This is a genomic window from Pseudalkalibacillus sp. R45 (genome assembly GCF_052246725.1).
GTDB lineage: Bacteria > Bacillota > Bacilli > Bacillales > Fictibacillaceae > Pseudalkalibacillus.
Genome location: NZ_JBQQCL010000001.1, coordinates 1036848 through 1094518, shown reverse-complemented (window position 1 = coordinate 1094518; position 57671 = coordinate 1036848). Strand labels below are relative to the sequence as shown.

Here is a 57671-nt window from a genome sequence, read left to right as displayed (position 1 = left end):
CAGAATCGGTCACACAACACAATCCTTCGCTAAAACACAAGCCACGGAAAGAGTTTCACAAATTGAAAGACTATACGAGTTCTTATTTATTCGTCCTACCGGCTTTAACGTTTTTGACAGTGTTTTCAATAATTCCGATCATCTACTTGATCTGGCTGAGCTTTTACAGTTATAGCCTTCCGACTCCACCTGAATTTACAGGGCTGAGTAACTATACCCAGATGTTGAAAGATAAGCTGTTCATCAAAAGTATCGGCAATACTCTCGTGTATACTGCAGGATCAATGGTTATTGGCTTGAGTGGTGCGATTGCGGTCGCTGTTCTTTTGAACCGGAAGCTTAAAGGAATTCGTCTTTTTAAAGTGTTTTATTTTCTCCCTACCATTACTTCCGAAGTTATTACCGCAATGATTTTTCTTTGGGTGTTTGATAATAACTTAGGAATCTTAAATTACATATTGAAGGTCGCAGGGGTGGAAAATCCTCCAGCATGGTTATTGCAGCCAGGTACAGCTATGCTCATCCTCATTTTGATCGGAGCGTGGAGAGGAACGGCTTACAATATCCCTATATTCCTCGCCGCTCTCCAAGCTGTACCACAATCCCTGTATGAAGCAGCAAGGATCGATGGCGCTAATGCTTGGAAACAATTCTGGCATATTACGTTGCCATCGATCATGCATATCCTGGTCTATTGCATGGTCATGTCAGTGATCGGTTCCTTCCAGGTCGTAGCTGTAGTCGATATATTGACGAACGGAGGCCCGATGGACAGCACGATGGTTGCGATCAAACACATTTGGCAGCAAGCATTTGAATTCAACTACGTCGGTTATGGAGCTGCTTTATCATTTGTGTTATTTCCATTCTTATTGTTTGTAACGTGGCTTCAACTAAAACTATCTTCCGGAAAGGAAAAATAACCGATGAAAAAGCAGAAAATCATCAAAAATTTCATCTTCTATTTTTTGCTCTCGTTCGTCTTGTTCGTATTTTTGGGCCCATACATTTGGATGTTGATGACGGCTGTGAAGTCCCAGGGTGAAGTGATGGTTTGGCCGCCTAAAATCCTGCCGACAGAATTTTATTGGGAGAATTTCTTGAGGATATGGCAGGAAACGAACCTTCCAAGAGCGTTTTTCAATAGTTTCATCGTTTCGATCATAGCTACGATCATAAATGTGTTCCTTGCTTCCTTAGCTGCATTCGCTTTTGCGCGGCTAAAATTTCCCGGTCGTGATAAGTTATTTCTCGTGGTCCTGGCGACGATGATGATCCCGACTGGATTGATGGTGGTGCCGCTATTTTTCATGATGAAGAACATTCCGTTTGCCGGACCTGATGGGTGGCTGGATTCATATACGGGGTTAATTCTCCCATTCGCCGTAACAGGTTTTGCCATTTTTCTCATGAGGCAGAGTTTCCTTGCCGTCCCGAAAGAACTGGATGAGCAAGCTACAATCGATGGTTGTTCAAAATTCCAGATCTATTGGAAAATCATCCTTCCGTTAAACAAACCAGTGATTGCGTTAGTTGCGATTTTCAGCTTTCTGAGTCATTGGAACGAATATCTATGGCCGTTGACGATAGCGAGATCGCAAGAAATGTACACGATCCAGATTGCTCTGAAAGCGTTTCAAGGTCAATACAATATCGATTGGCCATTGGTTATGGCCGGCGCCACAACAGCAGCTTTACCGATGATAATTTTGTACTTTATCCTTCAACCTCTTTTTGAACAAGGATTAGGAGGGCTTGGATCAGGAGGGAAAGAATTGTGAGAAATACTGAGAATATCAGCCTAACTGAAGAGATAACGCTCACTACCACCTTATCTTCTTCTCAACAAGGAGACTACATTACATTGCCTTTTACGATCCCTGAGGACGTTGAAGAGGTCAGGGTCGAGTTGAGTTTTACTGAACCTGAGGCGAATGTGATTGATTTAGGAGTAGAAGATCCACATGGATTTAGGGGATGGAGTGGAGGTGCTCGCAGGGAGATTTTCCTTCGTGAAGACCGTGCAACCCCTGGCTATGAATTGGGAGAAATCCAGCCTGGTCAGTGGGGAGTCATTTTGAATGCCTACCGGGTTCCAAATGAATGTACAGTTACAGCAAAAGTCAACTTCAAGCGATGTGAATTTGAATGGTATAAAGGAGATCTTCACCTGCATTCCAATCATAGCGATGGTGCTTTTACGGTTTCAGAAGTGGTGGAAAACGTCAGGGAAGCTGGATTGCAATTTCTTGCGTTGACGGATCATAATACGTTCAGTCAAAACGTCCAGTATCCGATCGTTGAAGACCTTGCCATCATTCCAGCAGTCGAACTTACAACCAATAAGGGACACGCTAATTTTTACGGTGTACCTAAACCGTTTTTGGATTTCAGATGCAGAACGAAAGAGGATGTACAAGAAAAATTGGACGAGGGTATTGCGAATGGATCGATTGTGTCCATCAATCATCCACATTGTAATTTTTGCCCGTGGGAGTGGGGGTTAGATAACTTTCAGATAGAAGTGATCGAAATCTGGAATGGACCATGGAGCCAGCCTAACCATGCAACTCTAGAATGGTGGGATAACCAATTGCAGCAAGGAAAAAGGATTGTTGCGATAGGAGGAAGCGATACCCACCGCGAACACGATCAGATAAAATATGGAGTTCCTACGACATGGATAAACGCTGTTGCCCATTCACCTCGTAAACTATTAGAAGGTATGGTTAATGGTCGAGTCTGTGTATCAAGCTCACCAAAATCCCCCTGGGTTGAAATTAAGGTCGGTGAAACAGGCATGGGAGAGATTCATCAGAAAGACGAGCAACAAGATTTTTTTACATTAGAGGTTGAGTTTCAAGAAAAAGTGAACGGTGTATTCAAAGTCATGACCAACCAGGGCACAGTCTTTCAAGAGGAGCTAATCGATAAATCCTTCTCGATCCCATCCTGCATTCCAGCCAAAAGCCTCTACATTCGAGTTGAACTGTGGAATCAGGAATTAGATGAACCAATCGTGATCAGTAACCCCATTTATTTACGCTAGGAGAGATCATATCCCAAAGGAGGAACTCAGGTGGAATTTCAAGCGTTAAAGGGAGTAATCGATAAGAAGTATACGGAGAAAATATGCTCTAAACTGATCCTTGGAACCGCACATTTTCATGAATACGAACAGAAAGACCAAGCATTCAATTTGATGGATGACTTTGTGGAATTAAGTGGGAACATGTTCGATACTGCTCATCAGTACTTCAATAGTGAAGTTATTTTAGGAGAGTGGATTGAAAGCAAAGGGATTCGAGACAGCATTTACATTCTTACGAAAGGAGCTCATCCAGACGATGGGAAACCTGGTCCACGATTGAACCCTACCTCCATAATCAATGATCTAATGGAAAGTCTAGAGCGTCTCCGTACCAATTACATCGATTTCTATGCACTACATCGGGATGACAAAACCGTTGATGTAGGCTTGATTATGGAAGTTTTGAATGAACAGATCGCAAAGGGGCGTATTCACGCAATCGGGGCATCGAACTGGACACATCCACGGATTCAGGAAGCGAATGCTTATGCGTCCAAACATGGTTTGATCGGTTTTACCTTTAATAGTCCCCATCTCAGCCTTGCAAAGTGTAATGAACCGAGATGGCCAGGGTGTGTCTCAGCTGATAACGAACTGCTCGACTGGCATACCAGATCTCAAATGCCTTTATTGTCCTGGTCTTCTCAAGCAGGCGGTTTTTTCAGCGGCAGGTTTTCACCTGATGTGAAAAGCGACGAAGATATGGTCCGTGTATACTACTGTCCGGAGAACTGGGAGCGTTATGAACGTGCGTGTACTCTCGCTGAAACAAAAGGGGTTTCTCCGATTCAAATCGCATTGGCTTATGTACTCAATCAACCATTTTCAACCGGGGCAGTCATAGGTCCGTTTAATAAAACAGAACTGCTTTCATCCGTTGAGGGCGCAAAGATAAAGCTTTCTTCCAAAGAATTGGGTTGGTTGAACCTTAAGGAAGAAATGGGGGCTCAAGCTTATGAAAAATAAATTTGCGGCTCAATTATATACGTTGAGGAATGAAATCAGCGAAGATTTTCCGGGTGTCCTGAAATCTTTGAAAGAAATCGGATGGGAAGCTGTACAGATTGACGGATTGTTTGGTTATACACGAGAGGAAATCGCCGATACATTGAATACGTTAGAACTCCGAACCGCAGGGATCCATGTGGGTCTGGATCGCTTGAATAACGATCTAGAAAATGTTGTAGCAGAAGCGAATCTTTTTCAGACCACAGAAATCATATGCCCCTATTTGGATGATGCTATGAGGAATGCAGAGGGTTATATCAAAGCCAGGAAAGAGCTGAGAGAAGTTGCTAGTAAAATTGCCCCCCTAGGCTTGAAGCTTGGCTACCATAACCACGATTTTGAATTCCACACAAATATCGAAGGTGAGTTTGCGTTGGATTATATTCTTGAACCTTCAGATGATGTGCACCTCTTTCCGGAAATAGATACCTATTGGGTGAAAAAAGCAGGGCTGGATCCTTTGACCTACATGCAAAAATACTCATTGAAAATGCCGATACTACATTTGAAAGACATGACTAGTGATGGAAATGAAGATTTTGCCGAAATCGGGAATGGCTGCATTGAGTTTCAGCCAATTCTTCAATGGGGCGAACGAAATGGCGTGGAATGGTATGTAGTAGAACAGGATTACTGTACAGGACATCCATTAGACAGCCTAGCGATCAGTCTTGAAAATTTGCAGAAGATGACAACGAACATGACCAATTGAGAAATGGACTAGAGGTGAAACAACATGAAGGATATTGAAGTCGTACATGTAATCTTTAAGACGCACCTTGATTTAGGGTTTACCGATTTAGAAGAGAATGTGACAAAGCAATATTTGAACTTATACATCCCAAAAGCGATCCAATTAAGTGAAGAACTTGCCCGTAAAGAGGGAGCGGCTCAATTTGTTTGGACGACGGGTTCCTGGCTGATCCATGAATACCTGAAAAGAGCCGATGAAAAGCAAGTGAAGACAATTGAAGAAGCAATCTCAAAAGGTTACATTGCCTGGCATGGTCTGCCGTTCACAACTCATACCGAAATGATGGATCGCTGCCTATTTGAACACGGATTATCCCTTTCAAAAAGCCTGGACCAGAAATACGGGAGAAAAACAATTGCTGCAAAAATGACTGATGTACCAGGACATACGAAAGCGATGGTTTCTTCGATGGTGAAGTATGGGATGGAGTACTTGCATTTAGGCGTCAATCCTGCATCGAAAGTCCCTTCTGTCCCTAATTTGTTTGTTTGGGAAGGTAATGACGGGTCGCAATTAATCGTAAATTATGCCGACAATTATGGGGATGTACTCAGAGTAGATGGTTTGAACGAAGTAATGGTATTCGCCCACACAGGAGACAATTGCGGCCCCCCTTCGATTCAAGATATCCAACAAGAATTTGATGATCTATCGAAACGATTCCCGAATGCTAAAATCCAAGCTTCAAACATGGATGCTTTTGCTGTAAAACTCCGCTCAATCAAGCATAAACTACCTGTGATCCGAGAGGAGATCGGTGATACATGGATTCATGGAATGGGTACGGATCCGAAAAAAGTATCTCAATACAGAGAGTTGCTAAGGTTGTTGTCTGAATGGAAGGCAGAAGGAAATCTAATAGACACACATGAAACGTACAAAGGTTTCTTAGATGCATTATTGTTAATACCTGAACACACCTGGGGACTCGATGAGAAGAAGTATTTGAATGATTACAAGAATTATTCAAAACAGGACTTCCAGAGGGCGAGGAAACAGAATTTTATCTGTAAAGATGCTGTGCCTGATAAATATCATTACATAGGATCGTTTGCAATGGACGAATTTGATAACATGTCTGAGCAACTATTTTCAACAGACTGGGAGAATAGAAGTTACAGTCTTTTTGAACGTTCCTGGGAAGAGCAAAGGTCGTATGTGGAAAAGGCGGTAAATGCGCTGCCTGAAGATAAACAAAAGGAAGTAGAAGAGGTCTTCAAGTCAATTACACCAACTAAAATGGAAGGTGATTCAGAACAAAGGATCAAGGTGGGATCCTGTCATAGGCTCGGTCAATTCGATGTGATATTTTCGAGCGATGGGGGCATCTCCGGGTTAGTCGATCGATCTGGGAAACGATGGGCTGATTTTGAACACCGTTTAGGCGTATTCACCTATGAATCTTTCGGTGTGGAGAACTATAATAGATGGTTTGAACAATATGTAGAGGATATTGAACAAACCTATCGATGGTCAGAAGCTGATCAAGGAAAGCCTGGTTTTGAACTTGTAACACCAATGCCGAGACATGAAAGATTTGCACCAATGCTAGATTCGATCAGCATGGTATCGGGCGAATTAAAGGATGATGTGTATGTTCATTTGCATATGCCAAAGCGGGCAGTAGAATGCTTTGGCGCACCGAAAGAATTGCAAATACAATATGCCTTTAGTAAAAGAGACCCGACCATTGATGTTGAAGTGAATTGGTTTGAAAAAGAGGCAAACAGACTTCCAGAAGCAATCTGGTATTCTTTCGGTCTACTGGTAGATAACCCTAACCTATGGAAAATGGAAAAGATGGGGGAATGGATTTCTCCGTTAGAGGTAGTCAAGAATGGCAACCGTAATCTCCATGCAGTACAAAGTGGTTTATCCTATCATGGAGCGGACGGGAGAGCTGCTATTGAGACAAAGGATGCCCCGCTGGTTGCTCCGGGAAAACCTCGGCTTCTGCAATTTGATAATACCTTTGAATCACTCGATCATGGATTTCATTTTAATTTATACAACAATGTATGGGGAACCAACTTTCCGATGTGGTATGAAGAAGATGCGAAATTCAGATTCACCATAACACTCTAAATTAAAGGCTCTTTCCTAAAAGATTGTTGCTTTTGAGTCATTTTTAAAAAACCACTTTGTGCAAGTTGATTGGAGAGCAAGGTGCGAGACTCCTCGAACATGAAAATCGCATTTTCTTCGTGCGATGTAACGCTGCCGAAGCTTTCCTTGTCCTACGGGATCAGCGTGCCTACTACCTGAATAATCTCCTCGCAAGGCATGCGACGAGGAAGCTCGCTTCGACAGGACTTTCCTGTAGACGCAGGAGCACAAATGCTTCCTTGATAAGGAGACTCCTGAGGTCGTAAGGCGACGATTGAGCTCACCGCACGCCCCGCGGAAAGCGAGCATCCTGGAGAGGAAATCAACGACTTTTAAAGAAAACTTGGCGAGACCATGCCTTTTGTAGGTCGAGCCTTAGTTGCCCTTATACTGAAGAAAGTATTTAATACTTTCTTTAAGTGCAAGAGCAACAAAGTTTGCGAAAATAGCCAACTTAAAAAACATATAGCATTTCAAAACAAGAGCTCACTACCATTTACTGGTTATAGGCTCTTGTTTTTTCTTCCTTTACTAACTTTTGGGAAAGCGCTTTTTCACAATAACTAGTACTTTTTTAATAAAATTATCGCCATCTATTGTTAGATACGTAGTATTTTCGGATGAAATACAGATTAAATTGAATGAAAATTAAAAACATAGCTTTCTTTCAGAAAATTCTGTGTTAAGATTATGATCAAATAAGGAAAGCGCTTACCCAAACTTTACTTACAGGAATTCCAACCGTACAAAATACCGAAACTTTACTCAAATTGAAAGGAGGTCACACATGAAAATCGCGTTCAACCAGGCTACTACACTAGCTTCTTCAACGTTAGAACAGGATCTCATCTTATGTGAGAAACATGGATACGATTTTATCGAAATCCGGCTCGATAAGCTGAAAGAGTATCTCCAAACAAACACAATCGATGATCTCAAAGACTTTTTTAAAAACTCGAAAATGAAACCGCTGTCATTGAATGCGATCGAGTGGTTCACCTTCCAGAACGAAACCACTTTCGCATTGATGAAAGAAGACCTCAGGCTACTTGCAAATGTCGGCCAGCAAATCGGATGCAATACGATTGTTGCTGTTCCATCATTCGAAATCGGCGAAAAACATTGGTCCGAGATAAAGACGGAAACCATCCGCTGCCTCGATGAACTTTTTCAAGTGGTGAAAGACACTCCGATGAGACTGGCGCTCGAATTCGTCGGTTACCCAGAATGCTCGATCAACACACTTAATCGCGCACATGAAATCATCAATGAAATGGACAACGATCGGATTGGACTCGTCATCGACTGTTTTCACCTATATGCAATGAACTCCAATCTCGACGATCTAAAGAAGGTCGACAGAGACCAGATCTTCCTTTTCCATATTGATGACTGCGAAGATTTTGTCCCCGGCATACTCAGGGATCAGCATAGATTGTTCCCGGGTGAGGGAGTGATCGATCTCGACAAGATCATCTCGATCCTCAATGACAAAGGTTTCAACGGACCAGCGTCAGTTGAACTGTTCCGCCCGGCCTATTGGGAAATGGACCCTGAAACATGCATTCGACTATCTAAAGAAAAGACAGAAGGGATTTTAAAACGGATTGTCTCTGAAGGTATTTCTTAGCAAGTAAAATTTTCAAGATTAGGTGGTCAGATTAAAATGAAAAAAATGTTTGTTCTGTTCTTATCACTTGTAATGATCTTGGCTGTGTCAGGTTGTAACTCATCCGATGGTGAAGATGACAAAACCATCACGATTGCAATGGTCGCTGGTGCGGAATCAGCCGCTATAAAGCAGCTTGTCCCTCAATTTGAAGAAGAAACCGGCATAAAAGTCGAGTGGAATGAATTCGACTATAACACGTTATACGAACGGATCTATAACGATTTAAGAAACAAAACAGGTACGTACGACGTCATTTTTGCAGATGATCCTTGGATGCCGATGTTCGCGGGAGGCGGTTTCTTGACTCCTCTTGATGAACTCGATTACAAGCCAGAAGACGATTTTGCAGAAAAGTCTCGTCAAGTTTCGATGTGGCCGGCACCTGAAGGTCCGCGCCTCCCAGAAGAGGACAAGGATGCAAAGCCGCGTTACTATGGTGTCCCTCAAGTAGGTAATGTCCAGCTATTCTTCTATCGGAAGGATATTTTAAAAGAAGCCCCGGAGACATGGGGAGATCTTGATAAAGCGATCCAGGAGCACAAAGGCGAGACGAAGTACGGTTTCGTCCATCGTGGAGCCCGTGGTAACCCGATTGCAACGAACTTCAATGCGTTTTTATGGTCCCATGGAGGCGATTTCTTCGATGAAAAATGGAACGTCACCCTGGATAGTCCAGAATCGATCGAAGCATTGGAACGTTACGTAGCTTTTAAAGAAAATGCGCCGAAAGGTATCGCCAACTATGACGCAGACTCTATCGGACGTGTCATGTCTAAAGGTGATGCACTAGGCTCGATCGTATGGCCGGCCTGGGGAGAAACGATCGAAAATCCTGATAAATCTGAAGTGGCTGGAAAGATAGGTTACTCACTAGTCCCGAAAGCAGAAGGGAAAGAGCATGCTCCAATGATCGGAAACTGGATTTTCGGAATTCCGAAAGAGTCCGAATCGAAAGAATCAGCGCTCAAGTTCATCAAATGGGCTTCCTCTAAGGAAATCCAAAAGGAAATGACCAAGCTCGGCGGCATTCCGACTCGTTCGAGTGTACTGACAGATGAAGAGTTGTTAAAAGAATATCCGTATCTTGAAGCTGTCAACGAAGGACTTGAAAACGCGAAATGGCGCCCGCGTACACCGCTTTATTCTCAAGTGGAGGAAATTTACGGCACCTATCTGAACCAGGCTTTATCTGGAGATCTAACACCTGAACAGGCTATGAAAAAAGCGGCTGATAAAATCAGGGCGCTGATGAAAAAGAACGGGTATTAACTTGAAGCAAAAGGGGGTCCGCGCAACGGCTGACTCTTTAGCGTGAGCTGGGACACCCCGTACCCTTTAGGAGGGAAATGCATGAGTGAAAAATCCAATGTTTCTTTAACAGAGGTGGTGGAGCCAAAGGCCGTTCCCGGAAAGCCGCCAAAAAGAAGCATCATGGGGAGCGACAAGTTCCTTCCATATCTCTTGTTAGCCCCAACCATATTCATATTGCTGTTGTTGACGGTTTTTCCGATCATCTATTCCCTGGTGGTTTCACTCTCCAAATTTGACACCTTTGGGAATATGTCTGGGTTTGCAGGGGTGGAAAATTACGTATCCGCCTTGACGAGCGGCGTCTTCTGGAATGCGATCTTCGTCACCCTGTTATTTACTGCCCTGGCCGTAGCCATCCAACTGTTCCTTGGGTTCAATCTGGCACTGATGGTTTCGAAAGACGGAAAAATGATGACGTATTTGCGGTGGCTCTTGATCATTCCGATGATGCTTTCACCGTTGGTCGTTGCGATCGTCTTCAAGTTGATGCTGAACACCGATATGGGGATCGTCAACTATATTCTTGAAGGAATCGGGCTGCCCAAAATCAACTTTCTGGGCGAACCAGTGCTAGCATTCATTTCATTACTGCTGGTCGATGTATGGCAGTGGACGCCGATGGTCTTCCTCATCCTGCTTGCAGGATTGCAGGCATTGCCGCAGGATCCATTTGAAGCGGCTGAAATCGACGGCGCGTCCAAATTCCAGGTCATACGCTATGTGACAATACCGATGCTGAAACCCGTTTTGATCGTCGCATTGGTCATCCGTACAATGGATGCCCTTCGTACATTCGACCAGGTATTCGTCTTGACCCAGGGTGGACCAGGGCGAGCTACTGAAACGATCAGTTTTTTGATGTACCGTTCAGCGATGAAATTCTCTGATTTTGGTTACGCAGCAGCCGGGTTATTCATCGTTTTGATCATTACGATTGTGATTTCATCCTCATTGATCAGATTGATGAATCGGTCACAAGCAGCAAATTAAAAAGGTGGGAAAACGATCATGGCCCAAACATTACAATCTGTAAAAGACGGTGGTCTTAAGACAAAGCTGTTCCGTTTTTCATTTTTGACAATCACTGTCCTATTCATTTTGTTTCCGCTTTACTGGATGGTGATCACGAGCTTTAAGCGGGAAGTCGAATTGTTCTCAAACAACCAGACCTTCTTCCCGAAAGAGATCACATTACAGTATTATCTAGATTCGATTGAAGGCATCCTTTCGCCTAACAGCCCATTCATGAACTTCTTTATCAACAGTTCGATCGTCGCATTCACTTCGACCTTGTTTTGTCTGACGATCGGAGCCTTTGCGGCATACAGTCTTGCCAGGTTCAAAATGAAAGGAAAACGGAATGAACGCTTGTCCTTCGCGATTTTGACGGCAAGGATGCTTCCACCGATTGTTGTGGTCATCCCGTTGTATCTGATTATGCAAAAGGTAGGATTATTGAACACGTTATGGGCGATGTTGATCGTCTATACCGGCTTCAACCTTCCATTTGTCGTCTGGATGTTGAAAGCGTTCTTTGAAGAAATTCCGAAAGAGCTGGAAGAATCGGCTATGATCGATGGCTACTCGAGACTGATGGCCTTCTTCAAGGTGGTCTTGCCGTTAGCGCTTCCTGGATTGGTCGCCACGTCAATTTTCACGATCATCCTGACATGGAATGAATTCCTGTTTGCGATGTTTTTGCTGAATTCAACGGATGTCATGACTTTGCCAGCAGGGATTTCGACGTTCATCACACAGTTTAAGACGAATTGGGGAGCACTGACTGCTGCCGCAACCTTTTCGATTTTACCCGTATTGTTCTTCTCTTTCCTAGTCCAAAAGCATCTCGTCCGAGGCATGACGATGGGTGCTGTCAAAGGTTAAAAATTAAACAAATAATGGTGGTGTGAACATGACAGAAAAAGTGACGATCGGCATCATCGGAGCTGGAAGGATCGGCCAATTGCATGCCGACAATGCCCTCCGATCGGGACTGATCGAACTGAAAACGATAGCAGATATTTATACAGAGCACCTGGTCGGGACGGTCTATGAAAAAACGGTCCCAATCATCACGACTAACCCGGATGAACTATTCATTGATCCTGAAATCGATGCAATTCTTATCTGTTCAAGTACTGATACGCATACCGAATATATCATCAAGGCGGCCGAAGCTGGAAAACATATTTTTTGCGAAAAACCAATCAGCTTCAACATCGACCATACACAAAGAGCATTAGAAGTTGTAAAAAAAGAAGGCGTCAAATTCCAGGTCGGATTCAACCGTCGTTTCGATCGGCATTTCCGGAAGGTGTATGAGACAGTCCGCAGCGGCAAGATCGGCGAGCCGCATGTCATCAAAGTCACTTCCCGCGATCCTGAAGCGCCTCCAGAGGAATATATCCAGCGCTCAGGCGGTATGTTCATGGACATGACGATTCATGATTTTGATATGATCCGTTATTTGGCAGGGCAGAATGTGACGGAGATTTCGGTCCAGGCAACCTGTCTCGTCGATGAAAAGTTCACCCGGAATGATGACGTCGATACTGCAGTCATCACCTTGACCTTTGAGGATGGATCGTTAGGGGTGATCGATAATAGCCGCCAGGCCGTCTATGGCTATGATCAAAGAATCGAAGTCTTCGGCAATGCAGGAGTGGTGTCGGCTGAAAACGAACCGACCACGAATGTCCATATCAGTACAAAAGAAACTGTTACGCTCGATAACCCGAAGTATTTCTTTTTAGAACGCTATCAAGACGCGTATGTAGAAGAATTGGATGCATTTGTCCGTAGTATCCTTGAGGATTCACCCTTGATCTGCAGCGGGGAGGATGGTCTGCAGGCTGAGCTCCTGGCAATCGCCGCAAAAACATCCTTAAAGGAAAAAAGAGCTGTGAAACTATCAGAATTTCAAACGATTACGTCATAGATTCTGTCATTGAAAAAATCGCAGCAGTCCAACTGTGGGTTAAGCGCTTAACCCTGAATTTTTAATAGGAGGTAAACCATGCCAGAACTATTAGTGAAACCTGAGGAACGTGACCAAGACGGAAAAGTCATTTCTGTCACACCAGAATCAGCGGAATGGGACTATGTCGGTTTTGAAGTCTATTCTTTGAAAAAAGGAGAACTTCTCCAAAGAAAAACGGAAAATCAAGAGGTTTGTCTCGTTTTGTTGAGCGGAAAAGCTTCTGTGGAAACGAGTGAAGAACACTTTCAACAGATCGGGGAACGGATGAACGTCTTTGAAAAAGTCCCTCCTTATTCCGTTTATGTTCCTGATCATGATAAATACAAAATTACTGCCTTGACTGATCTCGAGCTCGCAGTGTGTGCAGCTCCAGGCAAAGGAAATCACAACGTACGCCTGATCCCTCCAGAAGATGTGGGTGTTGAAGATCGCGGCTATGGCCATATGACGCGAAAAATCCATAATATCCTCCCAGAACAACAACCGGCTGATAGTTTGCTAGTTGTTGAAGTGTTCACACCAGAAGGGAACTGGTCCAGCTATCCGCCACATAAACATGACACGGACAATCTACCGCATGAATCGTATTTGGAAGAGACGTATTACCATAAAATCAACCCGGAGAAAGGTTTCGTTTTCCAGCGCATTTATAACGACGATCGGAGTCTAGATGAATCGCTGGCTGTCGGAGATGGGAACGTCGTCGTCGTACCAGAAGGGTATCACCCAGTGTCCGCGCCTCCCGGATATGAATCCTATTATTTGAACGTCATGGCCGGACCGGTTCGAACATGGAAATTCCATAACGATCCCGATCATGAACACCTTTTTGAAAATGTCATGAAAAAATGAACACCTGAACGCTCGACTCTATGGAAGTGGAGGTTTTCACACGTGTATAAACTTGATTTAAAAAAAGATCGTCCTATTGATCTAATTGCGTTAGGCCGATTATGCATCGATCTGAATGCGAACGAAATCAACCGCCCGATGGAAGAAACCCGGACGTTCACTAAATATGTAGGCGGTTCGCCGGCAAACATTGCCATCGGTGCTGCCAGATTGGACCTAAAAACCGGCTTCATCGGAAAAGTATCGGATGATCAGATGGGACGTTTTATCCAACATTATTTAATTGAGAATGATATTGATGTCAGCGGTGTCGAAGTCGATCAGACAGGTGCGATGACAGGGCTCGCTTTTACAGAAATCAAAAGCCCCGAAGATTGCAGCATCTTGATGTATCGCGATAACGTCGCTGATCTGAAACTCTCGACGACTGACATTGATGAAGAATACATCAAACGCTCAAAGGCATTGCTCATCTCCGGAACAGCACTTGCCGCGAGTCCTTCAAGAGAAGCTGTCTACCTGGCGCTCGAATATGCGCGCAAACATGACGTTGTGGTCCTCTTTGACATTGATTATCGTCCTTATACGTGGAACTCCCCGGAAGAGACAGCGACGTTTTACAATCTAGCAGCGGAAAAATGTGATGTCATTATCGGCACGAGAGAAGAGTTCGATATGATGGAACAATTTGAACGAGAGGCGGGAGCGGACGATCAGAAGACGGCGAAAAAATGGTTCGATCATCACGCTGAAATCGTCATCATCAAGCATGGAGCGGAAGGATCGATCGCGTATACGAAGGATGGAGGATCGTATAAAGGCGGCATTTTCAAAACGAAAGTGCTCAAGACATTCGGAGCCGGCGACTCGTATGCTTCAGCCTTGATCTATGGCCTCTTCCAGGGGTGGGATCTACCGAGAGCGATGACATTTGGCAGTGCTTCGGCTTCGATCGTCATCTCGAAACATAGCTGTTCGGACGCCATGCCGACAGTGGAAGAGATCGAATCGTTCATGGCCGAAGCGCAACAGGTCACTTGAACAGCAATCAAAAGGAGGATTTCAAATGGCACAACAAACAGCTGTTAAAACGATAAAAAACTACGTAGGCGGAAAATGGATCGAGTCCAAATCGGACAAAACAGAACCTGTCTATAACCCTGCAACAGGGGAAGTGATCGGCAACGTCCCGATTTCAACACGGGAAGAACTGGATGAAGCCGTCGACGTGGCACGGAAAGCGTTCGAGGAATGGAGCCAGGTAGCGGTACCGAAACGGGCACGGATCATGTTCAAATACCAGCAGCTTCTCGTTGAAAAATGGGATGAGCTTGCCGAGCTGATCACAATTGAAAACGGGAAAAATTTTAAAGAAGCGTACGGCGAAGTGCAACGAGGGATCGAGTGTGTCGAGTTTGCGGCGGGTGCGCCAACATTGACGATGGGCTCACAGCTAGCCTCGATCGCCTCGGACCTCGAATCAGGAGAATATCGCTATCCGATCGGTGTCGTAGGCGGAATCACGCCATTCAACTTCCCGATGATGGTGCCATGCTGGATGTTCCCGCTCGCGATTGTGACAGGGAACACCTTCATCCTCAAGCCTTCTGAAAAAACACCGCTGCTTGCAAATAGGTTAGCGGAACTGTTTGAAGAAGCGGGCTTACCGGCGGGAGTCTTGAACATCGTCCATGGCGCACACGATGTCGTTAACGGACTCCTTGAAAATAAAGGGGTCAAAGCGATCTCTTTTGTCGGATCCCAGCCGGTTGCCGAGTATGTTTATAAAAAAGGGACAGATCATCTGAAGCGTGTCCAGGCGCTCGCTGGTGCGAAAAACCATTCGATCGTCCTTAATGATGCTAACCTCGAAAATGCCGCGACCCAGGTGTTGAACGCAGCCTTCGGTTCAGCTGGAGAACGTTGTATGGCTTGTTCTGTTGTCGCCGTACAGGAGGATGTCGCTGACGAGTTCATCGAAAACTTAAAGCAAAAAGTCGATGACATCAAAATCGGTAATGGACTTGACGATGGGGTATTCCTCGGTCCAGTGATCCGCGAACAGCATAAAGAGCGTACGTTGAATTATATTGAAACAGGTGAAAAAGAAGGAGCGCGCTTAGTCCGTGACGGCAGAAATGACGATACCGGTCAAGAGAACGGATACTTTGTCGGCGCGACGATCTTTGATGAAGTAACAAGCGAAATGAAGATCTGGCAGGATGAAATTTTTGCACCTGTCCTTTCGATCGCCCGTGTTAAAGACCTGGACGAAGCGGTCGAACTGACCAATCAATCCCGCTTTGCCAACGGTGCCTGCCTGTTTACGAGAGACGGAGGAAATGTTCGACGATTCCGTGAAACGATTGACGCTGGAATGCTGGGTGTCAATATCGGAGTGCCAGCCCCAATGGCGTTCTTTCCATTCTCAGGCTGGAAGGATTCATTTTACGGCGACCTTCATGCAAACGGGAAAGACGGTGTGAACTTTTACACGAGAAAGAAAGTACTGACTTCAAGGTGGGTTTGATCAGCTGATCCGGATAGAACTTCTTCTGTCCGGTTTCTTCAATATAAGTTCAGCTATAAAGTCAGGCTGTACTTTGAGAAGAGCGGCCAATCGAAAAATTTAACGTTCACCAGAGCCCTTATTTGTGAACATTTCCCTGATTTCACAGACCTAACGGACACCAGCGCTCTTATTTACATGAATTAGCTGAAAAAACATGCTCTTTTGGCAAAATAACGTCTCTCATGTCCGTTAGATTTCCAAAATACCGGTTTTTGTTACAAATAAGGTCCCGTGTGTCCGTTAGAGTGGTAATCCGATTCCATGAAGTTGAGATTTAGCGGGAACTAGGCCTTTCCAAGTTTTTATCATAGATTGAAAGATTGAGGTGAATCTGAATGAGATTGACAACTGCACAAGCGTTAGTAAAATTCTTGAATCAGCAATATATCGAGTTCGATGGCAAAGAGCAGAAGCTATTCAAAGGGATCTTCACGATCTTCGGCCACGGAAATGTGCTCGGGATGGGCCAGGCATTGGAAGAAGGCAGCGGTGATCTCGAAGTCTATCAGGGCCGGAACGAGCAGGGGATGGCACACGCCGCGATCGCTTTTGCAAAACAAAACCACCGGAAACAGCTGATGGCCTGCACTTCATCTGTCGGACCTGGATCAGCGAACATGGTCACCGCTGCGGCAACGGCTACAGCGAACAACATTCCAGTATTACTTTTACTAGGAGACACCTTTGCATCACGCCAGCCGGATCCAGTGCTTCAGCAAATCGAACAGACACATGACCCCAGTTTGACGACCAATGACGCTTTCCGACCGGTCAGTAAATATTGGGACCGCGTGACAAGGCCGGAACAACTGATGACTGCGATGATCAACGCGATGCGCGTTTTGACCGACCAAGCGGATACGGGAGCGGTTACGGTAGCCCTTCCACAGGATGTACAGGGGGAAGCCTATGATTTTCCTGAATCCTTTTTTAAAAAGCGGGTTCATCACATTGAACGCCGCCAGCCGACTGAAAATGAGCTAGCACGAGCGGTTGAATTGATCAAAAGGAAGAAGAAGCCCTTGATTGTCGGGGGAGGAGGCGTCCGCTATTCAGAAGCAGGAGAAACGTTGAAACAGTTTGCGGAAAAATTCCGGATTCCTTTCACGGAAACCCAGGCTGGAAAAAGTGCAGTGGAATCTTCCTGTCCGTACAATCTCGGCGGAGTCGGTGTGACTGGGAACCTCGCAGCAAATCGACTGGCGAAATCCGCTGACCTGATCATCGGGATCGGCACACGATTCACTGATTTCACAACTGCCTCCAAGCAACTTTTTCAAAATGAAGATATTGAATTTCTCATCATCAACGTATCGCAATTTCAGACAGATAAATTCGATGCGGTCAAAGTCGTCGCGGACGCAAAAGCCAGTCTCGAGCGTTTGGATGATGAATTAGGGAAAACCGGATATATGTCAGGCTACACCGATGAAATCGAACAGGCTCGGAACGAATGGGATGTCGAAATGCAACGCTTATACGAAACCGACTATGAGACTTCAGACTACAAACCGGAAGTCGCGGGACACCTTGATGAAGCGTTGGACGAATATAAAGAAGCGCTCAAATCCTCGCTCACACAAACAGCGGTACTCGGTGAGATCAATCAATCGGTCAGTGAAGATTCGATCATTGTCGGTTCATCCGGCAGTTTGCCAGGGGATTTGCAACGAATGTGGGTCAACCGCAAGCCGAATACCTACCATCTCGAATACGGCTACTCGTGCATGGGGTATGAAATTTCCGGTGCGCTCGGCGTGAAAATGGCTGCCCCGGATCAAGAAGTCTATGCCATGGTCGGCGACGGAAGCTATTTAATGCTGCATTCGGAATTGATTACGAGTTTGCAAGAAAACAAGAAAATAAATGTCGTTCTCTTCGATAATGCAGGCTTCGGCTGTATCAACAACCTGCAGATGGGCAATGGAATGGGCAGCTTTGGTACTGAATTCCGTGAACGTGACGAAGAAAAGAAAGCGCTATGCGGTCCTATCCAGGAAATCGATTTTGCGAAAAGTGCGGAAGGATACGGGGTGAAGACCTACAGCATCCACACGATGGAAGATTTGAAGTTTGCGTTGGAAGATTCGAAGAAACAGGCGGTATCGACTTTGCTTGATATAAAAGTTTTACCGAAAACGATGACAGACGGCTATGGTGCATGGTGGCATGTTGGTGTCGCGGAAACCTCCACAAAAGAATCAACAAAGTCTGCCTATCAAGACAAAGAAGAAAACTTGAAGCTTGCAAGAAAATATTGAATGGAGGAGTGCGGACTCAATGTCACAACATCAAGAATCTAAAGTGAAAATCGGCATTGCGCCGATCGGCTGGACGAATGACGATATGCCAGAGCTAGGTCAGGAGATCACATTCGAACAATGCATCAGTGAGATGGCGCTCGCCGGTTTTACCGGAACAGAAGTAGGGAACAAGTATCCCCGTGATCCTCAGGTGTTAAAAAAGGCTCTTGAACTGAGAAACCTGGAGATTGCAAGTGCATGGTTCAGCGCTTTCCTGACGACAAAACCTTTTCAAGAGACGGAAGTAGCCTTCATCAAGCATAGGGATTTTTTATATGAGATGGGCGCAAAGGTGATCGTCGTTTCTGAGCAAGGCCATAGCATCCAGGGAAAAATGGATGCCCCATTGTTCGACGCGAAGCCGGTTTTCACAGACGAAGAATGGAAGAGGCTTACGGTGGGTTTGAACAAACTCGGTTCACTCGCACAGGAAAAGGGAATGAACATCGTTTTCCACCATCATATGGGGACAGGCGTCCAGACCACGGAAGAAGTCGATCGGCTCATGGAGATGACAGATCCCGAGCTAGTCCATTTATTGTTTGATACAGGGCATCTGTTTTTCTCTGGTGCCGATCCGCTTGTGGTATTGGAGCGCTATCGGCCCCGCATCAAGCATGTTCATTTGAAGGATGTCAGGCTGGATGTCGCTGAAAAAGTGAAGCAGGAAAAGCTGAGCTTTTTACAGGCGGTCAAGGAAGGCGTCTTCACGGTTCCGGGTGACGGAGACTTCGATTTCGCGCCGGTATTCAAGCGGCTCAGCGAAACCGACTACGAAGGATGGATGCTAGTCGAAGCGGAACAGGATCCGGCGAAAGCAAATCCGCTGGAATATGCAATCATGGCTAGAGAATATATCAAAAAAGCTTCTGGAATATAAGGATCGATAGTGGAAGCAGAATGACCGACATTCTGCTTTTAAATCTTTTTATATCAATGAAATTATCAGTTTATTATTATAGGTTATAATGGGTAATAGAGTAAGAAAAGGATTTCAGAAAGGCGAGACGTTATATGGCCCCTACTATTTATGATGTCGCAAAAAAGGCGAGTGTCTCGATTGCGACGGTATCGAAAGTGATCAATAATACCGGAAGAATCAGCGAGCCTACCAGGGTGAAGGTTCTCGAGGCGATGAAACAGCTCGATTATCGTCCGAGTGTAGTAGCGTCAGCTTTGACGAGAAAAAAGACCGATACGTTGGGTTTGCTGGTTCCTGATATATCGAACCCGTTTTTCTCTGAGATTGCTCGGAATATTGAAGATAGAGCGCATGAACGCGGATTAAGCGTGATTATCTGCAGTACCGACTACAATGAGGAAAAAGAGAAGAAGTATATCGATCTGTTGAAGCGAAAACAAGTCGACGGTTTCATCATTTCTTCTGGTTTTAAAAATTTAGACCTGTTGAAAAGCTTAATGGATCAAAATATCCCTGTCGCTATGCTGGCTTTAGATAACCCTTCGATCAACGTGAACGTTATATCGGTCGATGACCACCGAGGAGGTTATCAAGCGACTGCGCACCTTCTGGCGCAAGGACACGAGAATATCGCATATATAGGCGAGGATGTGCGAAGCAGTAATATCCGGATCTTCGGGTATCGCGAGGCGCACGAAGATTATAGCGTACCGATCGATGAAGAAAACATCGTTAAGATTCCTTCAACCATGGATGACAGCCGAGAGATGACGAAAAAGTTGCTCGAGAGGCCGAACCCGCCAACAGCTATATTCGCGGCAAATGACCTTCTAGCTATTGGTGTTATTCAAGGCGCACGGGAAAAAGGATTGAACGTACCCGAGGATCTATCCGTAGTCGGTTTTGACGATACGATTCTGGCCACGATCACCGTACCAATGCTGACCACTGTCGCGCAGCCAATTAACGCTATGGGCAATAAAATCGTAGACGTATTGATTGAAGAAATTGGTGGAAAGAAAAAGGTGAAAGAACGGAATCTGTTCACCCCATCCCTAATCATAAGGGGTACAACCGGACGCCCACGCAACCTCCCAAAACCAAAAGCGAACTGAAATAATCCAGTGATTAAAAAAGGACTAACTCCCACACGAGCAAGTAGAGGGAAGTTAGTCTTTTTAATGTGCGTTAAACAAACGTTTGATTTAAAACGAAAACCGCACCACAACAGCTGGTTCCCCACTTAAACAAACGCTTGATTGACCAAATGCAAAAACTGTCGCAATATTCTCGGTGCCAGGCACGACAATTCAACCCTTGTGCCCCAGTGGTTCTCAGAAGGTGCCTGGCACCAAAAAAGAACCCAAGCGGCACAAGAGTTTTCAAAGTGTACCTGGCACTAATTTCAATCCCTTGCCCAGCACGACTTTCAAAAGTGTACCTGGCACCGATCTGCATCCCTTGGTACGACTGGCTTTTGGATCGGTGCCTGGTACACTAAAAGAAAACAGTCATCCTGTTTTGGAGATTATATCCGCCTTTTTTATCATTTTTAGAGAAAATATCCATATTTCTGAAAATTTGTGTTATTATGTTGGTAACAATCTTTGGGAGGGGTTGAATGGACGTTGCTTTAGAGGATTTTTCATTTCATAGCACCATCCTGAACAGAAAACAAAAAGTGATTTTCCTTCACCCCGAGCACTTCAATTCGGAAGGGGATGATTGCAACCTGCTTTTTGTGCAGGACGGAGAAGATTACTTGCAGTTAGGAAGTTTGAAGGAACAATTCACCGAACTGCTCAACCAGAACAATAGTCAATTCGGAAACATTGCCATGATCCTTATACCACCAGGAACCTCACATGAGCGTTATCAATTTTACCATCCAGAAGGTACACACCACTCAGATTATCTCCAATTTTTCCATCAAGAATTACTACCATTCGTACAAAACAAATTCACTCACCAAAGAAAACACATCACAAAAATGGGTCTGCTCGGTGATTCACTCGGAGCTACCGTAAGTCTAGCGCTTGCGCTTCAACAACCCTCCCTGTGGACGCACCTTTTACTACAATCAACCGCAATCGAAGAAGCCCTTATACAAAAAGTAAAAGAGGAGACCCGAACAAAATGGAACGTATATCAAGTGTATGGGGTGCATGAAGATGGTTTTCAATCCCAAATCAGTGGGAAGACGCTCAACATCACAACGAATAACCGAAAACTTGCACACGCCTTCCGACAGGCAGAAACGAACCTTACATACTACGAAGAAAATGAAAGCCATCTCTGGAGTTTTTGGAAAGACGATCTGAAAAGGGCGTTATCGTATTTCGCCCAACAAAAAAGCAAAACGGAAAAGAGGGGGATTTTATGAAAAGGTTGTCATTTTTAATGTCCATATTGTTGATCACAGCACTCATCATTTCAGGCTGTAAAAGTGCTGAGACATCAGAAGAGGGTGAGCAAGTCGAAATAGAATTCTGGACGATGCAGCTTTCACCTACGTTCGATGATTATATCAATGGTGTCATTGCCGATTTTGAAAAAGAAAACCCTGATATCAAAGTAAAATGGGTCGATGTGCCATGGGCGGATATGGAGAAGAAAATTTTGGCGGCTGTCGCTTCTGAGACCGCCCCTGATGTCGCGAACCTCAATCCGCAATTCGCTTCGAAACTGGCTGAACTTGACGCCCTGGTGAACATGGATGAGAAGGTAGATGACGAGACGCAAAACAAATATTTCGAAGGAGTTTGGAAGTCGAACACGTTCAATGATAAAACATTCGGGATTCCCTGGTATCTCTCTTCCCAGGTGACGATGTATAACACAGATATTTTTAAAGAAGCTGGGCTTGACCCTGACTCGCCTCCAAAAACGTTTGATGAATTGAAAGATGTTGCAAAAACGATCAAGGAGGAGACAGGGAAATACGCGTTCTTCCCACCGCTCGATGCAAGCCACTTGCTCGAGACACTCGTCATGATGGATGTTGACCTGACAAATGAAGATATGACAAAAGCAGCTTTCAATACGCCTGAAGGAATCAAAGCATTCGAATTCTTCGTCGATCTTTACCAGGATGACTTGATTCCGCGTGAAGTCCTGACAGAAGGACACGGAAAAGCGATTGATATGTATCAGGCCGGCCAGCTCGCCATCTTAGCGTCAGGACCTCAATTCCTGAACAAAGTGGAAGAGAACGCTCCTGATATCCTGAAAGCAACCAAATCAGGACCACAGATCACCGGTGTATCAGGCAAAAAGAATACAGCAGCGATGAACCTCGTCGTGCCGAAGCAAAGTGAACACCAGGAAGAAGCAGTCCAGTTCTCAGTTTTCATAACCAATGCTGAAAACCAGGTGGAGTTCGATAAGATTGTCCCTATCCTTCCTTCAATCGAAAGTGCGTTAGAGGATCCTTATTTCAATGAGCTACCTGAAGATCCGACCCCGATTGACGAAGCCCGAATCGTTTCTGCTGAACAGTTGAAGGAAAGCGAAGTTCTCGTACCACCTATGAAAAATTACGAAGAGTTGAAAACATCGATCAATGAAGCGTTACATGCTGCCATGCTAGGAAAAATGACTCCTGAAGAAGCGGTAGAACAAGCAGAGACCGAATGGAACGAGATCCTATCGCAATAAAAAAGAAGGCAGGGGGAATCAACTCCCCCTTCTTCTTTTCCTATAACCCAACAAAATGAGTTTAAAGAGTGGTGGTATGTAGAGAGATGGAACCATTAACGATATTTCAACAAGTAAAAGGAGGACTGATCGTCTCCTGTCAGGCACTGGAGGATGAGCCGCTTCATGGGTCGGAAGTGATGGCGAAGATGGCAAAGGCTGCTGAAATGGGAGGTGCTGTCGGAATCCGAGCAAATGGGTCTGAAGATATCCTGGCAATCAAGAAAATGACGAACCTCCCCATCATCGGTCTAGTGAAAAAATCCTATCCCGATAGTGAAATATACATCACGCCAACTTACAAAGAAATTGATGACTTGATAAAAGCTGAGGCTGACATCATCGCAATCGATGCAACCTTAAGAGCGCGCCCCAACGAACAGACCGTCGCCGAATTGATCACCTATATCCATCGTCATAAAAAATTGGTGATGGCCGATGTTTCCACTGTTGAAGAAGGCGTAAAAGCGGCTGCGACAGGAGCGGATTGCATATCAACGACCCTGTCCGGTTATACGCCGTATTCTCCATCAATAGAGACACCGGATTTTCGACTAGTGGAACAGTTGGCAAAACGTCTGACCGTACCCGTGTTTGCTGAAGGAAGATACCATTCACCAGAAGAGGCACGGAAAGCCCTTCGACTTGGCGCACACAGTGTCGTTGTAGGTTCAGCGATCACAAGACCTCAGGAAATCACCAGAAGATACACGAATCTGTTAAAGAAAGAAGGCTATGCGGATGACAGTGAAACAAGCGAATCGGACCGGAAATATAAAAGGGTTGATTAACAGTTATTTTCCTGCTTTGACCAAGTCAGAGCAAAAGGTTGCGGACATCGTGATGCAACAGCTTGATCAAGTGATTTATTACTCCGTCACGGATCTCGCGGATGCGGCAGAAGTCGGTGAAACGACTGTTCTGCGTTTTTGCCGGAAAATCGGTTTGAAAGGCTATCAAGAATTCAAACTGGCGATTGCAAAGGATTTAGCGAACAGGACCGGAGATGATTCCGGTAACGCTGTACAAAATGATCTGTTCACCACGATTTCTTCCTATACGATCGATGCGATCCATGAAACAGTCTCGATGAACAGTGAAGAGGCGATCAATAAAGCGATCGACATGATCGACCAAGCGTCGTCCGTCCACTTTTTCGGAGTCGGGACTTCCGGATTGACCGCTCTCGATGCCAAAAACCGTTTCCTCAGGATTGGTCGGAGAGTCGATGCTGTGATCGATCCTCATCTACAGGCGATGACAGCGGCAACCCTATCAGAGAATGACCTTGTCGTCGGCATAACTGTGTCCGGGAGTACGAAGGACACGATCGATTCGTTAAAAATCGCCAAAGAAAATGGCGCGAAAACGATAGCCGTCACGTATCATGCGAGATCGCCAATCACGAAAATCGCGGATGCTGTGCTGATCAACGGGGGAAAAGAATCGCCTCTTGAAGGAAGTTCCCTCGCAGCTAAGATTTCTCAGCTGTTCGTCATCGATCTTTTATGTACAGGGCTAGCCCTTAAACACAAACAAGAATCATTAGAGATGAAAGAAAAGACAGCGCAATCCGTCGTGAACAAGATCTATTAAGATGGTGAAAAGATGAAAGCAATCGGAATCGATATAGGCGGTACTGCAATCAAAGGGGCTATCGTCGACGAAAACAAAAAAATTCATCATCAAATCACAACCCGGACCAATGTGGGTGAAGGACGAAAGGGCATCCTGACGTCTCTGACTACCACAATCGATCGGCTGCTTGAAAATGATACAGAAATCGCCGGGATTGGGATCGGTACCGCCGGCAGAGTCAATGTGAAAACCGGTGAGGTCGTGTACAGTACAGCCAATCTTCCCGGCTGGCAGGGCATCAACCTGCGCGATTTTATTACAAATACATACGCACTTCCTGCGGTCATCGACAATGATGCGAATGCAGCCCTGGCAGGTGAATGGTGGAATAGAGAGGAGAGCTATGATTCAGTCACGTTCCTGACATTAGGTACTGGTGTGGGCGGGGCGAACATGATCAATCGGAAAATCTTCAGAGGGAATCATTGGAATGGCGGTGAATGGGGCCATGTCATTCTCTATCCGGGGGGACGGTCATGTAACTGTGGAAATAGCGGTTGTATCGAACAATACGTATCGGGCACTACATTACTGAGTCTCGCAAATGAGCATTCCGGAAACCGAACCTATAAAAACGGAGCGGAAGTGTTTGAAGCCTTCAACACTGGCGACAAAACAATCCAGCCAATCGTCGAAAGGTACCTGGATGATCTGGCACTTGTCATCTATAACCTTTCCGTAAGCATCGATCCGGAAGCTGTCATCATCGGTGGCGGGGTCATCGAATCAAAAGACAAATGGTGGCCGACGTTTCAACACAAATTGCACGAAAAAGAGGTAAAGGTGGATGTTCTGGCAGCGACGCTCGGAAACAAAGCCGGGATGATCGGCTCGACTAAGCTGTTGTTCGATGCATTGAGTAAGGGGGGAGAGGTGTGAAACGTAACGCGTTGACACCGTATTTGTTTTTGCTGCCAGGATGTGTGATTTTGGGAGCATTCATTTTTTATCCGTTGTTGCAAGCAATCTGGTTGAGTTTCACTGACTACAATATGATTGTCGATCCAACCTTCGTCGGGACGGAAAACTACCAGACACTTTTCGATGACGATATGTTTTGGAAAACACTTATTCAGACACTGATCTATCTTGTCGGTGTTGTTCCGGCTCTCATCATTTTACCAATCTTTCTCGCGATCCTCGTCAACCAAAAGCTTAAAGGAATCGGATTTTTCCGGTCAGCTTATTACATACCTGTCGTCACCTCATGGGTCGTCGTCGGAATCACATGGGAATGGGTTTATGCGGAAAAAGGAGTCCTCAACTACATATTAGAGGTAGTTGGTCTGATTAATGGTCCGGTCCACTGGCTCACATCAGAACAGACAGCCCTTTTTGCGGTCATGGCCGTAACCGTCTGGAAAGGCTTAGGGTATTACATGATCATTTATTTGGCGGGGCTCCAGTCCATCCCATCCAACCTTTACGAGGCGGCAGAAATCGACGGTGCGAACAAGTGGCAGCAGACGATCCGAATCACGATCCCGATGTTGATGCCGTCGATCATCATCGTCACCGTCATGTCCTCAATTGCCGCCATGAAAGTTTTTGAAGAGATCTACATTATGACAGGCGGCGGTCCGCTTAACAGTTCGAAAACGCTCGTGTTCTACATCTATCAAGAGGCATTTGAGAAATTGAACATGGGCTATGCAAGTGCTGCCGGCGTTGTACTCTTTCTCATCACACTCATCTTTTCAGTCATCAATTTGAAACTGATGGGCAGGAAAGAAAACGTAGCATAAAGGGGGGAGAAAAATGGAAGCACCTGTTACAGATAAAAAACGTCAATCGATTACGACCCAGACCCGTCCGATGATGAATATGAAAAATAAAGGACGTATCAAGAAACTGTTGATCTACCTACTTCTGATCATTGTAGCGATCGGTATGCTCGGTCCATTCTTATGGCTCCTTGCGACCGCATTGAAATCGGGACATGAAAACATCTTCAGTTATCCACCCAAATTTATTCCGGAAAGCCCGACGCTAGACAATTTTTCAAGGGTGATGGATGCTTTTCCGTTCTGGACGTATTTGATGAATAGTACGATTGTCGGCTTTTTGACCGTACTCCTTAACGTCTTGTTTTGTTCGTTTGCGGCTTACCCGCTGGCAAGGATGAAATTCAAAGGGAAAAACATCATTTTCATCCTGATCATCAGTACGATGATGATCCCGTTCCAGCTGTTGATGATTCCGATCTATATCTTGTCACTCGATCTTGGGTTGAAAAACACGTACGCGGGGTTGATTCTGCCGCACGCCACCACAGCGTTCGGAATCTTCCTGATGCGCCAGGCGTTCATCACGATTCCATATGAACTCGATGAATCAGCGAGAATGGACGGCGCAAACAGCTTCCAGATCTGGTGGCGGATTCTGCTTCCGCTTGTAAAACCGTCGATGGTGACGCTTGCTATTTTCACGTTCGTGATGGCATGGGGAGATTTTTTATGGCCGTTGATCATTTTGGATGATCAGAAGATGTACACCCTGCCGCTAGGGTTGAACGCACTAACCGGGCTGTTTTCGGCAGACTGGCGTATGATTGCCGCTGGTTCGGTCATTTCGGTTTTGCCGATCATCATATTCTTCCTCATCCTCCAACGCTACTTCATTAAAGGAGCGACGAGCGGGGCTGTAAAAGGATAATCGATTGACAGAAAGGATGAAGATGGATGAAACGAAAAATTGCACTGCTTCCAGTTGATGCCCGACCTGTTACACGAGAGCTTCCAGTACAGCTGGCAGCAATCGGTGGCTGGGAAGTCCTTGTACCAGAACGTCATGAGCTCGGATTTTTAAAAAAGCCAGGAAATCTTGACCAGCTGCAAAACTGGTTGAAAGAAACCGCTCATGAGGTGGACGGGATTGTCGTATCGCTCGATATGCTCGGATATGGCGGGCTTGTCCCGTCACGGATTTCTGAGGCACCAGTAGATGAAGTCCGTTCACGTCTTCAGGTTTTAAAAGAACTGAAAGCTGTCAATCCGGAGCTGGAAATCATGGGATTCAGTGCTACGATGCGCCTTTCCAATTCTTATGTGAATGAAGAGGAGAAGGAGTACTGGAACCGATACGGAAAGGAAATCTGGCAATTTTCGTATCACTCCCATCGTCATTTGAAAACGAAGGATCCAGCATCTAAGAAGCTAGTAGAAGAGCTGAGGACGAAAATACCGGATACGATTTTAAAAGATTACAAGAAAACGAGAGAGCGGAATTTTTCAATCAACCGTTCGTTGCTGAAGGAAGTCGAAGGTGGTTTGTTCGATATCCTTGTGTTCCCGCAAGACGATACAGCGGAGTACGGCTTTAACATCCAGGAGCAGGAATGGCTTTCGGATGAGGTGAACAAACGCAACCTTCATGAGAAAGTTTTCATCTATCCGGGGGCGGACGAGGTGGCAAGTACGTTGGTCGCCAGGATGGTCTATGATTTTGAAAACGTGAAGAAGCCGATCTTCCATCCTTTTTTCAGTGGGCAAAAAGGGGAGTTGTCCTATGCGATGTACGAAGACCGGCCGATCTCTGAATCTGTCAAAGGCCAAGTCTATGCTTTCGGATCTTTTACGGTAGAAAGTTCACCAGAAGCGGATGTGCTTCTTGCGGTCAACGTGCCAGGGAAGAAGCAGGGAGATCTCGCTCTACAGATGGATCTGGCTGAAGTCGACACGACAGACCGGAACCTCGGTGAATGGCTGTTGAAGATCAAGCACTATCTCGAAAAAGGAAAAGATGTAGCGGTTGCCGACCTTGCCTATGCGAATGGCGCTGATCCAGCAGTGATACCGAGATTGATCGACTCGGGGATTTTCAGCTACCTGTCAGGCTTTGCCGGCTGGAATACGGCAGGCAATTCCCTAGGAACCGTCATCGCCCATTCTGCAATGGTCCATTTGCATAAACTGAACGGGTCTTTGCTTGAAACCGACTTTCAAAAAAGACACCTCGAACTGTTGACGCTACGGCTTTTAGATGATTATCTCTATCAATCGGTCGTCCGCCAGAAAGTTAGGGAACAAGTGGATGAATCGAAGCTAGGTGAAGATGAGTTGCTTGAAGTCGTGCGACAAGAGTTCATGGAAGCTGCTGGAGAGATGTTGAAAAAGCTGCAACTTTGCAATGGTTATGCTCCACGAATCGGAAACATCACGCTACCCTGGAACCGGACTTTTGAAATCGGTCTGACAATTGAGCTGGAAGGAAACCAGGCAAAATTTAAGGAGGTGGTACACTGAGCCGACTTCTTAGCGATTCTCCTCATTCTCACCGCTGCAACTTGATCTTGTTCAATTGAAAATTCGGAGGGATTTGATGAAAAAAATATTCGGTGTTCTACTGTCAGTTGTTTTGTTGTTCAGCCTGGTGATCCCGGTAACCGCAACTGGAAATGACAAATCAAGACATCAAGTGCTTCAAGACCTCGTGAATGAAAATGACAAGAAAGCAAGGATTTTATGGTACGATCTTTCAGCCAACATCCAAAACCTGAACACGCCGGAAAAAGTGAAAAACATTGTAGAGAAAACCGCAAGAGCAAACATCGATACGATCATCCTCGACGTAAAGAACTATACCGGTTTTGTCGGGTATTTGAGTGAGATCGCCCCGCATATGAGCACATCCGAGATTCCGAAATACGACGAATTCCCTGAAGGATATGACTTGCTTACAGAAGTGATAGATGAAGCACATAAACATGGGATTCAGGTCCATGCGAACGTAAATGTGTTTTCAGAAGGAAACAACGATTATAAAGATGGCCCAGCTTTTGAGAACCCGGAATGGCAAACGACGTTCTATATGGCTTCACGTGTTGCAGAAGCTGAAAATGGAGAAACTTTCGACATTACGGGCGTGAACACCACAAGAGGTTCCAACCAATTGGTCATGTATACACCGGCTGAATATGATGTGTCTCCTGCCAACCAATGGGGTACAGAAGTCCAGATTACAGATGGAGTCGTTACAGAAGTAGTGGACCGTACATATGGTGCTCCAGCTGTCGAAGTTCCGGAAAATGGTGTCGTCTTGTCCGGTCACGGGGAAGCGCGAACATGGCTTAACGAAAATGTCGAGGTAGGGGATGAAATCGATTATTCTGCTTCAAAAACAGAGTTGGTTCCGGCATCGGAATACCCTTCTTTTTCAACATTCACCAATCCGATCCGTGAAGACGTGAGATCTTACGAGTTGAGCATCATCGAAGAATTGATCGACAACTATGACATCGACGGGATCGTTCTGGATCGTGCGCGGTATTCGAATATTAATGCTGATTTCAGTGATTTGAGCCGTGAACGTTTTGAAGAATATATCGGTGAAAGTGTGACGAACTGGCCGGAGGATATTTTCAGCATCGAGTTTACGGAAGATGGGCAAGAACGTAATCCAGGACCGCTTTATCAGAAGTGGATCGAATGGAGAGCAGGAAACATACAGGATTTCTTCCAACAAGCAGAACAGCTTGTCCATGAAAAAGATTCCTCTCTTTTCTTCAGTACGTATGTCGGTGCCTGGTACCCGCTTTACTATAGTGAGGGTGTGAACTGGGCAAGCCGAACGCATCAGCCGGATTATGATTGGGCAAGTCCTGATTACGGTAAAACCGGTTATGCCGAAACACTCGATTTTCTGATGACCGGTAACTATTTTTATGATGTAACACGGGAAGAAGCGATCGAATCCGGGAATCCTGATTGGTATAGCGTTGAAGGCTCAGCGGATATCGCCTTCGATGTCGTGAATGAAGCCACTTTCGTATACGGTAGCCTTTATCTGAACCAGTACAAGGGCGATCCTGAACAGTTCCGTAAAGGATTGAGATCCGTCATGGAGCGGTCACACGGCATTATGCTCTTTGACCTTGTTTACTTTGAACAGTTTGGCTGGTGGAACATCATCGAGGAAGAATTTGCAGAAGAATCACAGCCGCCACACCAGATCCCAGGACTGTTGAAAATGATCAGAGAAGATAAATAATGAGAATTTGGGCTGGCTTCCGGGTCAGCCCGCCTCAATGAAATGTCTTTTCTGAGTACATCAAATTCGTTTTTGTGTGTTTTCATGTACTCATGAATGGTTTCCCGGCTAATTTTGATCAAGTACCACGTACAAATACATATCAGTTTTATAAAGGAGTCGTTCCTTATGAGTAAAGAAATGCATGCTGAGATCATCGTCATCGGAGGTGGACTTGGCGGGACTATGGCCGCACTTTCTGCTGCAAAAATGGGGAAGAAGGTGATTTTGACAGAAGAGACTGTGCGGATTGGCGGTCAGCTGACGAGCCAGCTCGTTCCGCCTGATGAACATAAATGGATTGAACAGTTCGGCTGTACAGGCAGTTATCGGGAGTTTCGCAATCGAGTCCGAGGGTATTATCGGAAAAATTACCCGTTGACAGAGAAGGCGAGGGAGAATGCGAAGTTGAATCCAGGGAATGCGCTTGTAAGCCGCCTCTCCCATGATCCGAGGGTTTCTTTGGCGGTCTTGAACGATATACTGGCTCCTTATATCCATACTGGTAAAATCACGTTGCTTTTAGAGCAAAAACCAGTTGCAGCAGAAACAGATGGAGATGAAATTCGTTCCGTTACCATTCGCAGCTTGAAGACAGGAAATGAAGTAACGATCAGCGGCTCACTTTTTATTGATGCATCCGAATGTGGGGATCTTCTGCCGCTTGCAGGTGTTGAATATGTGACCGGAGCAGAGGGATATGAGGAAACCGGGGAGCCGCATGCGTTGAAGGAAGGAGCGGAACCACTTGATATGCAGTCCATTACTCATTGTTTTGCAGTGGACTATCTGGAAGGTGAAGATCACACGATTGAAAAACCTGAGCAATATGAGTTCTGGAAAAACTATCAGGCGGATTTCTTGGACCACAAACAATTAAGCTGGTTTGGTCCGGATGCAGCGACTGGAGAATCGAAGTTGTTCACGCTTTTTCCTCAAAAAGGATTGTTTTCATTTTGGGAATATAGAAGGGCATTGGATAAAAGTCTATTGCGTGAGAGCTTTGCTGACGGTGATCTATCTCTGATCAACTGGCCGCAAAATGATTATTGGCTCGGTCCGATATACGAAGTTGAGGAAGATGAACGCCAGAAACATCTGAAGGGTGCAAAGCAATTAAGTTTATCCCTTTTGTATTGGATGCAGACAGAAGCACTGAGACATGACGGTGGCATCGGTTATCCAGGATTACGGTTGAGGCGGGATGTGGCAGGGACCGAAGATGGTCTTGCGATGTATCCTTATATTCGCGAATCACGCAGGATAAAGGCAGAAACCACCGTGAAAGAACAGGACATCAATGCGGAATACCGTGGTAATAAAGGGATCAAGAAGGTTGAAGATTCGATCGGGGTAGGCTGTTATCGGATCGATCTCCATCCGACGATCGTGACCAATCAGCTGTTTTATACACCAAGTCTTCCATTTGAAATACCGCTTGGGACGCTTTTACCGGTCCGCATGAAGAATCTCATCGCAGGAAGCAAAAACATTGGAGCCACCCATATCACGAACGGCTGCTTCCGCGTCCATCCTGTAGAATGGAACATCGGTGAGTCCGCCGGTTATTTAGCAGCCTTCGCTCATGAAAAAGGCATCGAACCACGAACAGTCCGGCACACTCAAGCGCATCTACAAGACTATCAAAATCTCCTCCAACAACAAGGCATCGAACTAGAGTGGCCAAAAATCGAAGCCATTTAAATATTATGGTGCCTGGCACGACAATTTACCCCTTGTGCCCCAACGGTTCTCAAAAGGTGCCAGGCACAAATGTTAGAAAATTTCGAAAAAAAGATTGAAAAATATCGAAAAGTATATTATTATCATTTTAAGTAATAAGGGAAGTCGATTTTATTTTTTTCACAAAATGTGTAAACGTTTACATAAGGAATAAAAATTTTTGACGCAATATGTATACGTTTACACAAAAAGCAATTCTTCTATTGAATATATTTTTTTACTGATGTGTAAACGTTTACACAAATGAATCAGAATTTTTCGACAAAGGATGTAGATGAAGTGTGAGTATATTGGTGATTGGTAGTTTTATGATGGATTTGGTCGTCAAGACGCCTCGAGTACCTGAGAATGGGGAGACCATCATAGGAAAAGCATTATTGAGATTTCCAGGAGGAAAAGGAGCGAATCAAGCTGTAGCAGCTGCCCGGCTTTCAGGAAATGTCACAATGGCAGGGATGGTCGGGGTCGACCAGTTTGGCAATGAGGCCATTAACGTATTGAATCATGAAAAAGTGAACTCGAATTATATCCAGCGTGATCTCGAGAATTCCACAGGGGTCGGCCTTGTCATGGTGGAGGCGAACGGCAACAACCGGATTGTTGTCATACCAGGGGCGAATTTATCTTTTAAAGCAAAGGATCTCGATCAAATAAGAGGAATGATAAATGATTTTGATATTGTCCTCATGCAATTGGAAATGGATCTGGAGATGATTGAAAAAGCAGTTACATATGCGGATGATGCTCGGGTCCCTATCATATTGAACCCGGCTCCTGCACAAAAGTTGAGTGATGATCTACTGAAAAAAATCACGTATTTGACACCAAATGAAACCGAAGCTGAAATCCTGACAGGTATTAAAATCCATACCAAAGAGGATGCAGAGAAAGCAGGAAGATCACTTCTGGAAAAAGGGGTTCAGCATGTCATCATTACGTTGGGTGAAAAGGGTGCCCTGATCGTGGACGAGTCGGGAACGACTTATGTTCCGGGCTTCCCAGTAACCCCATATGACACCGTGGCAGCAGGAGATGCCTTCAACGGAGCGTTATCGGTCGGGATTACAGGCGGGAAATCGTTAGTTGATGCAGTGAAACATGCGAATGCAGTAGGGGCATTAGCGGTTACCAAACAGGGGGCCATACCGTCATTGCCTCATGTTGAAGAAGTGGAAGAATTTATAAAGTCGAAAGAAGTTTTGCAATGATCTCTTAAGGGGGGAGGCTTATGATTTGGAGGTCCCTTTGACTTTCAAGTAAGGAAGGAATGTTGATCAAGGTGTAATCAAATGATCCGGAAGAGGAGAGGTTGTTGAAATGCGTAAAAAGTACTTGGTAGGTTTTATTGCCATGTTGATGATTGTATCGACTGTATTGTCTGGATGTAAAGGGACTGGCCCAGAAGGAAATGCCAGTCAAGAAGTTACGGCAGACGGGAAAACCGTGTTGAACTTATGGACTCCTCAGTGGGATGATCTTTCAGCTGATTGGTTCAAGAAAAACATTGATGCTTACAACAAGTCACAAGATGATGTAGTAGTCAAAGTCGAGTTCATTCCTGGAGATGCATGGGAACAAAAAATCAAGGCAGCTCAAGCAGCAGGGACGAGTCCGGATATCACAACGATGAATTATAATAAAATCGTTTTTTCCGCTCAACAAGGAACGATAAAACCTTTAGATGACTATGTCGATTCAAAAATCTGGGAAGATTTATACGAGAATGTGAATGAATTTGTTTCGTATGACGGAAAACATTATGCCTATCCAATGCTATTGGAGCCTTCTTCGATTTTATATTACCGAAAGGATTTCTTTGAGGAAGCAGGATTAGATCCGGATACGCCACCTAAGACATGGGATGAATTCATCGAATATGGGAAGAAGCTGAAACAAGGTAAACGGGTTGGATTGGCGGCAGCTGGAAATACAACGGAACTCGGATGGACACACTGGGGATTGCAAGCCATGGTCGGCGGATCCCCTGTCAATGAAGATTGGTCTGAGGCAACCATCAATTCAGAACCATTTGAAAAATTGCTTACATTCTGGAGCACTTTGTATAAGGAAGGTATACTGCCAAAGCAAGCACCAGGGCCATATACAGACATTAAACCATTGGCTGAGGGCCGTGCAGCTATGCAGATTAATGGATCATGGGGAATCAGTGAGCTCCGTAATTCTTATCCTGATGTATTGGACAAAATCGGCATTGCTCCGGTGCCGACACCAGATGGCGATCAAGATGTACCAACAGCCTCTTTAGGTGGATGGACCTTAACGATTGACGGCAATTCGGAACATCCTCAAGAGGCTGCAGATTTCATTGCGTATTTACTTGCGGACGATCCTGAGATCATGATCGATTTCTTTAAAAATGTAACCAAGTTTTCCAAATTCTCTGCACGCAAGTCAGTGGATGAAGCTTTGAAATCTGATCCTGATGCCCAAAATGATGAGTGGAGGAAAATGATTGCAGAAGAAGTAGTACCATATGCGGTCGCTGAGCCAATCTATGCCTGGGATTTCAGTATGTCGTATGCAAATGCTGTTGAAAGGGTTTACTTGAATAAGAAGAATGTAAAAGAATCCCTCACTATTGCTGAGAAAGAAATAAATGAGTATATCAAAGTAAACAATTATGAAGGCACAAATCCAAACCAATGATAAGGTAAGAAGCTAGATTAGATGGTCGAGAGATTCATAGTCTCAAGACTCCTGCTGATCCCGGTGGAGCCGTCCAAATGACATCCAGTAAGGCGATGTTTCATACTGGAGGACGTGAACACCCCGATTATCCAATTCATCATCAAAGGGGGACAAAGGGTCTCCCTTTGGTGAAAGTTTCACTTAATAGGGTGGGTGACTATGGCAAAAAATATGTATTTCATGAAAAAGAAAGATACAACAACCGCATATCTCATGCTTCTTCCACTACTTGTATTGTTGTCGACATTCGTTGTCATTCCGTTGATTTACGCGATTTTTGTAAGCTTCTATCAATGGAATTTTTATCAGGATTCGGTTTTTGTCGGATTTGATAATTTTAAATCGGTGATCTATGATGATCAATTTTACAAGTCCCTTTGGGTAGGATTAAAGTTTGCACTTATAGTCATTCCTGTTCAATTTGTCTTAGCCTTTTTGTTCGCAAACTTGATCAAAACGGTCGGTGGAAAAGTAAGCGGATTTCTAAAAGGCTCCATTTATATTCCACATGTCATTTCTGGGGTGGTCGCATCTATCATTTTCTTATTCATCTATGATTACTATGGTGGATTAGCGAACTTTTTAGTTGGAGTAGTTGGTATTGAACCGATTGCATGGTTGACTGAAATAAAATTTGCATTAGGCAGCATTTCGGTTCCAGCAATATGGCTTGGTTTTGGAATGACGACATTGATCATGCTTGCAGGCTTGAATGATATTCCACGATCCTATTACGAAGCAGCTGAAATTGACGGGGCAAATGCCTTTCAGAAGGCGGTTCACATTACGATCCCATTGCTGAGGAATATTTTTCTGTACCTGTTAGTCGTTGGGACGACAGGTGCAGTTCAACAGTTTGACCTTCCCTATATGATGACAGGAGGGGGTCCATTGAATGAAACGATGATGCCTAACCTATTCATCTATAATCATTTCAAGAGTGATCCATATATGGGATACACCATTGCTTCTGCATTAGTCCTGTTCATTGTGTTAGGGATCATTTCAGCAATCATTTTCAAGGTTTTGAATTCAAAGAAAGGATTGGATGGCTGACATCTGGAGGTGAGTGATGTGAAAAGTAAATTAAAAGTAAGTCTCCTTAATATCATCGGGTTGATTGTTGCATTGATATCCATATTTCCCCTTGTATGGATGGCGATTGCCGGGTTCAAATCAAAGTCAGAAGTACTGGCCTATCCATTTAAATTCTTTCCGTCAGAATGGCATTTTTCGAACTATGTTGAGCTTTTCCAGTCAGATGCGTTCCTGCGATCGATTTTCATCACCTTATTGGGTGCGGTCATTTTTACTATACTTATCATTTTTGTCAATTCAATGGCAGCGTATGCCTTTGCAAGACTGGATTTCCCATTCAAGAATCAATTATGGATATACGTCATCATGACGTTGTTCATCCCATCCATGGCGATCCTGATTCCATCTTACATTGTTGTAGCAAAGCTTAAAATGTTGAATACATTAGCCGTTCTCATCATTCCAGGGATTGCGTCTGCAATCAATGTATTTTTAATACGGCAGTTCTATTTGAATATCCCAGTCGAGTTGGAGGAAGCGGCATTGATTGATGGAGCGTCCCGTTTCCGAATTTATTGGTATATCTTTTTGCCATTATCCGTACCTGTCTTTGTACTAGTAGGGATCGGCGCATTCTTAGGGTATTGGAATGCCTTGATCTGGCCGATCATGACGATTTCGGATGAAAGGTTATACCAGATCATGCAGCTTCTCGCCTACTTCCGATCCGAACAAAGCAGTGATTGGTCCATGATCATGGCAGGCTCCACCATTTCCGCTTTACCTGTCATCATATTGTTCCTATTCTTTCAAAAGTATTTGATTGAAGGTATCAAAATTTCTGGAATCAAGTAGGAGGCGTTCTTTTGGAATCTTATATCCGGTATAACTTCGAATATGATTGTAAAGTAAGGGTTTGCTTTATTGGTGCAGGAGGACATTCCTTTCGAAACATTTATCCAACTTTCCAATATACGCCGATAGACTTGGTTGCGATTTGTGATAAGGACATGGAAAAAGCCGATGCTTATAAGCGTCAATTCGGTGCCGAGCGATCATACACGGATCATATGGAGATGTTGGAAAAAGAAAAACCGGATGCTGTGTTTATTGTGACGTCGTACGATGCAGATGGGTGTGTCCAAGCAGTACAGCTTGCTAAGGATGCATTACAAATGGGCTGCCATGTGTGGATGGAAAAACCGACAGCATCTAGTGTAGAGGAAGCGAAAGAATTGCTTCAATTAAGTCAAGAGAAACACCGTTATGTCATGACGGGATTAAAGAAGATATTTTTTCCTTCTATTGAAAAAGTAAAGGAAATCATCACCTCTCCTGAATTCGGCATACCATCGTCGATTTATGTTCGATATCCACAGAACTTGCCACCATTTGAAGAACGGGACGATCTATCGAAAATGAAGTGGTTTTTGGATCATATCTTCCATCCAGGCTCAATCCTCTTCTATCTAATGGGGAAAATCGCTTCTTTCTCGTACGAAAGGGAACCGTTTAATGGGGGAAGCGTGACGAATATTCGGTTTGTGTCAGGAGCAGTTGGTACAATGCATTTAACAGCTGGTGGATCTTCGGGTAGTCCACTGGAAAGAGTCGAAGTTATTGGTGAGGGTGCAAATGTAGTGGTCGATAATGGGGTGAAAGTGACTTATTTTCGAAAAGCCAAGCCTCCAATGTATGGAAGAAGTTCTTCATATTTAGTTGAAGAACAGGAAGCACCACTGTATTGGGAGCCTGAATTTTCATTAGGACAGCTATACAATAAGAATATTTTCTATTTAGGTTATGTCCAAGAGGTAAACCATTTTTGCCACAGCATTTTGAATGGAACGCCTCCTAGGAAGGGGACACTTGAACAATCGTTAGAAATCTTGAAGATGTTTGAGGCTTATCGGATAACACCTGAAGGCAAACGGGTGATAGTGAACCGAGCAACTAAGGAGGTGGAGCATGAACTATAGACATTTGATTCAGCAAGCTGTAAAGAACAATATAATAGATTTGGAATGGGGGCAGCTTTCCTGGTTGGTTAACAGTGAATTGATGCAAGAAGCGCAATCTACTATGGGTGTCGTCACTATTTTTCCCGGAAAAAGAAATCCTTACCACCTTCATCCTAATTGTGAGGAAGTTCTCTACGTATTATCTGGCACCTGTGATCACAAGATCGGAGACGAAAACTATCTTTTACAGCCAGGTGACGTCATTTGTATTCCGAAAGGTGTGAAGCATTATGCTTATTGCACGAGTCAGGAGCCTTTGAAAGCCGTTATTTCATTTTCTTCTCCAGATAGAGAGACTATCATCATAGAAGACTGATCGGTTCATCGTAAAATAACCGCGTATCCTATACATAGGAGGACTCAAGATGCTCGTTCTAGAGAATGATTGGCTGTCCATCTCATTTGATGAAGACAGAGGCGCAATCAAACGATTGTATGATAAGCAAAGAGAGATCGAATATATCCCGCGGCTGTTGGACGCTGACCCTTTTCGGTTCGAAATCAATGAGAGGACGATGGCCGATTTTCAGCATTTTTCTTTTAGAGAGCTTCAATTTGACCAAGAAAGGCATGGATATGAATTTACGTGGGCGATTTCGGATCAGATAACAATGACGGCGATGATCCAATTAAACTCCGATACCAATGAAATCTATTTTGATAGTGATGTCTCCAATGAATCGGACAATGAGATTTATAGCCTGGAATATCCGATTATCCCGAATATTGGAGAAATCACAGAGAATGGGCAAGATGATTATCTCGCTCATAGTTTTGCCACGGGGGTTTCCATTCATAATCCGATGGTGAATTTTACAACCGAATGGAATGGTCTGCGATTCATGCCATATCCTGAAGGTTTCTCCGGAGCGACGATGCAGTTTTTCAGTTATTTTGGACAAGGGAAAGGCGGGCTCTATTTTGCCGCTTATGATGGGGAAAGCTACGCGAAGTGGTTGAACTTTTATAAAAATGAGAACCAATTACTTGAAGCCTCCTTTATCCATGGTTATGAAGATATTGGTCCATTTAAAGGGATCAATGTAAGCTATCCGGTTGTGGTTAAGCTTTTGGATGGCCAGGGTTGGTATGAAGGGGCAGACATTTATAAAACCTGGGCAACTCAACAATATTGGTGTCAGAAAGGCCCATTGGCTGAGGTTGATGAAAGTGAAAAATGCGATTGGCTCTTGGAAGAAATGGGTGTTTCGACATTCGGGATCAATGCTGGTTCGGATCGGACGCAGTGGTTTCAAACGCATCATGATCACTTGAAAACAAAAATGTTCCATATTCTTGGACCAGACTGGACCCATCAAATCCAAAGCTTCGGAAGCGGGGTTCCTGGTGGACTGGATGATTGGTTCCCGACAAAGTTCAATCAAAAGAATTTAGAATCGATGGCTTCATACGGTGATAAATATGCGCCGTTCGAATTCGACTATCTATTTAATGTGAATGGGGCTGATGGAGAGTCAGGCAAAAAGGCGTTGCAAAGAATACCTGCCGAAAAAAGCATCGATGCATATAAGTTTTCGCTCATTTGTCCAGCTGAACCCTATGTTCAAAGATTTCATATTGAACGAGATGAAAGACTCCAGGAAGAAGCAAACGTCGACTCCATCTATTACGATATTTCTGCAAATAATATTTTGAAAATCTGCATGGATGAATCACATGGTCATCCAAAAGGCGCAGGCAGACACATCACGATGGCATATCGGGAAAATTATATCAAAACGAAAGAAGCCATGATGAAAAAGGCAGACCTTTCCTATATCCCGATGGGTACAGAGATGATGAATGAAGTGTTCCTGGATATATTGGATTATTATCAGGCGCGGGCAGGAGCACAGCCAGCTGCACCATTGGAAGGTTGGAACATCAGAGAGTTGATGAAATCCGGGGAAGCCGAGCTCATCCCCATGTTCACCTATGTCTATCATGAATATGGCCCCGTCCGACTGGATGGATGGGGGAAATTGGTTGAAGAAATCGGTGACCTATTTTACTTTACTGTCGCCCGTACCTACCTTTGGGGTGGCTTGTACGAATTAAACTATGAATATAGTCCGTTAGAGGCAATCGATGGCGTTGAAAATACGGGGGAGGAACATTACTATCCGTTTGAACCACAGGGCTATCCCTTTTCCCCTCGACGTGCAGAGTATATTTCGAAGTTTGCCCATGTTAGGACAGGTGTGGGAAATAAATATTTAGCGTATGGGAAGATGTTACGACCGCTTAAGTTCGACTGTAAAAAAGTGAATCTATGCTGGGCCCATTATAACTGTGCAAAGAACTTTAAAGAATACAACGATTCCGGAGAACTGACAGTGGATTCGATTGTCCATTCGGTATGGGAAAGCCCCGGACGCCAAATCGGACTATTCTTTGCAAATGTCAGCAATGAGGATCAAGAAATAACAGTAAATCCAGCAGGATATGTTCAGGGAAAGACAACTGCAAAGATTCACGTGGATGGTAAGTTTGTGGAATTGGTTGAGGAACTCAGTACGTTGACCCTATCCATTCCCCAAAAAAGTGTCCTTTTGATCGAAATTTGATCGTTCCACATAAAGTAGAAGTTATAAATGATGGGAGGAATCGGAATGAGGCAGAACATGAATGTTGTATTCATCATGACGGATCAGCAGCGTGCTGATTCCATCGGGGAAGACCGCCATCCTTGTGCGAACTACCCCAACATGGAACAGCTTCGACGAGAATCCGTGTCCTTCAACCGTTTTTATACTGCTGGCTTACCATGCGTTCCGTCTAGACATGCTTTTTTGACTGGTAGACAACCTTGGAAAGTTGGCGTGAGCGGGAATCGGAAGTTTAGTACAGAGGGTGAAACAACATGGATGCAGTTACTGAGGGAAAATGGATATCGGAGCGTATCGGTTGGAAAAACCCATATGATCCATGCTGGTAGTTTTCACATCCAGGTTCCTGTCGGAAAATCATTCGGGAATCAGGAAGGCTGGGATCACTTTCATCCGACTGCTTCACCTGAGTCTGAAGAAAATTATTATGACATCCATATTGCTCGTCGGGCGTGTGAGACATTGGATCGACTCAGTGATAGCGAGCCCTTTGCTTTGTTTGTCGGATTCCATGCCCCTCATGAACCTTATGTCATGCCTGAGAAATACCTTGATTTTTGTAAGCCGGATGATGTTCCGTTACCGGTCAATTGTCACATAGACGAATATAAGACGAAATCCAAAGCCTATCGCCGTCGGGTCGATCATTTTAATAATATGTTCGGTGACATTACAGATGAAATGGTCCGGAAAGGAATTGCCAGCCATTATTCTATGTTGAAAATGGTCGATGATTGTGTTGGAATATTGATGGATAAATTGATCGAAAAAAACCTGTTAGAACATACCTTGATTGTTTTTGCATCGGACCATGGAGAGCTACATGGTGAACATGGCATCTTCAATAAAGGGGCTACGCAATATGAATCTGAAATCCGACTTCCATTCATGATCCGCTTCCCTGATGGACGTCATGCCGGTAAGAGCGTAGAGGCCCTTGCTTCTAGTATTGACTATGCCCCGACGTTATTTGACATCATGGGCCTTTCGCCAGATGTTTCATTTCCTGGTCATTCATTAGTACCTTCGATCGAAGATGGATCAACAGTCAGAGAATATGTGACCATTGCGGATGGAGACGGCGCCATGGGAATTCGGACGAACAAACATAAGCTATGGTACAATTCCAATTTTAGTGACGGTGAGATGTATGATCTGGAGAAGGATCCGATGGAGATGGATAATTTATATCCGCTTCCAGAATATCAGGCACTACGGAGTGAGCTGTTCGAATTGATGCTGCACGCCAGATTAATGGACGATCATCGGGATAATCAATGGACTGAACGGGAAAGACGGCTGCATGATGAGATTAAATCTTCCTATGAACCCGAAATTGTGTAATCCGACTCTGAAGGTTTCAATAAAACGGAGCAATGATTATACTAATATCGTATGTAAACGATTTCAGTTGACGAGGAAGTGTTCCTATTGATCAATGTAACTATCAAAGATATCGCTAGAATGTCAGACGTTTCAACCGCCACCGTTTCAAGGGTTTTGAATAATAATGGATATGCCAGTGCAGAAATCAGGGACAGGGTCCTTTCCGTAGCTAAACAGTTGAATTATCAGCCGAATGGGATTGCCAGAAGTCTGAAGACGGACCGGACCTCTACCATCGGTGTCATCATTCCGGATATTTCAAATCCATATTTTATGAGGATCTCAAAAGGAATCGAGGATACGTTAGAGCAAAGCGGCTATATATTAATGTTTGTGAGCAGTGATGAGAATCCTCATAAAGAGGAAAAAACATTACATGCCCTTCTTAAAAATAGAGTCCAGGCCATTGTCCTCGCGACTTCCAGTGAAAATGACGAAACCATCACCAAGATCCAAGAGACGGGTGTACCGGTTGTTCTGATCGATAGAAAGCTAGGCAATCAGTCCGGTCATTTAGATTCAGTTGTGGAAGACAATGTAGAAGGGGCTTATCAATTAACCAAATACTTGCTTCAAAAAGGACATCGCCATATTGGAGTGATTAATGGAACCCTGGAGGTAAGTACAGGTAGAGAGCGGTATGAAGGATATAAGAGGGCAATTCGGGAGTTTCAAATCGAGGAAGACCCCGAGCTTGTTTTCAATGGTAAATTCAATCAAGAGGATGGGGAAGAGGCTGTCACACATTTCTTTACCCTTGATCAAAAACCGACGGCGATCCTTTCCTTTAATAATACGATGACGTTTGGGGTGATTCTTCAATTAGCGAAAATGGGGTACACGGTTCCGGATGATATCGTGGTCGTGTCTTATGGTGATACGGAAGCCTCCCAGCTATTGAAGCCCCCCGGTATCGTTTGTATAAAACAATCCCCATATGATATGGGCGTCAAAGTAGGTGAAATTTTGCTCAAACAATTGAATGGACATGCAAAAGAACCAGTCCATGAAATATTCAAGCCTGAATTAGATGTACGTGACTAAACTTCTAAAAGGAGTAAGCCATGAGGATTTTAGAATTATTGTCACAAAGGTGAATGTTCACAAGTCATTTGCTTTACTTGGAGGTCACACACCTTTTAAACGATCGAGGAGGGAAATTCCATGAAACAACCAGAATCGATTACGATAGGAGCTGGGTATTACCCGGACCATTGGCCACGTGAAAGATGGCTAGAAGACATTCGTATGATGAAAGATGCAGGTATCAACGTGTTGCGATTAGCGGAGCTTTCCTGGTCTTTTTTAGAGCCGGAAGAAGGAGAGTTCGACTTTACTTGGCTTGATGATTTCATGGGTATGGCTGGAAAAGAAGGACTGCGTATTATCCTTGGAACCCCGATTGAAGCTTCTCCCGTCTGGCTGAGACATAAGCACCCTGAAGTCGTTCGAACGAATCGCTTTGGACAAATTCACGGAGATCGAGGGATGCATTGCCATAATAATTCAACGTTCATCTTTTATGTTGATCGTATTGTGACAAAAATGGCTGCCCATTATGCCGAACATCCAGCTGTCATTGGTTGGCAAATCGACAATGAATTAAGGAATGTCGATTGTTATTGTCCTGAATGTACCATTGAATTTCGGAAGTGGCTGCAAGAAAGGTACGGTTCTTTAGAGAAACTGAATGAAGCGTGGGGGACTTGTTTTTGGAGTCAAGTCTATAACGAGTGGGAAGAAGTTACGTTACCATCAGCTGACCAATTGACCATATCAGTCAGTCAAAAGCTTGATTTTACTAGATTTGGTTCTGACTCGACCATCAATCATCTGAATCGGCAAGCGGAGATCATTCGCAGCTATGCACCCGATCATTTCTTGACGCATAATGCCCTTGGTTGGTATCCCAATTTAAATACCTATCGTTTAGCTGACAAGCTGGACTTCATTAGTTGGGATAGCTATCCTCATGTAGATGGAGATAATCATATAGAATGTTTTTTACACGATCATTATCGAGCGGTGAAGAATCAGGCACATTGGGTTATGGAACAAAAGAACGGATATTTTAATTACAGTGATTATAACTTAGCCATTGAACCAGGACTTATCCGGTTGTGGACGTACCAGGACATTGCCAGAGGGGCAAATGGGGTGATGTATTATCGCTGGCGATCCAATCGGTATAGTGGGGAACAAAACCCGAACGGCCTCCTTCGTCATGATGGAAGTCCAAGAAGGGCGTATTATGAAGTTCAACAAGTGACGGATGAATTGAAGAAGTTTGGCGAAGATTTGATGAAAACAACGGTTCAAGCACCGATTGCGATCATTTACTGCTATGATCAGATGTGGGCATATGACGCACATGTACAATATAAAAATTTTGATTATCGGGACCATCTCTTAGACTATTATCGAGAAGTGAATCGAATGGGGCTGACAGCAGACCTCGTTGACCCGACAGCTGATTTGTCGAAATACAAACTCGTGATTGCGCCATCCATGTCCATGGTAAGTGATGAAATCTATAAAAACGTTGAAGCGTATGTCCGTCAAGGGGGGAACCTTCTAATCGGAGCCAGAAGCGGGATGAAGTCCTGGTCGAATACGACCATTGACACCCCTTGGCCAGGGCTCTTATCAGAAATGGCTGGAGTAGTGGTGGATGAATTTGAAGTCCTTCCGGACAAGTATTCAAATTCAATTACTTATAATGGGAAGGAATACGCGGTGAAGGTTTGGTTAGACATGCTCAAACTCAAACAGGCTGAATCAATCTCAACGTACAAAGAAAAATTTTATGCAGGGAGGACGGCCATCTCCAGAAACAAGTATGGAGATGGAGTGGTGTATTATATCGGTGTGATGGGAAATCGAAAGCTCTGCCATGATCTACTATCCGACATTGCAACGGATATCGATCTTCCTGTTACGGATCTTCCTGAAGAAGTTTATGTTTCCACAAGGTCGAACGAGAAGTATCATTATACTTTTTATATAAATCGAAAAGATGAATCCACAAAGGTCGTATTGCTGGAAGATGGATACGATGTCCTGCAAGATCAACATGTTTCAGGGGAATTGATCATCAAAGGGTTGGATGTCTTGATTGTACGAAATGAAAGGGTAGGATGAGATGAAAAGACAAAGCGACGACACGTTTTTATCGTCCCATCGCTTCCTTATCGGTGTACGCCCCCGCGTTCATTGACCGTTTTTTCCGTTTTTGAATCTTGCGAAATGCATAATGGCTATACCACGTCAATATAAATGCGGTTCCACTCCCGCCTATGAGGGGGATGAAAATGGGCATGAAGAAAGTAAGACCATACATCCCCAAAGCAGCAATGGCCATTAAAATGGAAATCAAAGGGTTCATGATCATGATCAATACGGCATTTCTCAGCATGTGCAATAATCTGGATTCAAAATGAACAAAGACCGGGAAGACATATAGGCATGTCAGTAAATAAATGAAAATAACCACCAGCAATGGATAATAGGTTAGCTGCAAGAAATGATTGGAAGTGTCTCGTACGATTGATAAATCCAAATAGAAGATAGCCCCGATTATACAGAGGATGTACCCGAAAAGATTGCTTCTCAAGAAGTCCTTTTTATAAGCAGCCCAAAATGTTTTCCATATCGGGAGGTCGGATTCCTCTGACAACCACTTCCGGGTCACTGTGAACATGGCAGCCGTAGCGGGGAAAAAGCCGAGAACAAACAGACCGAGTGTTGCGGACAAAATCCATAAGACATTCAGATAGATGAATTTTGTAAGCCAATACGAAAATCTATACAAATTACCGATCCATCCGGCTTCCATAGAACCCACTCCAACATAAAAGATTTTGATTTCTGTAATCGTTTACACACTATTATTCTATCGTTTCAACGAGGAAAAGACAATTCTATTTTATCAAATTAAAGGAGGAGAACGACATTGTTCAATGGTTTAGGAATGGGATTAGGAAATCTATCAAGACTATCGAAAGCGAAAACAAGATCCATAAGCCCTGAAAACTTTACAGGTGAGAAAGGGAAAGGAGCTATGGCGGAAGAAGGGACCGGTGCCCATCCAGCAAGAGAGCTGGGAAAAGGGTGGAAGGTATCGCCTTCAGTTGAAATCCAAGGTGAGTCCACTCATACGATGGCTGAAATAACAGGGCCTGGAGCGATTCAACACATTTGGTTGACTTGCCACCCTAATCATTGGCGTACATCAATTATTCGCATGTATTGGGATGGGGAAACGGAACCTTCTGTTGAAGTGCCCTTAGGAGACTTTTTCTGTAATGGTTGGTGTGAAAGAAGCGATGTCAACTCCCTCCCTGTTGCAGTCAACCCTGCTGGCGGTATGAACTGTTATTGGGAAATGCCATTCCGTAAGCATTGCAAGATTACAGTTGAAAATATTGCAGAAGAAAATATGATCCTTTATTACCAAGTGGATTACGCTTTGACAGATGTGCCAGACGATGCAGCGTACTTTCATGCTCAATGGAACCGTAGCAATCCACTTTCTTACAAGGAGGTCCACACCATTTTAGATGGCATTAAAGGGCAAGGTCACTATGTTGGGACCTATATGGCGTGGCAGGTCAACAGCAACAATTGGTGGGGAGAAGGTGAAGTCAAATTCTACATGGATGGGGATGACGAGTACCCGACCATTTGCGGTACAGGTACGGAGGATTATTTCGGAGGAGCCTGGAACTGGGAGCAGCCTAAGGGAGAGTATAGGACATACTCCACCCCATACTTAGGCATGCACCAGGTGATCAAACCGGATGGACTGTATCGGGCACAACAAAGGTTCGGCATGTACCGTTGGCATGTGATGGATCCGATCCGATTTGAAGAAGATCTGAAAGTCACCATCCAAGCCCTTGGGTGGAGATCAGGACATCGGTACCTTCCACTGCAGGATGACATTTCTTCCGTAGCGTATTGGTATCAAACCGAACCACATCAACCATATGAAAAGTTACCGGATAAGAATGATTTAGAGGTCATTTGACCGAGGAATCAGCAAGTGGGGTTGTTGTGGGAATGAACGCTTTTTCTCACAATAGTGTTAGATAGGTGAGAGTTTGTCATGAATGGGACAGCCCTGGCTAACTTAAAATTTTTTTACAACTAATTATTTGAATATTTTAATAATTCAAGTGAATGGGGAGGATCATTTTGAAAAAGATCAAGTCGATATCATTTGTTGTTTTATCATTCATCCTGATTGTGACGATAGCCGTTCCGACAACAGCCCGATCAGAACAAGGCTCAACAGGGCTGGTCGCCACGAAAGCGAAGAAAATTGCCAGAGTGACAGGCGTTACACTCGAAGGAGAAACGATTCCGAACCCGAATCAGACACCAGAAAATTATGGAGTCAGAGCGACCGATCTAGGTATTATATGGGATGCGACGACAGACCCTGACCAAAAAAAAGTGATGCTGGCTTTTGGGGATACATATGATGATGGCTGGGGTGGCTTCGGAGGTGGTGGTGACCCTGATGGCTGGAGAGGTAATGTATTGGCGATTTCATCGGATCAGGATCTTTCGGATGGATTAAGCTTTTCATCCATGATTACAGAGGAAGGGAATGACAACTATGCCAAAGAGATCATCCATTCCGAGCATGATACATCTGGAGATGGTGATTTTACTGCCATCCCGACAGCAGGTGTAACCGTCGGGGATAAGCACTTCATCCATTACATGCAAATCAAGAATTGGGGCGCAAATGGAAGATGGAATACGAATTTCTCTGAAATTGCATACTCCGATGATGAAGGACAAACATGGACGAAGTCAGGGGTCAAATGGCCAGAAGGCAGTAAATTCACACAAGCGGCCTATGTGAAAAAAGATGGTTATGTCTATATGTTCGGAACTCCGGCAGGTAGGTTCGATCATGCCTATTTAGCGAAAGTCCCTGAAGAAGATCTGCTGGTGAAAGAGGAATATGAATATTGGAATGGTTCAGACTGGACGAAAAATGATGAGTCTGCGGCTGTTGCAGTGGTCGATGCACCTGTCAGTGAGCTATCCGTCCAATACAATTCCTATTATGATAAATGGATCATGTTGTATTTGAATGAAAATCGCTACGCCATGGTCATGAGAAGTTCATCGAGTCTGACGGAAGGTTGGTCTGCTGAAACCGAAGTTGCGACCGGTGAAGAATTTCCAGGACTATATGGAGGCTTCATCCACCCTTGGTCAAATGACGGAAAAGATTTGTATTTTGTCATGTCTGAATGGGGTCCTTACAATGTCGTGTTGATGAAATCTGAATTGAATCCAGGTTCACCCAGTCCCAATTTGATCGAAGACCCTTCATTTGAAAACCAAACGTCAGAGACGATCGATGATCCATGGGATCTGGAGAGTGGTGAAGGTGGAATTGACCAAAACATTGGGACATCCAGAGCAGGCAGTCAAAATACATGGTTACGGAACTCTTCTGGCTGGAATGCCATTACCCAAAATGTGCCTGTTGAGAGAAACACGGAATATGAGCTGACAGGGTTCGTCAAAACGTCTCAAAATAACAATGCCGGTTATTTCGGGGTCCGTGGAGAGGATGGAGGGATCATAAAAGAAACGAAATATGAGAGAAATGATCAGTACACGAAACAAACCGTGCGCTTCAATTCGGGAGACAATGAATTCGTTACAGTCTTTACAGGAATGTGGGCGAATGGAGAAACATGGGTTCAAATCGACGATTATATGTTAGTTGAAGTCGATTCAAATCCGCCTGCCCTTACTTTGAACGGGGAGGAAACGATGGAAGTGCCATTAGGGGGGGCTTTCACTGACCCTGGGGCTACGGCTGTTGATGAACTGGATGGAAATTTGACAGACAAGATCGAAGTGACAGGTGAGGTCAACACCAAAATTGTCGGGACCTATACGTTGACTTATGATGTAAAGGATTATGATGGGAACGAGGCGACGCCGGTGACCCGAACTGTAAAGGTCACAGGGGAGGAATATACGCTTCAGGATGTTCTGTTTACGGATAAGGACGATAATCCGATCACAAAGCTCCCTAAAAAGGGATTCGTAAAGGGCAGCGCTGAGATCACCAATAACACAAGCGACGCCAAAACGGTCTCCCTTGTCGTGGTCCTTTATGACAAACACGATTCAATCGTCAATGTAGCTGGAGTGACAAAAGCCATTCCATCTGGAGTTTCTGAGACCTTTACAGGGGGATTTTCGATGCCGGGCAATGCTTCAGGCTATTATGCAGAATTGTTTTTAGCGAAATCATTGACAGATCTGACACCGATTTCTGCTGTTGAGAGAATCGAACAGTAATCCCAATATTCTGGCGTTACAGGGGGAAAACGAATGAACGCACAAATACCGGACTGGTTAGGAAATTGGATCAAGTTCCAGCCCTCTGCTTGCGATATGCATGTTAGAGAGGTGGAAAGTGGTCAAGGCAGACAAATGGTTGAAATTGAAGCACGGTGGAACCGATCGGCAACTGAAGTGTCACAAATTCAGGTGGATATGGAACTGGCTGATCCCAGGATCACCTGTCTATGGAAACCGCACCTTGCACCTGAGGATGAGATGGTCATTGGTGATTTCGCGTTTCGCTCACCGGCTATTATTTTAGAAAAGGGACAGGATATGTTAGCGCTCGTCCCTGATCTTGATTTTTTAGAGAGCCAGCGGATTGCACCTCATGTAATGGATTATATAGAACCTGAACGAACCCTTTTTTACGGGTTGTCCCATTATGAAAAAACGAGGCATGTGTACCATCAAAAAGTTCAGAAACCCATTCTATTGGAAAAGGGTCAAGTCTTGTTCCGCTTTTATCTCATCCAATGGCAGGAGATGAAGGAAAAAAGGGATTTCAGACCAGTGACAAGTTTTTTATGGGAGCGATTCGGGGATAAGAATCGACCTGAACGGATTGTTGACCACCAGGTTACGGACTCAGTGAAAGATTTAGAGGTGTATGCAAAACATACGTATGATTGGGCATTTCAACACTGGGAAAATCTTGTGTGGCAGCAATTCGAATTGGACGGTCAAACAGTAGGAGGCTGCGTCTTGATCGTACGCGGTGTCCAATCTCCTGGTTTTGGCCAAGAAGACCAATGGAGGGAAAAGAAAAGTTTATGGAACCAGTCCTGGTTTTCCAGTTTGCGAAGTGCTTACGGTTACCGTCAATGGGGAGAAAGATGGAACCGTCAGGATATGGTTCAACGTGCAGAACTGGCCAAAAACTTTGCACTGAGTGCCCCTCAAAAAGGGGGGCTGTTTCCTTCGGTTTACTGGGCAAATACGGAATCTGATATGGAAAATGGGACCTGGGGCCATTCTAACCGCAGGCCAGACCATCATGAAGGGTATTATCATTTGTTGGATTCGTCGTGGACCTGTTTATGGATGCTGAAGTGGTATCGTGACCTGGAACAGGATGACCGGCTGTTGGAGTATACAAAGCCATACGCTGAACGATTGATCGAGCTTCAACATGAAAACGGGAGCTTTCCGGGTTGGGTGCATGAGGAAACGGGTATGCCCTCTTCCTATTTAAGCGACAGTGCGGAAACGTCCATGCATGTTTGGTTTCTGGCCAACTATTACAGCCTGACAAAAGACGAAAAAATGTTGGAAGCGGCAAAGCAGGGAATGGAATTTGTCAGTCAGCATGTGATTCCTGAAGGACGTTTCGAGGATTTTGAGCTGTATTGGTCATGTTCGAGACAGTGGGAAGGAAAAAAGTATGGGGAAAAAGATCAGCGAAGCGGGTTGTATCACCAATGTAATTTTTCCATCTATTGGACTGCAGAAGCGTTAAAAGAACTATATATGGTGACGGAAGATGAAAAGTACCTATGTGAAGGGGAGAGGGTTCTGGCTGAGCTATCACTTTATCAATCTATTTGGAATCCACCGTATCTTGGGATGCCGGCTTTCGGGGGATTCGGCGTGATGACATCCGATGATGAGTGGAATGATGCCAGACAAAGCTTATTCGCTCTAACTTGTTTGGATTACTACCGTTTAACGGGAAATGCCGAATACAAACAGAGGGGGATCTGGGCCATGAAGGCTTCGTTCTATTTGATGTATTGTCCTGAAAACCCTTTGATCAAAGAAAAATATGAACAGATCTTCCCTCATTTTAGTGAAGTGGATTATGGATTTGAAATGGAGAACTGCCATCACGGCGAAAATGATACAGATCAAATCGGAGAATTCACGATTTTTGATTGGGGAAATGGCTCTGCCTCCTCCTCATTGGCTGAAATCCTGTTAAAAGGGTATGAGATTTGATCCATTCATGAATGTATTGAATTGAAAGGACAATATGTGCAAGGAATTCACTAGAGTAGAACGTTTTAGCCAAGCCCCCTCCATCACGGTTTGTAGGTGAGGAGGCAAGATCGTTCGTTAAGCGGAATTCCTTGCCATTATCGTAACTCAGGAACACACTTTTGTTATTGGTGGATGACCGGAAATTAGGCGATTCGCAGTCTTGTACAACCAGCTCTTTAAAACAAAAGGAAAAAGAGGCATAATATATGATACGTAGTTCATCATATAGAATTTTATGATTGGGTGATGAGAAAGTGAATAAAAGAGATCCTGCTCTAAAACCTTTAGAAATCATTGAAGCAATAAGTCGTGCAGATAAAGACGGATTGGGAATAGCTTCTCTGACGGGGAACACTGGTTTGAGTAAAAGCACTGTCCATCGAATAGCACAAGCTCTTACTGAATCTGGTTATTTGATTCGAAATGATTCCACTAAAAAATATAAATTGGGATATCGGCTTCTGCGTATCTCCTCCATTGTAATGAATAATAATGATGTTAAAGAAGTGGCTCGTCCTTATTTACACGAATTATCGACAAAAACCCAAGAAACGGTGCATCTTGTCCAACTTGACGGTTTATATGGAATCTATACTGATAAAATTGATAGTCCCCAATCGGTGGGGTTATTGTCAAGAATCGGAAAGAACATCCCTCTCCATTCCACTGGGGCAGGTAAAATTCTATTGGCCTATATGTCTGAAAACTTGCGTAATCGTGTCTATTCTGAAGTGGGCTTGACCAAGAATACTGCACAAACAATTACCGACAAAAAAATGATGGAGAAAGAGTTGGAAAGTATCAGGAGGTTAGGCTACGGGTTTGATCGGATGGAAAACCGAGAAGGAATTCATTGTATCGCTGCTCCTATTTTTTCCGAAAATGGGAAGGTTGTTGCATCTTTCAGTGTTTCCGGACCATCCTTCCGTTTCTCTTTGGAGGATGCAGAAGGTCTGATTGAGAAAGTAAAGGAAATCTCTGAAAAAATATCGATATGTCTGGGATATGTCCCTTGATCGTTAATGTGAATGATTTTATGTTCACATGCTCGATCAAGGGATTTTTTATTTACTTTACAGTGCTAACAAGGATGTCTGACAATCGCTATGGTTTTAAATCCATGTTAAACGAATTTTATCGCAATTCCACTTTAATTGTCTAAATATTTAAAAAAGTTGTTGACACGTGAAGTCGACTCAACTATAATGATAGAAAATCTATATAGAGGACATAGTTCCAAATATGGAACTATCGATAAAAGGATCGTATCGAGGGTGAATGGCATTCTCATTTTTTTAGTTACAGTGTGTAAACGTTTACACATCTTGTGAAATAACAATATTGAAGAAAGAGGAGACGTTTCTATGCATGATTTAGAAGGGAATTTACAAGCAATTAAAGAGCACCGCGTTGTCATGATCTATAGAGGGCTTCAACCAGCTGAATGCTTAGAAGTTTCAAGGGTATTGTTTGATGCCGGTGTCCGTTTGTTCGAGGTGACGAGTAACTCACCCGGTACCATTGAATCCATCGAGATGCTCCAATCAGAATTTGGAGAAGAAGTGCTGATCGGTGCAGGGACTGTAATGACTCCTCAACAAGTTGAGGAGGCTGCGAATGCAGGAGCCACATACATAATATCTCCAAATGTAAATGTGGAAGTGATCAGAAGAACGAAGGAACTAGGATTGATATCGATACCTGGGGCGATGACCCCGACAGAAATAGAGGTTGCCTACAGAAACGGAGGTGATATCATAAAGGTTTTCCCCATTAATCACCTCGGAGCAGAATTTATCACCCAGCTCAAAGGCCCCCTTGACAGTATTGACTTTATGCCGAGTGGTGGTATCTGCTTAGAAATGGTCGAAGACCTATTTAATGCTGGGGCATGTGCGATCGGGATCGGGGTCCAATTGTTGGGGAAGGATTTGGTCAGATTTAAAAGATGGGACTTGTTACAGAAAAGAGCTAGTGAATTCATTGCGGCTTCAACTAACCGAAATAAAGTATTGACTTAGATAGACTAATAAGATGGGAATCATGAGGTGAAGAAGGATGAAAATTGCCGATATACAAACTTTCTGTGTACCACCGCGATGGATATTTATCCGTGTGGAAACAGATGACGGATTTGTTGGATGGGGAGAAAGTATTGTCCCTAAAAGGGTGAACGCTGTAATTGGAGCTATACGGGACTTGGCAAAATTGATAAAGGGTGAAGACCCTAGAAAAATAGAGGACATATGGCAACGACTATATAGGGGAGGCTTTTTCAGAGGTGGCCCAATATTGATGACGGCTCTGGCTGGAATTGAACATTCCTTATGGGATATAAAAGGAAAATATTATGGGATGCCGGTGTATGAATTTTTTGGAGGGGAAGTCCGAGAAAAGGTACGGGCATATGCGTGGGTGGGAGGAGATCGACCTGCCAACATCGTTGAACATGCCCGACAGCGAGTAAGGCAAGGGTTTACCGCCATAAAAATGAATGCGACAGAAGAACTGCATTTTATCGATTCATTTTCTAAAATCGAATCCGTTGTTGAAAGAGTCGCTTCGATTCGTGAGGAATTCGGCACTGATCTCGGAATTGCTGTGGACTTTCACGGTCGTGTACATAGAGCTATGGCAAAGGTACTCATCAAGGAGTTGGAGCCCTACCGTCTGATGTGGATTGAAGAACCGTTATTAAGTGAACATAATGATGCTTTGCCGTCTATCCTCCGTGAAACAAGTACACCGATTGCAACGGGAGAACGTCTGTATAATCGATGGGATTTCAAGCAGGTGTTCGAGTCCAGGATCGTTGACATTATACAACCAGATGTCTCATTTACCGGAATCTATGAAATGGAGAAACTGGCAAGAATGGCAGAAGCATATGATGTCCTGTTAGCACCCCATTGTCCAAACGGACCAATTTCGCTGGCAGCTTCTCTACAAATTGATATGTGTGTGTCAAATGTAGTCATGCAAGAACAAAGCCTTGGAATCCACTATAACACTGGCTATAACGGGTTAGAACAGGGGGAGATGTACGATTATTTAGTAGATTCTACGGAATTGGAAATAAAAGACGGATTCCTTTATCCGCCGAAAGGATTAGGATTAGGAATTTCAATCAATGAAGACCTGGTAAGAGACAGGGATCATAGATGGGATTTACGAGACAATATTTGGCGAAATAAAGACGGAACATTAGCAGAATGGTAGATTTGATTACCTGATAGATTATCAAGGAGGGGGTCAAGTGCAAACAGAAGCAAAGAAGAATGTAACCATTAAATGGAAGAGAAAGGTGAATACACAAACAAGAAGTCGATATATGTGGGCTTATCTATTCATTTTGCCTCAGGTCATTGTATTCTTCAGTCTTTCTATATATCCGATTATCATGAGTTATGTCTATTCGTTCTACAATTGGACAGGAATCGGTCCCTTGGACGAATTCATCGGACTCTCAAATTATATGGAGTTGCTGAAAAGTGAAGAGTTTTATCGAGCCTTTCGTAATACCCTCATCTATACCTTCTTTTTCACGATCATTTCAGTATCAGTAGCTTTGGTTCTGGCGTTGATCCTTAACATGCCCAGGCTTAAAGGCAAAGGCTTCTACAGGACTATTTACTTTTTACCGGTTGTAACCACCACCTCCATTGTCGGTATCATCATGGCTAATATTTTCGGTGCGCAAGGCTTTGTGAACACCGTTTTATTGAACATTGGGTTTATCAACCAATTCATCCCATGGCTGACGGACTCTCTCCTTGCCATGATCATCTTGATACTTGTCGGGTCATGGAAGTCTATCGGTATTACGATGATCTATTGGTTGACTGGGTTACAAATGATTCCGTATGAGCTTTATGAAGCTGCGAAGATTGATGGTGCAGGTCCCTGGAAAACACTTCGATACATTACCCTGCCGCTTCTCAAGCCGATAGGGGCTACAATCCTTTTCCTTACAGTCGTGAGCAGTATGCATGTATTCGACCTTGTCAAAACGTTGACCAATGGCGGGCCTTATTATGCAACTGACACGCTCGAACTGTTCATTTATCGGTTTGCTTTCGGCTCTGAGTTAGGAAGCGCACGTGTCGGATTCGCTTCAGCAGCGGGTGTCATACTCGGCATATTCGTGTTCCTAGTCACTTTGGTGTTCGCATGGTTAGTAGCCAGAGCCAATAAAACAAAAGGGAAACGTTTGAAGGGAGCTGGGAACCTATGAAATCCGAAAAAGTCATGCGTTTGGTCATCCATATCATTTTAATCGGAGTCGGTATCATTTGGGTGTATCCATTTATTTGGATGGTCTCTTCTTCACTTAAATCCAACCAAGAATTCATCATTTCAGGAGTAAATCCATTACCCAAGGAAATCTTATGGGAAAATTATATCCGTGCTTGGGAGGCAGCTAATTTTGCTGATTATTTCATCAATTCCGTAATTACGACGTTGGCTGTCGTCATCATCGTTGTCATTTTAAGTTGTTTGACTGGTTATGCCTTAGGCCGTGTTGCCTTTCCGGGGCGTAAAGCGATCATCGCCTGTGTGGCAGCTACTGTATTTATCCCGAAAGGGTACACGATCATCCCTCTTTATCAAATGATGGATCAAATGGGGTTAACCGATTCGTTACTAGGTATTATTGTAGCAGAATCAGCTGGAGCACACGTTTTATTCATCCTTCTATTCGCTGCATTTTTTTCTAAGGTTCCAATAGAGATGGAAGAGTCAGCTCAGATGGATGGATGCGGATTTGTACGGACATTTTGGCAAGTCATCCTACCTACAGCAAAACCGGTAATCGCAACAGTTGCAATTATGCAATTCATTTGGACTTGGAGCTCTTTCCTCGTTCCACTTGTCCTTACTATGAATCAACCGGGATTAAGGACACTGGCAGTAGGAATGCTTACATTTGTAGGAGAGTATCAGACAGATTGGACAGGTATGGCAGCAGGTGCGTCCATTTCATTACTTCCGGTCATCATCGTCTTCATCTTCATGCAGCGCTATTTCATTGAAGGCATCTCAGGGGCTGTCAAGTAATTCATTAACCGATCCGATTGATTGAAAATGTATCTTTTTAAATATCTGAAAATTAAAAATTCATGTAATGTAAGGAGGTCATTTTAATGAAAAAAGTCTTAGGAGTATTTCTGGTCATGGCTATGATTTCTTGTGTATTGCTGACGGGTTGCAAAAGTGGGGATGAAACGACATCTGAAAATGGGGAGGTGACGTTAAAGCTCTGGAATCGAGTCAATGGGGCGGAAACATATCTGACAAAGCTGATTGAATCTTTTGAAGAAGAGAATCCGAACATCAAGGTTGAATTGCAAAACCTCAGCGTAGAGTCAGCACAGCCGCAATATCAAGCAGCGATATCCAACAACGAACTGCCGGACATGTTTGTCAGACCACCTACTACTACTGTTACCCAACTAGTGGAAATTGATCGGTTGAAAAGCCTGGATAGCCTGTTTCCTCAAGAGGTTGTTGATGAGTATGTAGAAGGTGTCTTTTATAAGGGAAGTAATATAACAGCTGAAGGTAAAATCTATGCATTTCCGCTATCCTCGGGACTTCATGGCACAACGATGCTGTATTACAACAAAGATGTTTTGAATGACCTGGATGTAGAGGTTGATTTTCCGATGACCTGGGATGATTTGCTGGAAGTAGGGAAAGAGATTCATGAAAAATCAGATGGTAAGATCTATGGCATGGTTCTGGGTGCTAAATCAGCGTGGCTGAACAGTAGCTTCATTTCACAGATGGCTTTCCCGATTTCACCTGACAGCGGCATGGATTATGCGACAGGGAACTTCAACTTCGCTACTGAAGGGAATATTGAA

The 57671-nt window shown here is 44.2% G+C and carries 48 protein-coding genes (2 of these 48 cut by a window edge); 46 read left to right on the top strand and 2 right to left on the bottom strand.

Going from position 1 to position 57671, the window contains the following annotated elements; all coding sequences use genetic code 11:
• The 6 genes in view from ACTWQL_RS05090 to ACTWQL_RS05065 are tightly spaced (at most 30 nt apart) and all read left to right on the top strand, a layout consistent with a single transcriptional unit that may run on beyond the window.
• A protein-coding gene (locus tag ACTWQL_RS05090) for a carbohydrate ABC transporter permease (protein ID WP_443141321.1) crosses the window boundary here: on the top strand, nucleotides 1-923 show its 3' portion. It extends 7 nt beyond the left edge of the window; only the last 923 of its 930 coding nucleotides appear in the window; its start codon lies off the left edge, out of view; the stop codon is at nucleotides 921-923.
• 3 nt (nucleotides 924-926) lie between these two features.
• Nucleotides 927-1781: a carbohydrate ABC transporter permease gene (locus ACTWQL_RS05085; RefSeq protein ID WP_443141320.1), complete on the top strand. Its 855-nt coding sequence runs from the start codon at nucleotides 927-929 to the stop codon at nucleotides 1779-1781.
• Nucleotides 1778-3049 (top strand): CehA/McbA family metallohydrolase, encoded by a 1272-nt coding sequence (locus ACTWQL_RS05080; RefSeq protein WP_443141319.1) that lies wholly within the window; start codon nucleotides 1778-1780, stop codon nucleotides 3047-3049. The genes ACTWQL_RS05085 and ACTWQL_RS05080 overlap by 4 nt, the downstream gene beginning before the upstream one ends.
• Before the next feature lie 30 nt (nucleotides 3050-3079).
• Nucleotides 3080-4057 carry an aldo/keto reductase gene (locus ACTWQL_RS05075; RefSeq protein WP_443141318.1) on the top strand — a complete coding sequence of 326 codons (978 nt, stop codon included), beginning with the start codon at nucleotides 3080-3082 and terminating at the stop codon, nucleotides 4055-4057.
• On the top strand, nucleotides 4047-4811 hold the full coding sequence (locus ACTWQL_RS05070; protein WP_443141317.1) for a sugar phosphate isomerase/epimerase family protein: 765 nt from the start codon (nucleotides 4047-4049) through the stop codon (nucleotides 4809-4811). Before ACTWQL_RS05075 ends, ACTWQL_RS05070 begins: the two co-directional genes overlap by 11 nt.
• Before the next feature lie 24 nt (nucleotides 4812-4835).
• Nucleotides 4836-6938: a DUF5054 domain-containing protein gene (locus ACTWQL_RS05065; RefSeq protein ID WP_443141316.1), complete on the top strand. Its 2103-nt coding sequence runs from the start codon at nucleotides 4836-4838 to the stop codon at nucleotides 6936-6938.
• A 152-nt stretch (nucleotides 6939-7090) separates the two neighbouring features.
• On the opposite strand, the gene ACTWQL_RS05060 is transcribed toward ACTWQL_RS05065, so the two are convergent.
• Nucleotides 7091-7243, bottom strand: a complete 153-nt coding sequence (locus ACTWQL_RS05060) for a hypothetical protein (RefSeq protein WP_443141315.1) — start codon at nucleotides 7241-7243, stop codon at nucleotides 7091-7093.
• A 503-nt stretch (nucleotides 7244-7746) separates the two neighbouring features.
• On the opposite strand from ACTWQL_RS05060, the gene ACTWQL_RS05055 reads away from it, so the two are divergent.
• From ACTWQL_RS05055 to ACTWQL_RS04905, 31 genes are all read left to right on the top strand, one after another.
• Nucleotides 7747-8589 (top strand): sugar phosphate isomerase/epimerase family protein, encoded by an 843-nt coding sequence (locus tag ACTWQL_RS05055; RefSeq protein ID WP_443141314.1) that lies wholly within the window; start codon nucleotides 7747-7749, stop codon nucleotides 8587-8589.
• 36 nt (nucleotides 8590-8625) lie between these two features.
• Nucleotides 8626-9900, top strand: coding sequence for an extracellular solute-binding protein (locus ACTWQL_RS05050; protein ID WP_443141313.1), 1275 nt, complete (start codon nucleotides 8626-8628; stop codon nucleotides 9898-9900).
• An 81-nt stretch (nucleotides 9901-9981) separates the two neighbouring features.
• On the top strand, nucleotides 9982-10932 hold the full coding sequence (locus ACTWQL_RS05045; protein ID WP_443141312.1) for a carbohydrate ABC transporter permease: 951 nt from the start codon (nucleotides 9982-9984) through the stop codon (nucleotides 10930-10932).
• Nucleotides 10933-10950: 18 nt separating this feature from the next.
• The gene (locus tag ACTWQL_RS05040; RefSeq protein WP_443141311.1) at nucleotides 10951-11826 is read left to right on the top strand and encodes a carbohydrate ABC transporter permease; all 876 of its coding nucleotides are present in this window, start codon (nucleotides 10951-10953) and stop codon (nucleotides 11824-11826) included.
• A 28-nt stretch (nucleotides 11827-11854) separates the two neighbouring features.
• Nucleotides 11855-12880 (top strand): inositol 2-dehydrogenase, encoded by a 1026-nt coding sequence (gene iolG / locus ACTWQL_RS05035; RefSeq protein WP_443141310.1) that lies wholly within the window; start codon nucleotides 11855-11857, stop codon nucleotides 12878-12880.
• Nucleotides 12881-12958: 78 nt separating this feature from the next.
• Nucleotides 12959-13774 (top strand): 5-deoxy-glucuronate isomerase, encoded by an 816-nt coding sequence (gene iolB / locus ACTWQL_RS05030; protein ID WP_443141309.1) that lies wholly within the window; start codon nucleotides 12959-12961, stop codon nucleotides 13772-13774.
• Nucleotides 13775-13816: 42 nt separating this feature from the next.
• Nucleotides 13817-14815, top strand: a complete 999-nt coding sequence (gene iolC / locus ACTWQL_RS05025) for a 5-dehydro-2-deoxygluconokinase (protein ID WP_443141308.1) — start codon at nucleotides 13817-13819, stop codon at nucleotides 14813-14815.
• Nucleotides 14816-14840: 25 nt separating this feature from the next.
• Nucleotides 14841-16304, top strand: a complete 1464-nt coding sequence (locus ACTWQL_RS05020) for a CoA-acylating methylmalonate-semialdehyde dehydrogenase (RefSeq protein WP_443141307.1) — start codon at nucleotides 14841-14843, stop codon at nucleotides 16302-16304.
• Nucleotides 16305-16681: 377 nt separating this feature from the next.
• Nucleotides 16682-18607 (top strand): 3D-(3,5/4)-trihydroxycyclohexane-1,2-dione acylhydrolase (decyclizing), encoded by a 1926-nt coding sequence (gene iolD / locus ACTWQL_RS05015; protein ID WP_443141306.1) that lies wholly within the window; start codon nucleotides 16682-16684, stop codon nucleotides 18605-18607.
• A gap of 19 nt (nucleotides 18608-18626) precedes the next feature.
• On the top strand, nucleotides 18627-19529 hold the full coding sequence (iolE, locus tag ACTWQL_RS05010; RefSeq protein ID WP_443141305.1) for a myo-inosose-2 dehydratase: 903 nt from the start codon (nucleotides 18627-18629) through the stop codon (nucleotides 19527-19529).
• Between the two features lie 134 nt (nucleotides 19530-19663).
• On the top strand, nucleotides 19664-20686 hold the full coding sequence (locus ACTWQL_RS05005; protein WP_443141304.1) for a LacI family DNA-binding transcriptional regulator: 1023 nt from the start codon (nucleotides 19664-19666) through the stop codon (nucleotides 20684-20686).
• A 506-nt stretch (nucleotides 20687-21192) separates the two neighbouring features.
• On the top strand, nucleotides 21193-21954 hold the full coding sequence (locus ACTWQL_RS05000) for an alpha/beta hydrolase (protein WP_443141303.1): 762 nt from the start codon (nucleotides 21193-21195) through the stop codon (nucleotides 21952-21954).
• Complete coding sequence (locus ACTWQL_RS04995; RefSeq protein ID WP_443141302.1) at nucleotides 21951-23228, top strand: ABC transporter substrate-binding protein; 1278 nt, start codon at nucleotides 21951-21953, stop codon at nucleotides 23226-23228. Before ACTWQL_RS05000 ends, ACTWQL_RS04995 begins: the two co-directional genes overlap by 4 nt.
• Before the next feature lie 86 nt (nucleotides 23229-23314).
• Nucleotides 23315-24058, top strand: a complete 744-nt coding sequence (locus ACTWQL_RS04990) for an N-acetylmannosamine-6-phosphate 2-epimerase (protein WP_443141301.1) — start codon at nucleotides 23315-23317, stop codon at nucleotides 24056-24058.
• Complete coding sequence (locus ACTWQL_RS04985) at nucleotides 24009-24863, top strand: MurR/RpiR family transcriptional regulator (protein ID WP_443141300.1); 855 nt, start codon at nucleotides 24009-24011, stop codon at nucleotides 24861-24863. Before ACTWQL_RS04990 ends, ACTWQL_RS04985 begins: the two co-directional genes overlap by 50 nt.
• A 12-nt stretch (nucleotides 24864-24875) precedes the next feature.
• A complete protein-coding gene (locus ACTWQL_RS04980; protein WP_443141299.1) occupies nucleotides 24876-25784 on the top strand; it encodes an ROK family protein in 909 nt (302 codons plus the stop codon).
• Nucleotides 25781-26650 (top strand): carbohydrate ABC transporter permease, encoded by an 870-nt coding sequence (locus ACTWQL_RS04975; RefSeq protein WP_443141298.1) that lies wholly within the window; start codon nucleotides 25781-25783, stop codon nucleotides 26648-26650. The genes ACTWQL_RS04980 and ACTWQL_RS04975 overlap by 4 nt, the downstream gene beginning before the upstream one ends.
• A 13-nt stretch (nucleotides 26651-26663) precedes the next feature.
• Nucleotides 26664-27560, top strand: coding sequence for a carbohydrate ABC transporter permease (locus tag ACTWQL_RS04970; RefSeq protein WP_443141297.1), 897 nt, complete (start codon nucleotides 26664-26666; stop codon nucleotides 27558-27560).
• Between the two features lie 26 nt (nucleotides 27561-27586).
• Nucleotides 27587-29149 (top strand): DUF4127 family protein, encoded by a 1563-nt coding sequence (locus ACTWQL_RS04965; protein WP_443141296.1) that lies wholly within the window; start codon nucleotides 27587-27589, stop codon nucleotides 29147-29149.
• A 76-nt stretch (nucleotides 29150-29225) separates the two neighbouring features.
• Nucleotides 29226-30893 (top strand): alpha amylase family protein, encoded by a 1668-nt coding sequence (locus ACTWQL_RS04960; protein WP_443141295.1) that lies wholly within the window; start codon nucleotides 29226-29228, stop codon nucleotides 30891-30893.
• 168 nt (nucleotides 30894-31061) lie between these two features.
• Nucleotides 31062-32636, top strand: coding sequence for an FAD-dependent oxidoreductase (locus tag ACTWQL_RS04955; protein ID WP_443141294.1), 1575 nt, complete (start codon nucleotides 31062-31064; stop codon nucleotides 32634-32636).
• A 320-nt stretch (nucleotides 32637-32956) separates the two neighbouring features.
• Entirely contained in the window at nucleotides 32957-33883 is a 927-nt protein-coding gene (gene rbsK / locus ACTWQL_RS04950; protein WP_443141293.1) for a ribokinase, read from the top strand.
• Between the two features lie 109 nt (nucleotides 33884-33992).
• Complete coding sequence (locus ACTWQL_RS04945; protein WP_443141292.1) at nucleotides 33993-35342, top strand: ABC transporter substrate-binding protein; 1350 nt, start codon at nucleotides 33993-33995, stop codon at nucleotides 35340-35342.
• A gap of 201 nt (nucleotides 35343-35543) precedes the next feature.
• Nucleotides 35544-36440, top strand: coding sequence for a carbohydrate ABC transporter permease (locus ACTWQL_RS04940; protein ID WP_443141291.1), 897 nt, complete (start codon nucleotides 35544-35546; stop codon nucleotides 36438-36440).
• 18 nt (nucleotides 36441-36458) lie between these two features.
• Entirely contained in the window at nucleotides 36459-37277 is an 819-nt protein-coding gene (locus ACTWQL_RS04935) for a carbohydrate ABC transporter permease (RefSeq protein ID WP_443141290.1), read from the top strand.
• A gap of 11 nt (nucleotides 37278-37288) precedes the next feature.
• A complete protein-coding gene (locus ACTWQL_RS04930) occupies nucleotides 37289-38401 on the top strand; it encodes a Gfo/Idh/MocA family protein (protein WP_443141289.1) in 1113 nt (370 codons plus the stop codon).
• Nucleotides 38391-38759 (top strand): cupin domain-containing protein, encoded by a 369-nt coding sequence (locus ACTWQL_RS04925; protein ID WP_443141288.1) that lies wholly within the window; start codon nucleotides 38391-38393, stop codon nucleotides 38757-38759. Before ACTWQL_RS04930 ends, ACTWQL_RS04925 begins: the two co-directional genes overlap by 11 nt.
• A 49-nt stretch (nucleotides 38760-38808) precedes the next feature.
• On the top strand, nucleotides 38809-41010 hold the full coding sequence (locus tag ACTWQL_RS04920; RefSeq protein ID WP_443141287.1) for a DUF6259 domain-containing protein: 2202 nt from the start codon (nucleotides 38809-38811) through the stop codon (nucleotides 41008-41010).
• 45 nt (nucleotides 41011-41055) lie between these two features.
• The gene (locus ACTWQL_RS04915) at nucleotides 41056-42396 is read left to right on the top strand and encodes a sulfatase-like hydrolase/transferase (RefSeq protein ID WP_443141286.1); all 1341 of its coding nucleotides are present in this window, start codon (nucleotides 41056-41058) and stop codon (nucleotides 42394-42396) included.
• Nucleotides 42397-42483: 87 nt separating this feature from the next.
• On the top strand, nucleotides 42484-43482 hold the full coding sequence (locus ACTWQL_RS04910) for a LacI family DNA-binding transcriptional regulator (protein ID WP_443141285.1): 999 nt from the start codon (nucleotides 42484-42486) through the stop codon (nucleotides 43480-43482).
• 120 nt (nucleotides 43483-43602) lie between these two features.
• Entirely contained in the window at nucleotides 43603-45579 is a 1977-nt protein-coding gene (locus tag ACTWQL_RS04905; protein WP_443141284.1) for a beta-galactosidase, read from the top strand.
• Nucleotides 45580-45607: 28 nt separating this feature from the next.
• On the opposite strand, the gene ACTWQL_RS04900 is transcribed toward ACTWQL_RS04905, so the two are convergent.
• Entirely contained in the window at nucleotides 45608-46273 is a 666-nt protein-coding gene (locus ACTWQL_RS04900) for a YesL family protein (protein ID WP_443141283.1), read from the bottom strand.
• Nucleotides 46274-46390: 117 nt separating this feature from the next.
• Between ACTWQL_RS04900 and ACTWQL_RS04895 the strand changes: the two genes are divergently transcribed.
• The 9 genes from ACTWQL_RS04895 to ACTWQL_RS04855 all read left to right on the top strand — a co-directional run.
• Nucleotides 46391-47467: a glycoside hydrolase family 172 protein gene (locus ACTWQL_RS04895; RefSeq protein WP_443141282.1), complete on the top strand. Its 1077-nt coding sequence runs from the start codon at nucleotides 46391-46393 to the stop codon at nucleotides 47465-47467.
• A gap of 167 nt (nucleotides 47468-47634) precedes the next feature.
• Nucleotides 47635-49779 carry a DUF4185 domain-containing protein gene (locus ACTWQL_RS04890; protein WP_443141281.1) on the top strand — a complete coding sequence of 715 codons (2145 nt, stop codon included), beginning with the start codon at nucleotides 47635-47637 and terminating at the stop codon, nucleotides 49777-49779.
• A gap of 33 nt (nucleotides 49780-49812) precedes the next feature.
• The gene (locus tag ACTWQL_RS04885) at nucleotides 49813-51762 is read left to right on the top strand and encodes a hypothetical protein (protein ID WP_443141280.1); all 1950 of its coding nucleotides are present in this window, start codon (nucleotides 49813-49815) and stop codon (nucleotides 51760-51762) included.
• 296 nt (nucleotides 51763-52058) lie between these two features.
• Nucleotides 52059-52820 (top strand): IclR family transcriptional regulator, encoded by a 762-nt coding sequence (locus ACTWQL_RS04880; protein WP_443141279.1) that lies wholly within the window; start codon nucleotides 52059-52061, stop codon nucleotides 52818-52820.
• A 348-nt stretch (nucleotides 52821-53168) separates the two neighbouring features.
• Nucleotides 53169-53825, top strand: a complete 657-nt coding sequence (locus ACTWQL_RS04875) for a bifunctional 4-hydroxy-2-oxoglutarate aldolase/2-dehydro-3-deoxy-phosphogluconate aldolase (RefSeq protein WP_443141278.1) — start codon at nucleotides 53169-53171, stop codon at nucleotides 53823-53825.
• A 37-nt stretch (nucleotides 53826-53862) separates the two neighbouring features.
• Nucleotides 53863-55023, top strand: coding sequence for a galactonate dehydratase (gene dgoD, locus ACTWQL_RS04870; protein WP_443141277.1), 1161 nt, complete (start codon nucleotides 53863-53865; stop codon nucleotides 55021-55023).
• A gap of 37 nt (nucleotides 55024-55060) precedes the next feature.
• Nucleotides 55061-56038: a carbohydrate ABC transporter permease gene (locus ACTWQL_RS04865; RefSeq protein ID WP_443141276.1), complete on the top strand. Its 978-nt coding sequence runs from the start codon at nucleotides 55061-55063 to the stop codon at nucleotides 56036-56038.
• Nucleotides 56035-56862 (top strand): carbohydrate ABC transporter permease, encoded by an 828-nt coding sequence (locus tag ACTWQL_RS04860; protein WP_443141275.1) that lies wholly within the window; start codon nucleotides 56035-56037, stop codon nucleotides 56860-56862. The genes ACTWQL_RS04865 and ACTWQL_RS04860 overlap by 4 nt, the downstream gene beginning before the upstream one ends.
• Before the next feature lie 86 nt (nucleotides 56863-56948).
• Nucleotides 56949-57671: the 5' portion of an ABC transporter substrate-binding protein gene (locus tag ACTWQL_RS04855; RefSeq protein ID WP_443141274.1), read on the top strand. 720 nt of this gene lie beyond the right edge of the window; the window shows 723 of its 1443 coding nt (coding positions 1-723); the start codon lies at nucleotides 56949-56951; the stop codon falls past the right edge of the window.

What these genes read in the sequence shown, in the direction of transcription:
- ACTWQL_RS05085 (WP_443141320.1), top strand. Translation starts at nt 927, where the DNA reads ATGAAAAAGCAGAAAATCATCAAAAATTTCATCTTCTATTTTTTGCTC.
- ACTWQL_RS05070 (WP_443141317.1), top strand. Translation starts at nt 4,047, where the DNA reads ATGAAAAATAAATTTGCGGCTCAATTATATACGTTGAGGAATGAAATC.
- ACTWQL_RS05065 (WP_443141316.1), top strand. Translation starts at nt 4,836, where the DNA reads ATGAAGGATATTGAAGTCGTACATGTAATCTTTAAGACGCACCTTGAT.
- ACTWQL_RS05055 (WP_443141314.1), top strand. Translation starts at nt 7,747, where the DNA reads ATGAAAATCGCGTTCAACCAGGCTACTACACTAGCTTCTTCAACGTTA.
- ACTWQL_RS05050 (WP_443141313.1), top strand. Translation starts at nt 8,626, where the DNA reads ATGAAAAAAATGTTTGTTCTGTTCTTATCACTTGTAATGATCTTGGCT.
- ACTWQL_RS05045 (WP_443141312.1), top strand. Translation starts at nt 9,982, where the DNA reads ATGAGTGAAAAATCCAATGTTTCTTTAACAGAGGTGGTGGAGCCAAAG.
- ACTWQL_RS05040 (WP_443141311.1), top strand. Translation starts at nt 10,951, where the DNA reads ATGGCCCAAACATTACAATCTGTAAAAGACGGTGGTCTTAAGACAAAG.
- iolG (WP_443141310.1), top strand. Translation starts at nt 11,855, where the DNA reads ATGACAGAAAAAGTGACGATCGGCATCATCGGAGCTGGAAGGATCGGC.
- iolB (WP_443141309.1), top strand. Translation starts at nt 12,959, where the DNA reads ATGCCAGAACTATTAGTGAAACCTGAGGAACGTGACCAAGACGGAAAA.
- ACTWQL_RS05020 (WP_443141307.1), top strand. Translation starts at nt 14,841, where the DNA reads ATGGCACAACAAACAGCTGTTAAAACGATAAAAAACTACGTAGGCGGA.
- iolD (WP_443141306.1), top strand. Translation starts at nt 16,682, where the DNA reads ATGAGATTGACAACTGCACAAGCGTTAGTAAAATTCTTGAATCAGCAA.
- iolE (WP_443141305.1), top strand. Translation starts at nt 18,627, where the DNA reads ATGTCACAACATCAAGAATCTAAAGTGAAAATCGGCATTGCGCCGATC.
- ACTWQL_RS05005 (WP_443141304.1), top strand. Translation starts at nt 19,664, where the DNA reads ATGGCCCCTACTATTTATGATGTCGCAAAAAAGGCGAGTGTCTCGATT.
- ACTWQL_RS05000 (WP_443141303.1), top strand. Translation starts at nt 21,193, where the DNA reads ATGGACGTTGCTTTAGAGGATTTTTCATTTCATAGCACCATCCTGAAC.
- ACTWQL_RS04995 (WP_443141302.1), top strand. Translation starts at nt 21,951, where the DNA reads ATGAAAAGGTTGTCATTTTTAATGTCCATATTGTTGATCACAGCACTC.
- ACTWQL_RS04990 (WP_443141301.1), top strand. Translation starts at nt 23,315, where the DNA reads ATGGAACCATTAACGATATTTCAACAAGTAAAAGGAGGACTGATCGTC.
- ACTWQL_RS04985 (WP_443141300.1), top strand. Translation starts at nt 24,009, where the DNA reads ATGACAGTGAAACAAGCGAATCGGACCGGAAATATAAAAGGGTTGATT.
- ACTWQL_RS04980 (WP_443141299.1), top strand. Translation starts at nt 24,876, where the DNA reads ATGAAAGCAATCGGAATCGATATAGGCGGTACTGCAATCAAAGGGGCT.
- ACTWQL_RS04970 (WP_443141297.1), top strand. Translation starts at nt 26,664, where the DNA reads ATGGAAGCACCTGTTACAGATAAAAAACGTCAATCGATTACGACCCAG.
- ACTWQL_RS04965 (WP_443141296.1), top strand. Translation starts at nt 27,587, where the DNA reads ATGAAACGAAAAATTGCACTGCTTCCAGTTGATGCCCGACCTGTTACA.
- ACTWQL_RS04960 (WP_443141295.1), top strand. Translation starts at nt 29,226, where the DNA reads ATGAAAAAAATATTCGGTGTTCTACTGTCAGTTGTTTTGTTGTTCAGC.
- ACTWQL_RS04955 (WP_443141294.1), top strand. Translation starts at nt 31,062, where the DNA reads ATGAGTAAAGAAATGCATGCTGAGATCATCGTCATCGGAGGTGGACTT.
- ACTWQL_RS04945 (WP_443141292.1), top strand. Translation starts at nt 33,993, where the DNA reads ATGCGTAAAAAGTACTTGGTAGGTTTTATTGCCATGTTGATGATTGTA.
- ACTWQL_RS04940 (WP_443141291.1), top strand. Translation starts at nt 35,544, where the DNA reads ATGGCAAAAAATATGTATTTCATGAAAAAGAAAGATACAACAACCGCA.
- ACTWQL_RS04925 (WP_443141288.1), top strand. Translation starts at nt 38,391, where the DNA reads ATGAACTATAGACATTTGATTCAGCAAGCTGTAAAGAACAATATAATA.
- ACTWQL_RS04920 (WP_443141287.1), top strand. Translation starts at nt 38,809, where the DNA reads ATGCTCGTTCTAGAGAATGATTGGCTGTCCATCTCATTTGATGAAGAC.
- ACTWQL_RS04915 (WP_443141286.1), top strand. Translation starts at nt 41,056, where the DNA reads ATGAGGCAGAACATGAATGTTGTATTCATCATGACGGATCAGCAGCGT.
- ACTWQL_RS04905 (WP_443141284.1), top strand. Translation starts at nt 43,603, where the DNA reads ATGAAACAACCAGAATCGATTACGATAGGAGCTGGGTATTACCCGGAC.
- ACTWQL_RS04900 (WP_443141283.1), bottom strand. Translation starts at nt 46,273, where the DNA reads ATGGAAGCCGGATGGATCGGTAATTTGTATAGATTTTCGTATTGGCTT.
- ACTWQL_RS04885 (WP_443141280.1), top strand. Translation starts at nt 49,813, where the DNA reads ATGAACGCACAAATACCGGACTGGTTAGGAAATTGGATCAAGTTCCAG.
- ACTWQL_RS04875 (WP_443141278.1), top strand. Translation starts at nt 53,169, where the DNA reads ATGCATGATTTAGAAGGGAATTTACAAGCAATTAAAGAGCACCGCGTT.
- dgoD (WP_443141277.1), top strand. Translation starts at nt 53,863, where the DNA reads ATGAAAATTGCCGATATACAAACTTTCTGTGTACCACCGCGATGGATA.
- ACTWQL_RS04860 (WP_443141275.1), top strand. Translation starts at nt 56,035, where the DNA reads ATGAAATCCGAAAAAGTCATGCGTTTGGTCATCCATATCATTTTAATC.